The sequence below is a fragment of the Microbulbifer okhotskensis genome (assembly GCF_023895975.1).
GTDB lineage: Bacteria > Pseudomonadota > Gammaproteobacteria > Pseudomonadales > Cellvibrionaceae > Microbulbifer > Microbulbifer okhotskensis.
The window spans coordinates 1-53,891 of sequence record NZ_JALBWM010000022.1 but is presented as its reverse complement, the minus strand read 5'-3'; the positions used below and the strand labels follow the sequence as shown (position 1 = coordinate 53,891).

The following is a 53,891-nucleotide window of genomic DNA, read 5'->3' as shown; positions in this document are numbered from 1 at the left end:
TCGGTGTCCTTGGCCACCTCGCCTCCAGGCTAAGCCTTATAGGATGTTTCTGTTCATCAGCTCGTAGTTTTGCTAGCGGCTTCCTCCCCACAAGACCTCACAGTGCTTCAGTTGCCATTCGCTAGTAGTTAGCATTTAATGGAACCATTGATCGGTTATCTTCCCACGAGGGACTTTAACCCCATTAGTCCACGCCCATGCTGGGCCTACAAAGCGCCTGCAATTGATTTTCGGCCACTGTCACCTTTTTTGCCAAAATCCAGGCAAGAAGACGCCAGTAGCATCCTGCAATTGAGGCAAGCGTATTTTCATCGTAATTGATACTAATTATTATGCTCTTTAAGGGATCATGTAAGTGTAACCGTTGGCGGGTTGAAGTTCAGATAGCCGGACCGCTCAAAGGTTTGAATCCGCGTGTTTGCGATTGTAATTATTGCCAAGCCAACCCGTCACGTATTATAAGTGATCAAAATATGTCAGTAGTTTTCATTGGTGATGAGATTTCGACTAAACAAAATGGTGATCAGCTTGCTAATTTCTACCACTGCAAAGCTTGTAATGAACTATTAGCCGTAGGCTGCAATATAAATGGTCAGTTTCGCGGAGCGATAAATTCCAACTTATTACAAGACGTGAATCAACTTGGCAACCCTATTAAAATTCAACCAAGACTATTGAGTGCCGAAGAAAAGCTTGAGCGCTGGAGTAATTTGTGGGGTGCCCTTACAGGGTTATAAAAACATAAAAATCAAGACTGTTCGATGATTCGCGTCGCAGCTTGAGGCGTTAAATGTGATAAACAATGCATATCATAATTAAAATATGGCTCAAAGACTAGAAATTGAAGTTGAGATTGTTTTTCTAAGGAAATTAATGAATAGGCAGGCTCAAACATGTTTTCTTTTGGCCTTAACCAGAGCTTACCCACTGAGTGGGGACGGAATTCTGTCCAAGAATTTTTGGGCAGCTGTGCTGATCTTTACAAACGGAAGTGCAGTGGTTCAGCCATGGTTTTCTATTCCTGGCTAGATAACCAAGCCGACCAAATACGTATTTCAGCTGTTAGAGAATATCATAATAAGCTGTCTTTTGACTGTAAGCTCAATCTGACAAGTCTGGAGTAAGTTGTAGATGACATCTTTTCTAATGATTTCGGTTTGTATACTAAGGGAGCATTAGATGTTTGGCGCAAAAACATTTAAATCGAGTATCCGGTAGTTTCTAGCTACCGGCCCCCACACCACCCATCGTGCGGGTCCACGATGGTCGCTAGCGGGCTGGGCCTACTTATACGCTGACAGCTTCACAACAGCAAGTTAAACAGATCCCCCAGATAAGAGTGTGAACTTTCACTACAAAGCTGCATTATTTACCCTCCCCATTAGATTACATGGCTTCGGTGTCCTTGGCCACCTCGCCTCTAGGCTATGCCTTATAGGATGCTTCTGTTCGTCCGCTCGTAGTGTTGCTAGCAGCTTCCTTCCCACAAGACCTCGCGGTGTTGCAGTTGCCATTCGCTAGTAGTTAGCATTTAATGGAGTCCAATAAATGGTAATCTTTCTACGGGGGACTTTCACCCCATTAGTTCACGCTCATGCTGGGCGTGCCGCTGTGCCAAGCGTTACATACTTTTAGAACTGAGTGAAATTTGAGCATCGAAGAATACGGATTTGAGATTCACTCTAGCTTTCTGGATAATGATCTAATTAATGCAATCATTACCGAAATTGAAGCATTAGATTCCGACTACCCGAGACATGGAATCCGCAATGCCGAGAAGAAACTCACTGCAGTGAAAAATTTGGTCGAATCAGACTTACTTCTAGACAAGGCTAAGCGATATCTACCTGGAATTCCTGAGGTAGTTCGAGTTATTATCTTTGATAAAACCCCTGATAAAAACTGGCTTGTGACTTGGCATCAAGATAAGACTATTTCGATTAGTGACAAGAAAGATATCGAAGGTTGGGGGCCCTGGACATTAAAGGATGGTGTTCACCATGTTCAACCTGAGCTAAATGTTTTGGGAAAAATGGTGACTTTCCGTATCCACCTAGATGATGCAAATGAGAGCAATGGCTGCTTAAAAGTAATTCCAAAGAGTCAAAACTTGGGCATTCTAAGTAAAAATGAACAAGATCGAGTTGTAGCCGAATCAGAAGAATATATCTGTTCAGTTAAATCTGGAGACTTATTAGTAATGCGGCCTCTTTTACTGCATTCATCAAGCAAAGGCTCAGAACCAAGTCATCGTCGTATTATCCATGTTGAGTACAGTAGCTTTCAATTACCAATGGGGCTAGGGTGGACTTAAAAATTGCATGTAGATTGGGTAGCCGGTAGTTTTACCTACCGGCCCCACACCACCCATCGTGCGGGTCCGCAATGAACGGATCCCTATCCGTAATGAATTCCTACCCAACGATAGTGTCAAGCAACTCTTGGGTTGAGTGTCATGGCTGTGCGCTCCTTCAATTTTATATCCGGCTGGCAACATATCGGTAGACTAGTCCTGTCTTTTAACTCGTGGATTTAGGTTCAAGCTTCACCCTCCCCAAGGTATTAATCTTGGCATTAGGCTACTATGCCGTCGGCTGACTTCTGTTTAATCACCTCAGCCATTACTGACCGAGGCGCTGCTGTGTTCCACCACTTTTGTCGATCCCCGCGATGGTGGCTAGCGGGCTGGGCCTATTTATGAGTCAGCGGCCACGCTGACAGCTTCACAACAGCAAGTTAAACAGCCCCCCCAGATAAGAGTGTGAACTTCCACTAAACAACTGCATCATTTACTCTACCCATTAGATCACATGGCTTCGGTGTCCTTGGCCACCTCGCCTCTAGACAAAGCTTTATAGGGTATTTCTGTTCGTCAGCTTGTAGTTTTGCTAGCGGCTTCCCCCCAAAAAACCTCGCGGTATTGCAGTTGCCATTCTTTAGTAGTTAGCATCTAATGGAACTCATTAAACGGTGATCTTCCTACAGGGGACTTTCACTCCATTGTCCACGCCCATTCTGGGCGCACCAAATGCAGGCAGTAGGAATCGAGGTTATATGAAAAAGTTAAGTCTATTTTTATTTTTATCAATCCCATCAATGGCTGATGAGGCTTCTTTGGAAGATAGAATGAAAACTCTTGATACAGGGCTTTTTGAATCTTTTAACAATTGCCAAAGTCCTGGACAGCTAGAAAAACATGCCAGTTATTTTTCTCCTGATGTAGAGTTCTATCACGATAACGGCGGTGTTACCTGGGATCGAAATAGTATGATCTCAAATACCCAAAAAAATGCATGCGGCAACTACACCCGTAAACTTATTACAGGCTCCTTCAAAGCCTATCCGATTAACGGATTTGGTGCTATCACTGAAGGGGTCCACATCTTTTGCGAAACCAAAACTAAAAAATGCGAAGGTAAATCTGATTTTGTTATGGTTTGGCGCAACATAAATAATAAATGGGAAATTACTCGGGCGTTGAGTTACGGGCACCGTGGAATCAAATAAAGCACGTACAACAAATCATCCAAAAGGACTAAAATAGTTGGCTTTTGCTTCTTCGTCGCTCATTTTAGCCAACAATCTTACCCTCTTAACGAGGTATTAAATGTCTGTAATTATTAAATGTGCCACCAAAGCAAGAATCCGAATACTAAAAGGCGGCTGGCAAGTGGCGGAGGATGATGACGAATCGAAATATGTCAAAAACCTCGCCGTTAATTTATCCATAGTTGGCAGCAAAAAAAATGGTTACCACTTACTCATGGAACCAAAAGGGTGTTTTGTTGCTGATTCTCATTATGAAAGTATCTCAGAAGCAAAAAAAGATGCGAGAGATTCACTTGGTGTCAACAGCACTGACTGGGTGTAGGTAGTGAGTGTGAGTCTGGCATTTAAATCGGGTAGCCGGCAGTTTCTATGCGGTATATTAAATTGATTGCTGATATATAATCTGGGGCGCTCTCCCCACAAACTGGGGCTAGCTAGATGTCAGGTCAAAATTACCCTGTCAGATAAAGATAGGAAGTAGCTGGAAAAGTACGTAAAAATCACAAGATATCGGTGAGGTTTGTTGAGCGTTCAAAGATTTTATTGCTGGCCGGCCAGAATACCCCTAACTACAAAATTGCCAAAGCGCTGAATATTGATGCTAATAAAGTTGGGTGATGAAGGAATCGCTTTACGGACAAGGGCCTTCTAGGTATAGAGAAAGATCTCCCGCCAGGAGGTAACCTTGGAGGAAAGGATTCTGTAGGGCAAGCTAAGCTGCTTATCAAAATTATCAACAGGACTACCCAAAATAGCCCTGCGGATAGTACCCACTGGATAACCAGAGGGCTCGCCAAGGTGCTGGAAATCAATCACTCCTTCGTTAATAGAGTTTGGGAGGGGTAGGGTTAAAGCCCCATCTAACCAAATACTTCAAGGTGAGTAATGATTCCAATTTTGAAGTGAAGCTTCAGGATGTTGTCCGTTTGAGTATCAATTTCTACTGGTGCTGACGAACATTGGACATTTTAACAAAAACCACTTTAACTATATCTTTCATCGCAGGCACTGTTAAAATCAGACAATGAAAACCTAATTTCCTCAGTGTCTATTTATGATTTCCACCTCCAACTTGACCCCCAAAGACGGCCCTAAGTGTTGAGAAAAGAAACTACCGCTAAATCTGTACAACCTTTACTCTCTGTAAATAACCTGCAGTGCTGTTACGGTGAGCAGGTGGTTATCGAATCCGTTTCCTTTGCCTTGCAGGCAGGAGAAATTGCCTGCTTATTGGGCCCCAGTGGCTGTGGCAAGACAACACTGCTACACACCATTGCCGGCTTCCAGCCGGTTACTGCGGGGGATATTCAATTATCCGGAGAGGTGATTTCCTCACCCGAAATACAGATTCCCGCAGAACAGCGCAAGATAGGTGTGGTGTTCCAGGACTACGCCCTATTCCCCCACCTCACCGTTGAGCAGAATGTTGCCTTCGGGATCAAGTCACTGCCGAAAGGCGAGCGGGAATCCCGCACACTTGCACTGCTGCAATTAGTGCGTCTGCAAGAGTTCGGACAACAATATCCTCACCGGTTATCGGGTGGGCAACAGCAGCGAGTCGCCCTGGCCCGTGCACTCGCACCGCGCCCCAAGTTATTGCTATTGGATGAACCCTTCTCCAATCTGGATACCGAATTACGCCGCAACCTCGCCGCTGAGGTCCGGCATATTCTGCGCGAGGAAAAAATCCCGGCACTTATCGTTACCCATGACCGCAACGAAGCTTTTATTGCAGGAGATAAGTTGGGTGTGCTCAGCCAGGGCCAGCTACAACAATGGGACAACCCACAGGATACATACCAAGCTCCAAATAATTTAGCGGTTGCGAGGATCGTCAGTGAGGGAAATATCCTGTCCGGCACTGTCATGGACAATGACCTGATCAAAACCCCTTTAGGCGAAGTAAAGCTGCCGACCGCCACATGTACAACCGGAGATAAGCTCCAATTGTTTGTACGCAGCGAGGATATTACCGCCGGTGAGCATCCCGGTGCAGTTATAGCCCAGGTTGTGGGAAAAAGTTTTCTTGGTAATCAGGTCAACTATCGTTTCCTCCTAGCCGAGGGGGAAACGATCGAGGCCACTTTGAATGCAGATATTCAAGCGGCACCAGGTGATAAACTTCCCCTGCATCTCTCCTCCGCCCTAGTGTTTGGCCAGGCCGGATAAATCAGGATGGGGCGGGCACTTCAGAGCCCGCCAGGGCTGTACGCTCTTCCCCTCTGCGCCAGCCAATGGAGCGGCTCAATAAAATTACCGGAATTAATCCCACCAGAACAATTAATAGAGCCCCCAGGGCCGAGCGCTCCAGCATCTCATCAGATGCAAACTGGTAAACATAGGTAGCCAGGGTGTCAAAGCCAAAAGGGCGCAGCAGCAGAGTAGCCGGCAATTCTTTCATACAATCCACAAAGACCACCAAACCACCGGTCAACAGGCCGGTGCGCACTAAGGGTAGGTGTACTGCCCACAGGGTTTGCCAGCTATTGCGTCCCAGGGAGCGAGCAGCCCTATCCATCGACAGGGTTACCTTTTCCAGGCTGGACTCTATTGCACCCGTAGATACCGCCAGGAAGCGCACGGTATAGGCAAAAATAATGGCAAAAATACTGCCGCTTAGCAGTAGCCCCATCGAAATATCGAAGTGCTCGCGTAAAAAATTGTCGACGGCATTATCAAATGCGGCCAGGGGGATCAGAACACCAATTGCCATTACCGCCCCGGGCATTGCATAACCCAACTTGGAAAAGCCTACCAAGAGTTGCACTGATTTCTTCGGTTGCAGCCGCTTACCATAGGCCAACAATATTCCTAAAAACACGGAAACCAGAGCTGCAGCCATAGACAGCATTAAACTATTACTGGCGATTTGTAAAAAATCTTCATTCCAATAACTCGAGAAATTACTGAGTGCGTAACCCCCCAGTACCAGCAGAGGAATAATAAAACCGCCTACTAATAATAGCCCACAGAACAGCAGGGCTACACCAGCCCGCCAACCGTGTAAAAGGTAGCGTTCACGCTGGGAATTTGGCGACTGTACAAAATGCTTTTGCCGCGCCCGCCCCATTCGCTCCAGCGTAATTAACAAAACAACAAAAATCAGGGTGCTACAGGCAATTTGTGCCGCCCCCCCTAAATTACCTCGGCTCAACCATGTATCGTAAATCCCGACACTCAAAGTGCGCACAGCAAAGAAGTCGACGGTACCGAAGTCATTCAGAGTTTCCATCAACACCAGTGATAAGCCCACCGCAATCGCCGGGCGTGCCATTGGTAGGGATATCCTTAAAAAGCTCTGCCAAGGTGTGCAACCCAAAGATCGACTCGCGGCACGAATACTGCCGCACTGTTCAATAAATGCTGCTCGTGCAAGCATATAAACATAAGGGAATAGCACCAGTGACAGCATGGCAATAGCTCCCCCCATACTGCGGATTTCCGGGAACCAGTAGTCCCTGGCCGTCTGCCAGCCAAACCAAACCCGCAAAGACTTTTGCAGCGGGCCCGCATACTCCAACAAATCCGTATACACGTAGGCAATTACATAGGCGGGTACTGCAAACGGCAGTAATAGCGCCCACTCGAATAAACGGCGCCCAGGGAACTGACACATAGTCACCAGCCAGGCACTGCCCACTCCAGCCACCAGTGTTGCCAACCCCACACCCGCAGCCAAAATTAATGTGGCAGACACATAGTGTAACAGCACCGTATCCAACAGGTGCGGCCAGATATTTTTCTCAGGAAAGAATGCCAACCAAAAAATGGATAGCACTGGGAGGGCCACCAGTAGGGAAATAGTAGCGACCAAAAACAGCCAGCGGGAAGCGGGTAAATTCGCTCGGTTTAACATGGATTCAGAAATAAAAAGCTCATTATAAAAGAGCGGCCCTGATCTCTCGACAGGGCCGCTCGAATAAGACTATAGAGAGAGTGCTACCAATATATTGGGCAGCAATTCCCATTCAGTTAACTATTTTAAAAGTCAAAGTGCACTTCATCCACCAGTCGAGAAGCAGCCGGCACATGGGAGCCTATTTCGGTAAGACTCAAATCATCTTCTTTAAACTTACCCATATACTCTTTGATTAACTCTGAGCGGGCCGTACCGGGACGCACGGGGAACTCAAAGTTTTGTTCTGCGTAGGCGTATTGCGCATCGGCGCTGCTAAGGAATTCCAGCAGCTTAACCGCATTTTCACGGTTAGGGGCATGTTTGGTCAGCGCAGCGCCGGAGATAAACATATGGGTACCGCGATCCTGCTGATTGGGGAAAATCAGGTTGACTGACTTGGCCCAATCCACCTGCTCCGGCTGTTCTGAGTTGGTAATCATTTTGCCGAAATAGTAGCTGTTACCCAGAGAGAGATCACAGACACCTTCGCTAATGGCCTTTACTTGAGTACGGTCATTACCTTGGGGTTTACGCGCCAGGTTGGCTTTTACGCCCTGGAGCCATTCTTTGGCCCCTGCTTCACCGTGATGGGCGATCATTGAGGCAATCAGTGACAGGGTGTAGGGATGCTTGCCGCTGCGGGTACAGATTCGACCCTTCCACTTGGAATCTACCAGCTCTTCGTAGCGAGTAATTTCACCGGGTTTTACACGGTCTTTGGAAGCGTATATCAATCGTGCACGGGTAGTCAGGCCAAACCAGTTGCCAGCCTTATCACGGAATTGTGATGGGATATTATTTTCCAGGACTTTACTGGATACCGGTTGGGTCAACTGCTTGTTCAGCAGATCCATCAGGCTGCTGGTATTGGAAGTCAGTACCAGGTCTGCGGGGCTGTTGCGCCCTTCCCTTTGCAGTCTTTCGTTCAGGCCTTTACTGGCGTAAACCACTCTGGCTTCGATGCCGGTTTTATCGGTGAACTCCTGCAGGATCGGCTCTATCAAAAAAGACTGTCGGAAGGAGTAGATATTTACCTGCTCGGCCGCACTGGCACTCACAGCACCCAGCAAGCCGGCCACGGCCAGTACTTTTTTGAACAGGACTTTGGTAGACATTATCGTTGATCATCCTCACTTTAAACGAGAAGTATTCTCATTTGATTTTATGGCAATGTCAACAAAAATACATCTATCCAGACCGCAACTCAGCACGGTCGCAAATTTCCTCCTATGCTTAATTCGAACCCGTCACCTGCAGAGGCCCCATGTACCGCTTTGGAGTCTTGATTACACTACTCTTTGTCTTTTGTGGCTGCGAGGGCCCTCGGGATTCTGAATCACCTGGAGCAGCAGCTCCCGGTGAAGCTGCCACCAGCGCTATGAAGGAACCCATTGTCCCTCCCGCCAACTCTCAGGATACGCGCGAGAAGACGATGCCTATCTGTACCCCCGAATGGTTTGCCTGGGTACAAAAGCAGGTACTCACCCAGCAGAATGGCGACTTGGCCAAGCTCTACCCCTCGGGTATGCCAACCATCGCCAGTGAAGAGTGGTTCACCGCGATCACCCAGCTGAGCGGTGCCAATACCAACGGCTTACAGCCTGGGGGAATGGAGTGGTGCGATGCGATTCAGAAACATCTTGCCCAGGCTAGCGAACAGCCCCGATAAAATAGAAATCCAATGACTGGACCCCACCGGGCTCGGAGTGTATCCGTATCGCGTGAGCCTACTGACCACTCTGTTGAGGAAAATTTGGTCAGAAGAATACTGTGATTTATCGATATCAACAGCGAGGTAATACCATCATGCAGCCGATCATCAAGCTGTTTCTGGCAGTTATCGCCGCCACAGCGCTAGCAACCGCATTCGCCAATGAAAAGCCTCCCCCCGGAGCCATGGCCCTCTCAACGGTGCTCACCAAGCTGGAACAGCAGGGATACACCCCAATTGTCGAAGTCGATCTGGACAACGGGAAATGGAAAGTGGAAGCCTACAAAGGCGGTCAGAAATACGACCTGAAGGTAGACCCCAATACCGCCGAGATTGAGTCCGAAAAACCCGACAATTAACCCATTCTGCGAACCCCTCTCCAACCTGGCCGGCTTTAAACGCCGGCCAGAATTCATTCCACACCTCTTACCGACGCATTGCACGCCATAAATTTCACTCTCAAAACTATCTTGGCCATTTCCCGGATAGAATTTGCTACACAGTCACTAAAGACACATCGGCGAGTAACAAGCGTGAGAATTTACCGAATTTGATACGACTCTGACGGGATTAGTCAATCTCCCCGAGTCAATTTCGTTTAATCTTTCCCAGGATCAACGCCACAGGATAATAAAATGACAACACAGACCCTGACCCGGCAGGATGCAGATAAAGCGGTTCTGCAAAACCAACTCGATAAACAACGCCGCGCCTACCTAGCTAACCCCGCACCCAGCTATCAGCAACGCGTCCAGGATCTCAAAACGCTTGCCCGCCTGCTACGAGAACAACAAGAGCCTATTATCCAGGCGATCAGCGCCGACTATGGCAACCGCGCCCGGGAAGAGATTCTACTCTACGATATTTATCCCGCGCTTTCAGGCATTAAAGAGGCAATCAAACGCTTAAAGAAATGGATGAAGCCCAAAGGCCGTCACACCGACTTTAAAGCTTATCCATTATCTAAAAACCGTATTATCCCGCAGCCCCTTGGAGTCATTGGTGTAATAGTGCCGTGGAATTTCCCCATAAACCTGAGTTTTTCACCGTTGACCAATATTTTTGCTGCGGGCAACCAAGCAATGGTGAAAATGTCCGCCGACTCCCAGCATTTAGCAGAACTTCTCAACGAAATCTGCGAGCAGTATTTTCCAGAGGAAAAACTGACTTTTATTCCCGACACCAGTGAAATCGGCCCTATTTTTTCCAGCCTCAAATTTGATCATCTTATTTTTACCGGCTCCAGCAATACCGGACGCGCAGTCATGCGTTCAGCTGCAGAAAATCTTACTCCAGTCACTCTGGAATTAGGTGGTAAGTCCCCAGCCATTGTTGGCCCAGATTTTCCGATCAAAAAAGCCGCAGAGCAATTGATTTACTGGAAGCTGGTCAATGCCGGGCAAATCTGCGTCAATGTGGATTACCTGTTCTTGCCCGAAGACCAGCTGGAACCTTTTATCGAACACGCTAAGCGGTATGTACAAAAACGATACCCGGATTTTAAAAACCAGGATTACACCTCGATTATCAATTCGAGCTCCTATCAACGCCTCTGGAGTACGCTAAATGATGCTACAGCCAAAGGCGCCAAAGTCACTGATCTGAGCGCAGGCAAGCTCAACAGAGATAGCGAACTGCGTAAATTCCCCCCACACATCCTGACTAATGTCGATGACGATATGCTGGTGATGCAGCGGGAAATTTTTGGCCCACTTCTGCCAATTATCACCTACTCCAAACCGGAAGAAGTCATTGAATATATCAATGCCCGCCCAAGACCCTTAGCGATCTACCCCTATACCCAGGATAAAAACTTGCAAAATCTTTATATCGATAAAGTAATGTCTGGCGGGGTAACGGTGAATAATTGCGTGCTGCATGTTGGCCAGCACGATATTCCGTTTGGCGGTGTTGGCGAAAGTGGTATGGGCCACTACCATGGTTACGAAGGTTTTCTTACCTTCTCTAAATTGCGCCCGGTGTTTTACCAGGGACCTATTGACCTGCTGAAATTATTACGCCCTCCCTATGGCAAATTATCAGCAAGAATCCTCAATTTTATGCTAAAGCTAACCCGATAAGACCTTAGCCCGGTAACTTCTGTTATCGGGCTACCTACTTCTACAACAGCGCTCACTTACCCCAGCAAAACTAATATTCTCCCCTGTTTACTGGCACAGCGATAATCTATCGTCCAAACTAAAGCAATGGCTTGTTAGTAGTTTGGAGCCGTAGATGATTTTTCTTACCGCCATTGCACTTGTTGGTAATCTCACCAACCCTATTCCCCCCGGCCTGGACTCCAATAGTCCCCCTCCCTTTTATAACAGCCCGCCTGCACCCATTTATGACAGCCCGGACTTATATGGGGCGGAACCTTCAGTCATTGCATTGGATTTATCGACTATTAAAGCAAAACTGTATGGTCTGGGATTTAACCCAATCACCAGTGTGGAGTTTGTCGGCGGAAGGTGGAAAATCCGCGCTGTTTACGGCCGTGAATTAAGAGCCCTGGAGGTCAATCCAGATAACGGCATTATTATTGCTGACCGACCAGCCAAAAATTGAAAAAACCAACACCCGTATAGATAGTCATAGTGCTTTGCTGAGGGATTTTTCTAGCGGCTAATTTCGAGTGCCATCCGCCTTGGATAGTTCCTGCTGAATTTAGAAATAACTCTCCAGCATAAAATTTGGCCTTCATCTCCAGTTTTTCGTGCGAATAACTTAGCAAGTCAAACCCCAGTGTTTTGGCACATTCAGGAATAGCCATGGCTCCCGATTTAACCATTTCATATATTTCCATATTCCCTCACAGAAAGGCGTTTATCCTACTCAATTGAAGTCAACTCACATAATTTCCGCTTCAATTCCAATTGAGCTTACCATTGCCTACCAAACCCAAACCAAGCTCGATATTATATCGATAGGTCGCCTGATTAATCTGGCAGTCAAAAAAATACTAATTTAATTCCCTGCATTCAACTCTCGAGCCCACCAAATTATGGAGAATCGGTAAGTTGACACCTTCGCGAACCCTACAAGATCAGACTAATTGAGGAGCGCACTGACATTAGAACTTTACCCAGTAAGTTTTTCCCACGCCAATTTCCCTGATCAAGAATTTCATCAGAATCAGCACTCCAACCTACCCCCCAGACAAGATCGTAAGGTGACGCTTCTACCAAAACTTTATTACCAGTGTCTATCAGTCGCTCAGCCAAATCCGCATGCTGCGTAAATTTTAAGTAATTACCGTACCAAACAATACCGATCTTATTCAAATTCCAAATACTAGAGTCATAGCCGGAAACTTCCCTACCAAATTGCTGCTGAACTTCCGGATCATCCTCTAAAAGAATTTTCTCTGAAACCTTCACATCACCAAACAGCATCGCCTTTTTATACATCATATATTGTTCACAGCAATTGTAGTTAACCCCATCTGGGTCAGTAATGTTTCGCTTTGTCCACTGCCCAAATTGATGCATCCAGAAAAAATAGTATTTATCTGTCTCTCTCATATCAAGTCATACCATACATAGGCTGTATTTAATCAACTGATAAAATACATAGCTATTTGCTATTCCATCAGGATTTTCCTGTTCTTTGATTTCTGAGCTTGTGGATATCCAGCCTCAGTAACTAAATATTGCTCCAGACCAGAACCCAGACCACTATCCTCACATCTCGACAAGACCATTGATTCCCCCAGAACCAAATTTGAAACCAGGAAACCCAATAATAGTGCTTGATAGTGGTTCTCAATACCACTCAGTTGGCCTGTCTCCCTATTTAGCTGGGCTTATTTTGCTAAACAAACCGATACCCACCCCAGCCCCAACAAACCACTTTCTACAAGCCAAAAAAAAGCCCCGCAAATGCGGGGCTTTTTTAGATAGGCTTTAAGGCCGGCTTACATCATGCCGCCCATGCCGCCCATGCCACCCATGCCGCTCATGTCAGGAGCAGCCGGCTTGTCTTCCGGAAGTTCTGCAACCATGGCTTCGGTGGTGATCATCAGGCCAGCGATAGAAGCAGCCGCTTGCATAGCAGAGCGGGTTACTTTAGCTGGGTCCAGGATACCCATTTCCAGCATGTCGCCGTATTCGCCAGTAGCAGCGTTGTAGCCGAAGTTACCTTCGCCTTGCTTGATCTTGTCAACCACTACAGAAGCTTCGTCGCCAGCGTTAGCAACGATTTGACGCAAAGGCATTTCCATCGCGCGCATGGCAGCTGCAATACCGTGGTTCTGGTCTTCGTTGTCGCCCTCTACAGAGATTGCCTGGATAGCGCGAACCAGAGCAGTACCACCGCCAGGTACAACGCCTTCCTCTACTGCGGCGCGGGTCGCGTGCAGTGCGTCTTCAACGCGGGCTTTCTTCTCTTTCATTTCCACTTCGGTAGCGGCGCCAACTTTGATTACTGCAACACCGCCAGCCAGCTTGGCTACACGCTCTTGAAGCTTCTCTTTGTCGTAGTCGGAAGAGGACTCTTCGATCTGTGCACGGATCTGACCAACGCGGGCTTCGATGTCTTTCACATCACCAGCGCCGTCAACGATCACAGTGTTTTCCTTGGAAAGGGTGATGCGCTTAGCGGTACCCAGGTGCTCCAGGGTAGTGCCTTCCAGCTCCAGACCCACTTCTTCAGAAATCACAGTACCGCCGGTCAGAATAGCGATATCCTGCAGCATGGCCTTGCGACGGTCACCGAAACCAGGAGCTTTAACAGCTGCGACTTTTACGATACCGCGCATGCTGTTAACAACCAGAGTAGCCAGCGCTTCGCCTTCTACATCTTCAGCGATAATCAGCAGCGGCTTGGAAGCTTTAGCGACTTGCTCCAGCAGCGGCAGCAGATCACGAATATTGGAGATCTTTTTGTCTACCAGCAGGATGAACGGGCTGTCCAGCTCGGCAGTCATGTTCTCTTGGTTGGTGATGAAGTAAGGGGACAGGTAGCCGCGGTCGAACTGCATACCTTCAACTACGTCCAGCTCGTTCTCGAGACCGGAACCTTCTTCAACGGTGATTACGCCTTCTTTGCCCACTTTTCCCATGGCTTCGGCAATGATGGTACCTACGCTCTCATCGCTGTTCGCGGAGATGGTACCTACCTGGGCGATAGACTTGGTGTCGGCACAAGCAGTGGCCAGGCCAGCAATATGTTCAACTGCTGCAGCTACTGCTTTATCGATACCGCGCTTCAGGTCCATCGGGTTGAAGCCAGCGGCTACGGATTTCAGGCCTTCGGTTACGATCGCCTGAGCCAGTACGGTAGCCGTGGTGGTGCCGTCACCCGCAGTGTCGGAAGCTTTGGAAGCCACTTCCTTCACCATTTGCGCACCCATATTTTCGAACTTGTCTTTTAGTTCGATTTCTTTGGCTACGGAAACACCGTCTTTGGTTACAGTAGGAGCCCCGAAGGACTTATCCAGAACTACGTTGCGGCCTTTGGGGCCCAGGGTAGTTTTAACGGCATCTGCCAGGATGTTTACGCCTTTCAGCATTTTCTGACGGGCGTCGTCACCGAAAATTACGTCTTTAGCTGCCATGGTTCTTTTTCCTCAAATTCTTTTTGCGAGTAAAGTTAAAGGCTGGCCTTAGCCTTCCAACACGCCGTAGATGTCACCTTCGCTCATGATGATCAGCTCTTCGCCGTCCATCTTGAGGGTATTGCTGTCGGCGTAGCGACCGAATACAACAGTGTCACCCACCTTGACTGACAATGCGCGAACGTCGCCATTGTCCAGCTGCTTGCCCTCACCCACGGCTACCACTTCACCTTGGTTCGGCTTTTCTTTGGCAGCGCCTGGCAGCACGATACCGCCGGCTGACATCGCTTCTTCTTCCTTACGACGTACTACGACGCGGTCATGTAAAGGACGAATATTCATGGATAAGTTCTCCATTGAGTCTTTTTAAGGTTTTCCAACATGGGCGCTACCAGTCTTATCGACGGGTAACCTCACCCCTCTCTGTTTCCCAGAGGCGGGGCTTAATTCATAGCTGATCACTATCTAAGGGCGCGAATAAGGATTTCAACACCATCAGGCGAAAAAACTGAAAAGCAAACTCTCACCACCAGCAATCTGTGCATTATTTGAGCGAATTATGGCTTGGGGCGCTTATCTTCCACGGAGCGCTTCTCATGCCGGGAATATTCTCCCTCGATAATATCGCTATCTTTTTTATCCGGTCGCGGCTGGCTGAAGCTTTCTGGGTGAATCACCGTGATGTGACGGAGAAGAAAGCCGAGGAGCAGGTTGCGAAGGCCCGGTATCAGGCAGATAAAGCCAAAGAAGTCGGTAATAAAGCCCGGGGTAAGCAGCAGTGCACCACCCACGGCGAGAAATATCCCTTCAACCATCTCCTTGGCGGGGATATTTCCGCTACGCATTTTTTCCTGCGCCCGCATTAGAGTGGAAATACCCTGGCGACGTAGCAATGCCAATCCAACCACAGCGGTCAGTATGACTAGGCCGATGGTTGGCAAGGCGCCAATCTCCCTTCCTACGGTGATCAACACCCACATTTCGAGTACAGGTAGGGCTATAAATAGAAGTAGTAATGGGCTCATTGAGGGAATTCCTAATTAACCAGCTTCGTAGAGAGCCGGAGTGGTCAAGGTTTTTCAATATGCTGTAGTAAATGGAGTGGGGAGGCAAATTATTCAAGGGCGCCTTATTCATCCCCACGATAACCAGAGATGAGGGAGGCTTGAATGGCAAGCGAGCAGCAGGACGCCGTAGAGATGCCAGCCATCGGTCGCAGCCGCCATTTGGTGGACGATATTTTGGCAAAAGCAGACATCCAGATAAATGGGGAGCGACCCTGGGACCTACAGGTCCACAGGGAGGCAGCCCTGGACGAAATCGTCGCCCGGCATAGTCTGGGACTGGGTGAGACCTATATGCGCGGCGATTGGGATGTACAAGCGATTGACCAGTTCTTCCACCGGCTGCTGATGGCTGGCATCAACAGTAATGTGAAAAACTGGCGCTACTCCTGGCGTGTCTTGCGAAGCTATATGATGAACCTGCAAAGCAAGAATCGCTCCTATGATGTGGGAGAACAGCACTACGATCTAGGCAATGAGTTCTATACCTCTATGCTCGACAGCCGCCTTACCTATAGCTGTGGCTATTGGAAGGAGGCGGAAACGCTGGATGAGGCCCAGGAGGCCAAACTGGATCTTATCTGCCGCAAACTTGAGCTAAAGCCAGGGATGCGCCTGCTCGATATCGGCTGCGGCTGGGGAAGCCTGATTGGCTACGCTGCACAGAAATATCAAGTGGAGTGCGTCGGCGTTACCATTTCACGCGAGCAACGGGCCTATGTGGCAGAGCGCTATGCTGAGCTGCCCATCACCGTGCACCTACAGGACTACCGCGAGCTCAAAGAACCCTTCGATCGCATCGCCAGCGTGGGCATGTTTGAACACGTAGGACGCAAAAATTATCGTACTTTTATGGAGATGGCCGAACGTTGCCTGAGTAAGGACGGGTTGATGCTGCTCCACACAATTGGCAACAATCACCGCAATGCATACACAGACCTATGGACGGAAAAGTATATTTTCCCCGGTGGAGAGCTGCCTTCCCCGGGACAGTTGGGGGATGCCGCAGACCGGCTGCTTGTGGGGGAGGACCTACATAACTTTGGCTACTACTACGATAAAACCCTAATGGCCTGGCACGAAAATTTCGAACAAAACTGGCCGCACTTTGCCGATCGTTACGGCCAGCGCTTCTATAGAATGTGGCGCTACTACCTTCTGTCTTACGCCGGTGCATTCCGTGGGCGTACCCTGCAACTATGGCAAGTGTTGTATTCAAAATTCCGCGCCGATGGTGCTACGCGCCTGAGTTAACAATACCTCAAGGCCCATTACCCAACACCAGGACACAAAAAAGGGTGAACCTAGTTCACCCTTTTTTGTGTCCGTTCAACGAGTGTTTCTACAGACGAGCACCTCCGTCAATATCCATCACTCGGCCGGTAACAAAATCGTTTTCCAAGATAAATGCCACAGTTGAGGCAATTTCATCCTGGTCACCCAGTCGACGTAGAGGCACCTGTTTTACCAGTCCTTCAAGAATTTCCGGGCGCATTTGCGCAACCATGTCGGTACCGATAAAGCCCGGCGCAATAGCGGCAACCCGCACGCCATAGCGGGCCAGTTCGCGTGCCCAGGTTACTGTCATTGCGGCAACACCTGCTTTACTCGCGGAATAATTGGTCTGTCCCATATTGCCCTCGCGAGACAAACTGGAAATATTGATCATCACTCCACCCTTGCCGCTTTCAGCCATAATGCCAGCGGCGGCACGACCACAAAGGAATACGCCGGTGAGGTTTACATCGATAACCGACTGCCACTGGGCCAAGGACATACGATCAGTCACCTTGCCCTCTTTACATTTGAGCAGCAGGCCATCGCGCATAATACCCGCATTGTTGACCAACACCTGCAGGCCACCAAAGTCTGCCGCTATCTGTGCAAAACCGGAATCCACGGCTTCTTCACTGGCGACATTGATCGCGTAGCTGCGGGCTTCTGCACCGAGTTTTTCGCAGGCCGCAACACTGTCTTTGAGACCATCTTCATTGACATCAATCAGCGCCAGGCGTGCGCCTCGCGCGGCCAAATACTCAGCCATTGCACGGCCCAAGCCCTGACCGGCCCCTGTAATCGCAACAATACTGTCGGCGATTTGCATGTTGAACTCCTCGTCGCTGTTTTTTTAGATTTATCGTTTTGACTGCCCTGTTAGCCTGCTAGATAGAGGCCACTGGGGTACTACCATTCGTAACCGATACCAACCGTAACCTTGGTATCCTCTTTTTCACTTTCCAGTGACGGTGTATTGTCGTACTGCCATTCGTAACCGATTTCCATCAGCACTCCTTCAACCAGCGGCGTGCGCACCCCCAGCTTGGCATTTGCTTCAAAATCGTTGCTATGATCGAAAGATTGCAGGGTTTCCTGGTCAAAATACACCTCAGGCCCCAGGGAAAATTTGTAGCGGTAGTTAAGCGCTACACGACCGGCGACATAGCGATCGTCTTGGTCTTCGCTCAACTCTTCATCGATAAAGTTTTCCTGCAGACTACTGACACCACCTTCGAGAGAGAAAGAAGTTTTGCTGGTGTCGTAAAACAGGTAACCCATACCCAAACCAAGCGTGGTGCCCAATTCCAGGTTTTGCGCCTCTTCCCTTTCCAGTTCGCTGTTGGCCGCGGCAAACCATTTCTCAGAAAAAATCCAGCGCAGATCGTAATTGAGCTGGTATTTTTCCAGGTCGCCGTCTTCCTCGCTTTCCTGATTCTGGTAAACCAAACCCACTAGGTGATTAAAATCCCCGTGGCGTATATCCAGATTAATATTGGCATCCAGGTCTTCGCGCTCACGGTTGCCGCTTTCGAATACCCCTCCAGCAGTAATATTACCGCCGAACAATACCGGACTACCGGTAAACTTCGAATAGGGTTCTGCGCGCTCAATACCGGGAAAATCTATCAGCCAGCCTCTTCCTTCGTCACAGTAAACTTCCCACTGTTCCTTACGATGGCCTGCCAATGTACAGGGTTCATCCCTGCCGGCAATTTTTATATCGGTATCGATATCCATAGAAACAACTTTGGATTTATCGACTTTTACCTCACCGAAAGTTTCTGATTTCCAGATAACCTGATCTTTTTCCACCAGCACCAGTTCGCCTTGAATCCGATCACCATTTTCCAAAGTCAGCACGCCGGCTTGAACATGTAAGGGAGCGAGAAACAGGAGGGTTCGGGCAAATAGCCGGGGGAGTCGTGTCGATAAAACCACTAGGAAAACCTTGGACTTTCTAGGTGTATGAACGGTGCAAATAACCGTGGCAATTGCACCATGATGCCACAACTCGAAAAATGTGGCACGCCATCTCAGTCGATGCCAGATTGCCAATGAGACTGTGACCCTATGTACTGTTAAAGTATCCGTAAATAAATCGATAAAAACTAATTTTAACTTGCACGAACAGCGGAAAAATACCGCTAAAAAGCATGAAACGTCTGAAGTTAGAGGTTTTTGTGAAAGAACAGAGCGCTCTTGACAGAATATGCCGGGTTCTGGCGGCGATCCCCGAAGGCCGAGTGGTGACCTATGGGGACCTTGCTGAGATGGCCGGTTACCCACGGGCCGCTCGACTAGCGGGTCAAACCCTTCGAAAGCTACCCAGAGGCACCAAACTTCCTTGGCATCGGGTTATCAACGCTCAAGGGCGTATCTCTCTGCCGGAACCGGGCGCCAGCCGCCAACGTAAACGCCTGGAACACGAGGGAATCACACTGCTCAAAGGGCGTGTGGATATGAGTAAATACCGCTGGCGACCTTAGGTCCCGGCCGGGTCCCCCCTTTCACTTTGCCGCAGTCTGCTCACACAAACACAACGGTTCAGGCCCCAAACCCATTTGGAAAACCACGTGAAACCTGTTCAACAACTCCAATTAGGCTGCCGATTATTTACGCCACTTCATCATTGTGCCAGGGTGCCACCCAAATCAACAACACCATACCGGGCACCGCCAGGGCCGCACACAACAGGAAAAAGTGGGTCCAGCCCACACCCTCTACCAAATAGCCGGTGGATGCATTGGCAAAGGTTCTCGGCAGGGACGTAAGTGCGGTAAATAAAGCGAATTGTGTTGCCGTATGCAACTTGCTGGTGGTGCGCGCGATAAATGCAATAAATACAGCAGTGCCAAGACCCACGCCGAGATATTCAAAGGCAATCACTACCGCCAGCAACCAGAGACTGGGATTAAACCCCGGGGTACCCACCAGCTCGCCGTTTACTTCAGATAAAAGGATAAATCCGAAAATAGAAACAAGCTGAACAACCCCAAAAATCCACAGGCATTTGTTGATCCCGATCTTCACAATCAACAATCCACCAAAGAAACCACCGATCACCGCAGGCCAAAGACCGGCATTTTTTGCCACTATGCCGATATCAGTATTGGTGTATCCCATATCCAGGTAGTAAGGCGTGGCCAATGCCGTGGCCATACTGTCACCCAGCTTGTAAAGGAACATAAAGGCGAGCACTAGTATGGCCTGCTGTACGCCATTGCGATTAAAGAATTCAACAAAGGGTAAAACGATAGCCTCACGCAATGAGTTTGGGCGCTCGGCAGGATGTCTTGGCTCCGCCACCATCAGTGTCATAAACACAGCGATCAACATAAACGCCGCAGTAATCATAAAAACCTGATCCCAAGCCAAATGATCGGAGAGGATCAAACTGAGAGAACCCGGTATCAATCCCGCTATACGATAAGCGTTGGCATGGAAGGAATTACCCAGCCCCAATTCCTGATCCGGCAGGATCTCCCGACGAAATGCATCCAATACTATGTCTTGACTGGCACTGAAAAATGCGACTCCGAAACACAGAGCCGCAATTGTCCAGATATCAAACTGCGGACTGAACATGCCGAGGACGCCGATCGACACTATCAGCAGCAGCTGCGTCACCAGCATCCAGCCTCTCCGGCGGCCCAACATAGGGAACGCATAGCGCTCCATTAAAGGAGACCAAATAAACTTCCAGGTATATGGCAATCCCAGCAGCGCGAAAATACCAATCGTTGCCAGATCTACGCCCTCGGTGCGCAGCCAGGCAGGCACCAACTGTATCAACACAAATAGAGGCATCCCCGAAGAGAATCCGGTGCCAATACAGATCAGCATACGCCGATTAAACACTGCCTCCCGAACTGTTTCGTGGGCCATAGCTTGTCGCTTTTATTCGCTGATTATCATTCTAGAGAATAGGATGGGTGAATCACCCTAAGGAGCAGTTATCACTGACACCAAAGCACCTCCAAGACTCAAGCAGAAAATCAATGACAGCGGAAAATTCTGTGTGGAAGAGCAAATTTCACCTTTACAACCACCATAGACACAAGCCGGAGAAAATGCCTGGAGAGGTGTCACTATCCGCTGAGAAGGCGAGAAGTGAGAAGTGAGAAGTGAGAAGTGAGAAGTGAGAAGTGAGAAGTGAGAAGAGGGTGAAGGGTAAATACCGGAACACCCAGACAGCCATCTCAATCGATAGGCTGGTGTTCCGGCAAAAATACTGGCGAGTGCATCGTCAGGTCACCCGTGAACCGGGCTGCGGCTCTTCGCCAGTCCACGCCCGCTGTTCACGCCGCCAAAAATAGATCGAGAGCACTATTGCGGGAATACCCATTAGGGCCGCATAGATAAAGAATTGAGCGTAACCTTGCGCATCGACCACCATACCGGAGAAGCCACTGATAAATTTACCCGGCAGTGTCATCAAGGAACTGAACAGGGCATATTGAGTGGCGGTATAAGCCTTGTTGGCAAGGCTGGAAAGGTAGGCAATCAGGACGGCATTTGCGATGCCGCCACTGATATTATCGGCACTGATCACAAGCGCCAGCCACGCTTTATCAGGGCCAATCACGGCAAGCTGGGCGAACAACAGATTAGTACAGGCGACCATTACCGCACCGAGTATCAATGGGCGTAAAACGCCGTATCTCACCACTAAAAGCCCGCCGGCAAAGGAGCCAATAATGGTACAGAAGAAGCCGAACAGCTTACTGATCTCAGCAATTTCCGTTTTGCTGAAGCCCAGATCCAAATAAAAGGGATTGGCCATTATCCCCATCGCGATATCACTTAAACGGAAAATACCGATAAACAGTAAAAGAACCAAAGCGAAGCGACCGTTGCGCTGGAAAAACTCGATAAAGGGACAGGCTACCGCGCAAACAAACCACTGTTCCAACCGCCCGTGCTCTCCCTTGCCCAACAAACGTTGCGCCCACTCACTCTGAAGTTGCTCGGCCTCTTTATTGACCTTGGAGTGATCGGGCTCGGCAATTACCAGAGTGGTGATAACACCGACGACCATCAACCCCGCCATCGTCAGGTAAGCACCGGACCAACTGAAAATATCTGCAATAAATAGTGCGCCGGCCCCAGCAATCAACATTGCCACCCGGTATCCAAACACATAGTTGGCGGCCATGGCTCCCTGATAGTCCTCATCCATGGCTTCTATTCGATAGGCATCAATCGCCACATCCTGAGAGGCTGAACAGAAAGCCACCCATAGGGCCAGCAGGGCAACCTGCAAAAGGGATAACTGCGGGTTCACACTGGCCATACCCACTAGGCCAATCGCCACCCCCAATTGCGATACCAGCATCCAGCCACGGCGCTTGCCCAATCTGTCGGTAAATAACGGTATCCGTAAATGGTCAATAATCGGCGCCCAAAGCACCTTGATCGAAAAGGTAATGCCCACCCAGGCAAAAAAACCGATGGCCGTGCGACTAACCCCGTAGTCCCGCAGCCAGGCGGTGAGCGTGGAAAAAACCAACAACAGCGGTAGACCAGCGGAAAAGCCAAGAAAAAACATGGTGAGAACACGAGGCTTCAGATAGGCGCCCAGTGCCTGCCCCCATGTCAGTTGCTTCTGCAAGTTATCCAAGCGCGGCCTCCAAAGCCTGAACGGCTGCGGCAGGTATCCCCGCGCAGAATGGTCAAAAAAGTGTGATTAAGTTTTTAGCTCAGTGGCCCCACAACACTTCCAGTTCTGCTTCGGCCAATTTATTGGCATTGATGTTGAAGCCGACTTTGGCCGGAGAGGCGTCCTCTTCCAGCGGCAGGGTTTCCACCTTCAAGGCATAGACACGAAAACGATAGCGATGATCCCCATGCCCTTTCGGTGGACAGGCTCCGCCATAACCTGAGTTGCCATAATCATTGCGGCCCTGCACGACCTCGGGAACCAGGCCATTCTTAAGATCGCCGGCCCCCTCAGGCAAGCTGGTCGTTTCAACGGGAATATTGAATACCACCCAGTGCCACCAACCACTACCCGTGGGCGCATCGGGGTCATAAGCGGTTACCGCAAAGCTCTTGGTGCCCTCTGGCGCTCCACTCCAGCTTAACTGCGGGGATAAATTCTCACCGCCACAATCGCCATAGACATGGGGCAGGGGCATTTTTTCTCCAGATTTCAAGGAGCTGGATGAAAGGGTGAATTTTTCAGCAACGGCATTGACTCCGCCCAGCATCAGCGCTGTGATGCAAACCAATCGCACTAATTTACGACAGTGTTTTTTCAATAATGGGGTCATAGTCCAGCTTTTTCCTTATTCGTTTTCTTCACTGGATAGCAGTGGACCAACCTTACTCAGGTCCATATTTCCACCGGTCAGTACAACAACGACGTTCTTATTGCGGAAGCGCGCACTGTGCTCCATGACGGCGGCGAGGCCCACAGCTGCCGACGGCTCTACCAGCTGTTTGGTTCGCGTCCACAATAGCCGCATGGCCTTCACGATACCAGCTTCACTGACTGTCACAATATCCCGTACTGTACGTCCAATCACCGCGTAGTTCCTGGCTCCTAAAGTAGTGCGAAGGCCATCGGCAATGGTATTGGGTTCCTGTGTGGTGATATGGACTCCGCCGCGGAGTGAACGCTGGGCGTCATCCGCTCCCGCGGGCTCAGCACCAATCACGAGGGCATCTGGGGCAAGTGCGGCCATGGCCAAGCCCACGCCAGCCAGTAGCCCTCCGCCGCCCACCGGCGCCACTATGATGTCTGGGGTAAAACCCAATTCGCGACTTTGCTGAACCAGCTCCAGGGCCACAGTGCCCTGCCCGGCAATAATCCGCTTATCGTCGTAGGGCGGTACTTCGTGCGCGCCGGTCTCCTCTAGCACTGCTGCCAGTGTCAATTCACGCTCGCTGAGACTGGAGCCCGAGGTCACTATATTGGCTCCATAACCCTCTACTGCGGCTCGCTTTGCCTTGGGAGCGGTCTCCGGCATTACCACCGTACAGGATAAACCGCACTGCGCTGCAGCCCAGGCCAGGGCGGCGCCGTGATTACCGGACGAATGGGTGGCTACTGCAGCAACCCCATTGGGAAGTAGTGACAGCGCATTGGCCGCTCCCCGCGCTTTAAAAGCACCGACTTTCTGCAGGTGCTCGCACTTAAACCACAGCTGAGTGCCGGTCAGTTCATTCAGCTGCGTCGAACTGATCAAGGGGGTTTGATGAATTTTCCCTGCAATATTTTGGGCAGCGCTAAACACATCTTCACTGGCAGGTATGTCGTTGTGATTTGAGGGCATAACACGGTTGTCTATTGGTTTGTTGGGAATAATCCAGGTCATCCACCGCTAACAATATTCAATTTGCGACGGAGCAAGCACTACAGGTTCCAAGGTTTGTCGATGAGAAATTTATTTGCTCAACATGCGCAGGAATTTCATTTTTCGGTTGCTGTATGGTGCATATCGTATATCGATATCAAGAATATTTCTGCGCCGCATCACTGCCTTGTAATGGCTGAAGGTACGAAAACCATGTTCGCCGTGATAAGCCCCCATACCACTAGCGCCAACACCGCCAAACGGCAGATCCTGGGCCAGCATAAACATCATGCAGTCGTTGACGCAGGCATTTCCCGAGCTGCAGCGGGACAATATCCCATTTGCCAGAGCATCATCCCGAGTGAAAACATAGAGAGCCAGAGGTTTTTCCCGGTTGTTGACAAACTCTTCCACTTTGGAGAAATCATCGAGATCGACAATCGGCAGTATCGGACCAAAAACCTCGTCCTGCATCACCCCCGCCGACAGGTTTACATTACGCATCAACGTCGGCGCCATATAGCAATCATCGACATCCACTTCACCGCCGGCCACCACTTCACCATCGCCGAGATAATCCGCCAGGCGGAGTGTGTGCTGGCTGTTTACGATACGCCCATAGTCCGGCGACTCGCGCGGGTGTTCACCAAACATTTCTCTCAACACTCGTTGTAATAGCGGGGTCAATCGGTTAGCGGTATCTTTACTGCAAAGCACATAGTCCGGAGCGATGCAGGTCTGCCCCGCGTTGGTGAACTTGCCCCAGGCGATACGTCGGGCAGCGACCTCAAGATCCGCATCGTCAGCGACAATACAGGGGCTCTTCCCCCCCAGCTCCAAAGTCACCGGCGTTAAATGCTTCGCCGCAGCACCCATCACGATTTTGCCGACCCTGCCGCCGCCCGTATACATAATATGATCCCAACGCTGCTCCAACAGTGCGGTGGTTTCGGCAACACTACCTTCAACACAGGCAAAAGCGTCATTATCGAGATAACGGGGCAATAACTCTGCAATCAAACGGGAAGTCGCAGGAGATAGCTCAGAGGGCTTGACCACCGCACAATTACCCGCAGCAATGACCGGCACTAACGGTGATAGCAACAGTTGCAGCGGGTAATTCCAGGCGCCGATAACCAATACCACGCCGAGAGGTTCTGGCTGCACATAACTCTTTGCCGGTTGCGTTAACATTGGCGAGTTAACTTTGCGGGGGCGAACCCATTTTTTCAGGGATTTCAACGTGTGGTCGATATCGTTATAGAGAAAGGAAATTTCGGTGAGATACCCCTCCTGCGGCGCTTTGCGCAAATCAGCGTGCAACACTTGGAGGAAGCGCTCTTCGTTTTCGGAAATCATCTTACGCAACTGGCTCAACTGCTTGCGTCGCCAGCTGACTTCCGCAGTACTACCACTGCGAAAATATGCGCGTAATCCAGCCACTAGCGCAGCGGCATCCCTATCACTTGCAGTACTCAGATCTGACAGCATTTGCGGTTCCAATACAGAGACGTCCAAACCTTACTTCCTCCAATAAGTATATGCCGCACAACGATTGACCATGGGGGCGCTACAGGGCGCTATAGAAATACTGTGGCCGGACTGAGGCGAGCGCAATCTTCTTGGAAGGGGGCGATAAATCAAGCTGAGAGGGAGGGAAATTTTTTAAAATGACGACAACTTCAAAAAACAAACCCCGGAGATCAACTATTCACTCCGGGGGAAACTTTGTTCGCAACTTAATCAGGTAAACAGTGCCAAAAGTGCCAGTCCGGTAATCCACAGCAAAAGGGTTCTAGACAGCAATCCCTGCAGCCCTTCAATCTCGGCGCCGCCCTGACGCTGAATTTGTGAAACGTCGGTACCCGCGCTGCACTCATTCGCATCGATGCCGCCCAAAGCGCCTTCCAGATAAGCTTCGAGAATCTGGCCGGTATCGCGCTCACGACACATCAATACTTGGCGCCAAGCCCTATAGCAACCGGCAAAATTACCCACAATCGCAAAGCTGAGCCCCATCATCCTGACCGGCAGCCACTCTAGCAACCAAAGCCAACGCGTAGCCGCAGCCTCCCCGGAAGTGCCCTGGGTGTGCTCCGCATACAGGGCACTCAAACGGAATAAAACTGCTCCGGGGATACCCAACAGAATAAACCAGAACAAAACGGCAAAAAGCCTTTCAAAAGCACAATAGGCCGCACCGCGAAATACCTGCTCATGCAAACGTAAACTATCGGAAGGGGCTTCGTGGATTTCACACAAAATAGGAGAGACTGCTTTAGCCGCACCCTCCAGATCACCGCGATACCAATTGCGTAAATAATTTGCCAATGTGTCGTTGAAATTACCCCGGCCGAGACAGTAGAGCAGCAGCGGCACCCCGATCAGTAAATAACCCAGCCCGCCCACTGCGCCCTCGGCTATCACCATCACCACGGCAGACATCAACACGGGAAGCAGAATAGTTACGCCGAGCAAAAAACCGCTATTGCCACTCACTCTGGGTACTTGCTCCAGGTACTGACCCCAGCGTAAAAACCAGCCATCGCGGTGTAGTGGAGCCCCGGAGCCCCAAATTTGCACCAGGGCCAGAGTGATCAAAACGATTAACAGAGTCATAGCTTGTCCGGGATAATTTCACGTTATCAAAACCGTCCATACCGCAGTCAATACTCAAAGCCGTACAATAACGGCAAAGTAGCGCGGCAGGACTGTCAGCTGATTTGTTTCAATTCATCGAGGTAGCGACCCCAGTCAAAACCGGGGCCTGGGTCTAATTTACGGCCCGGTGCTATATCCGAATGGCTGGCAATTCTATCCACATCAATAGCGGGATAAGCCTGCATAATCGCCCCGCTCACCTCGGCGAGCGCACAATACTGAGCATCCGTATACACATCGGTATCGAGCCCCTCAAGCTCGATGCCAATAGAAAAATCATTGCAGTTACTGCGCCCTTTAAATTCGGATTTCCCCGCATGCCAGGCGCGCCGGTTCAGGGGCACATATTGGGTGACCACCCCATCCCGGTCGATCAGGATATGTGCAGAGACCTGCAGGGCAGCGATTTCAGAAAAATAGGGGTGAGCGTCGATATCCAGCTGCCCGAGAAAAAAGGCATCGATATATGGGCCGCCATACTGTCCCGGTGGCAGGCTGATGCTGTGAATCACCAGTAGATCCACGGCGCTGCCTTCCGGTCGGCTATTGCAATGAGGGCTCGGAACCCGGCGCGCTTCAGTCAGCCAGCCGGACTCCACTTGAAATTTCAATCTACGATCTCCGCTGCAACCTATTGTCAGCCCCGGCGATATCCGAAGCTCCAGCAGTTACCATTCTATGGAAGCGTTGATCGATATGCCAATCGCATCGGAGCACTCTGGCGACATAACTTATGGAGATGTTGCCGGCTAGGTGCGGCCGGCTAAACGCCCCCGACTAGGCGTCCCCAACCAAGCATCACCTGTCAGTCACTGTTTCTGTGGCCTATCGCTGCTCGCTGCGCTTTTTGCGCACATTGCCAATCACTGACTGCAAAGCGCGCTCGAACAGCATACCGTCGTCCAGCGGCAATAACTGCGCTGAGCGGAGTGCATGGGCCAGTTCCAGACGAGCGAATTCGGCCACTTTGGCGCCGTTGCGATTGACAAAGATAAATTGGTCGATATCGCGAATAACCGCCGCCAGACGGCAGCGGAACTGCTCATCCTCAGAGCGCTTCAATTCGAACCAGCTACCCTGAGCGAGACGGAAGGTCATCTGCCAGTGGGGGTCAGTTTCTTCGAGAGGTGCCAGGCCATCCTGCTCCGGTGCCGCTACCTCCGCTTTCGCCACAGCCTGCTCCAGCTCTTCCATTTGTGGAACAGCCGCCTCTTCCGGTTCGGCGACTAATGGTTCAGCAGCAGCTTCGAGCGCACCAGAAGGAGCACTCTCTTCAGCGCTAATACCCGCTGCCAGCGGCTTAACTGGCTCAGGTGCAGCTGTTTGAACCAAAGGCTGTGCGGCCTGCTCCTCGGCGATGGTGGCCTCAGGTTCCACGGTAGTCGCCGCACGAACTTCCCTGGCCACCTGCTCGGCAACAGCACGCTCGCGCTCCTCAGCCAGTTGTTGCGCGAGAGCAAAGCGCTCGCGATAAACTTCTTTAAGGCCTGAAAACAGGGTGCGGGTTTCAAAGGCATTGTAGGAAAGGGCTTCGACGCCCTCGCGCAGGCGCTCCTGCAAAACTGGCAACAGGCTCAAAAGCTGTTTGCGAGAATCCGGCATTGGAGCACGTACACTCCACACCAGATCCCGTGCAGTACGCACATCGCGATTCCAGGCGTCGCTCTCGGTGCCCTCTTTGACACAAGTGAGGAACAAAACGTTGTTCCAAACTTTCTGTAGCCAATCCTGCACCACCTGCGGCAAGTCCCTCTCTGCAACCAGGGCATCCATTACCGCTGCAACCCTAGCACGAGCGGCCTGTGTCTTGGCGCGGCCATCGGCCTCATCCACCACGCGACGTTCCAACATTTCCGCACGCTTGCGTTCACGGACGATAAATTCTCGCAGGGACTCCAATAACACCGAAAAGACATTAATATCCCGATCGAATCCATTGAGCACCTGCTCAACAATATTGGAAATTTCGCAGTAGAGAGAATCGGTTTCGTAGTTTTCACCAGCCTGCCAGCCGGTGGCCGCATCGGCGAGTTCGTTAAGAAGTTTGCGCGCCGGGTGGCCGCCTTTACTGAAAAACGATTTATCTGCGATAGCCACTTTGAGCAATGGCAGCTGCAACCTGCCCAGTTGTGATTTGATCTGGGTGGCGAGGCTGCGGTCCTCCAAGATAAAAGAGAACAACATTTCGACCAGCTTGATCACATCACTATCGACTTTTGCCAGCGAAGCAGCTTGATTGGAATCTACCAGTCGCTGCTGCAGCAGCTCTCCCACATTCAACAGCTGAATCGCGCTGGCACCCTGGTAGTGGCTACCACTTTGCAGGGCGCCCAGGTGTGACAACAAATCCCCAGCCGGCATGGGAGCAACTCCAGCCGCTGCCGGAATCAAACCCGGCGGTAAATGGCCGCTAACCGGGGCGCCGCCTAGTGGAATCTGAGCGCCTGTTGGCACTGCTGATCCAGCAGGTATGCCACCTGAAGTACCGGCAGCACCTGGAGCTTGCGGTGCGCTGTAAACGGAGCGCTGTCTCGCGGCCCGCTGTTGCTCACGCAGTGAGGGCAGTACGCCCTGTTCCACCAGCAATTGATTGCAAAACTCATAGAAATCGCGCAGGTGCAACATCACGACCTGCTCAAACTTTTTCAGCAGAGTGAGGCGGGCGTGGATAAACAAATCCATTTCCTGTATCGCGTCGACAAACGCATCGCAGATAACGTCGGGGCCCAGGGGATTGTTTTTGTCGTAGACCTTCACCGCGTAAAGAGTATCAAGCCGTACACACAGCTCGGTAAGAGGCTCAGCAAAGTCGCGCTTGGCATTGGCCACCATCGTATCGGCGGCAACCAGTTGTTCTAAGTCGTCATTGTGAACCAGCGACAGATTATCCGAAGCAAAACTGCTCACAGCCTGCTCTTCCTGACGAACCTGAAAGGCGCGGGACACATTCTGGATAAAGCGCTCGGCAATATTACGGCGCTCAACGCGCAACAAACGTAACGCCTGGAAAAGCCCGTCCTGCTCTTCCTGGCCGTGAGCACGCTCAGCCATGGCAAATAAAGAGTCGTCCACTTTGCCAAACAGCGCTTTAATCTGTTCGAGCAACTGCGACGTCGCTTTCTCTTTCAGCATTGCCACCGCAGAGGGCAGAACAGCGGGTTTACCTGTTGAAGAAGGGATACGCGCCCCGCTTTTCTCTGAGAGGGAAACTACCTTACTGGATTCACTCATTTCCAAGAGGTCCTTAGAATGCCGTCCGATTTACAGCGCTCAGGCCGACACTAAATATTATCCACCGGGAAAGCGGCTGCTCTGAGCGGAATAATCCCCAGAAAATTCCTTTGCCGTGAGCCCGGATGTCTCTTCTATCACACACAAGGCCTCGGCTTCACAACGTTATTTTATCACCGCGATCATGCCTGAAGAATGTGCCGAAGCTCTTGATTTTACTCAAGTTTTGGTCGCTAATAACAAGATTTCAAGGCGTCGTATTGACTGCCCCAAATACTGCGATCAATTATCTATATCGGGTCATTCTACCTGCGTTATGGGGCTTTTTTACACAGTTCTACGACATATTTGAGACCCTTGTCACAGCCATATGTGGAGTCAACTGCTAATCGACCTTTGACCTCCTTGGACAATCCAAATCCGATGGGTTTTGGTAAACTCCTCCCGCGTTAATTTCGAGGTTCCCCAATGCGACCACAAGACACAGTCATCCCCAATATTACCATCGACCTGCAACGCGCGGTGCAGGCGGCTCTGGAAGAGGATATTGGAGACGGCGATATCACTGCCCAGCTAATACCTGAAGACCGTTCTGCGCGCGCCCGCGTGATCACCCGCGAGGACTGCACCTTGAGTGGTCGCGCTTGGGTAGAGGCCGTTTTCCTCGCATTGGACCGAGAGCTAAAACTCACCTGGTACTATGAAGATGGCGAACAACTCAGCGCCAACGCGGTGATTTTTGAGCTGGAGGGCAATGCTCGTAGCATTCTTACTGGCGAGCGTACCGCGCTGAACTTTTTGCAAACCCTGTCCGGTACCGCCACCACGGCGGCTGAGTTTTCGGCGAAAGCACAAGGCACTGAAGTCAAAATTCTTGACACCCGCAAAACCATTCCGGGCCTGCGCAGTGCACAAAAATATGCCGTACTCTGTGGCGGCTGCCATAATCACCGCATCGGACTTTACGATGCCTTTCTGATTAAGGAAAACCATATTGCCGCCGCCGGTGGTATCGATCGAGCTGTCGCCCAGGCCCGCGTGATCAAACCAGAAGCCTTGATTGAAGTGGAGGTAGAAACTATTGGTGAACTTGAGCAGGCATTGGCCGCCGGTGTCGACGTCATCATGCTGGATGAGTTCAGCGATGAAGATACCCGAGTCGCCCTGGCGCTGACGAAGAACAAAGCAAAAATTGAGATTTCTGGCAGTGTCGACCGGGACCGGATCGCGCAGCTGTCAGCGCTAGAGGTGAACTATATCTCTTCGGGCAGCCTGACCAAACACCTCCGCGCTATCGACCTCTCCCTGCGCATCGATCTCTAACCGATTGTTGAAAAAAGCCTTTCATGGTTTTTAACCGGAACAGGAACTCAAGACACCCCCAACACTCATTAGTGGTGGTGATGATGTTCCTGCTCTTTCTCTTCTGCAGCGGGCATTTCCATACCGGTCATTGACCCATGATTGGCGTGATCGCCATGTCCGCCGTGCCCCATAGCGCCCCAGAGGGTCCAGAGTCCAAACACCATAATTGCCGCAGCGAATCCGTAGCGAACCCCCGGCTTCTGCACAAAACTGCGCACTTGGGCCGCAGCAACACCAGTGGCGAGCATGGCTGGCACTGTTCCCAGGCCAAAAGCGAACATCGCCATAGCGGACCGCTCGGCACTACCCTGAGCCAGGGCAAAGGTCAGGGCGCTATACACCAGTCCGCAGGGCAACCAGCCCCACAGAGAGCCGAGCGCCAGAGCCCGGCCCGCAGTACGCACTGGTAGCAGTTTCCTGGAAAGAGGTTGAACATAGCGCCACAGATAACTGCCGCCCTTTTCTATCCACGCCAATCCCTGCCAGATTCCCCCAATATACAGGGCCATAAGGATCAACATTATGCCCGCAGCAAAGCGCAACGGTGTCAGCGCGGGTAACGCCGCCGCCCCCAGAGCACCGGCGAGAGCGCCCATTAGTGCATAGCTGCCGAGACGGCCCAACTGATAAGAACCCAGCTGCAGCCAAGCCGTTTTTTGACCCGGCACGGCCATGCCCAGCGCGCCGGAAATACCACCACACATACCAATACAGTGGCTGCTACCCAGAAAACCAATCGCCAACGCTGCAGCTAAAAACCCCCAGTCCCCCACTTACTTCTCCTGCTGTTCTTTTGTCTCAGGCTTGGCCCGCTGCATATCATCGTCAAATAAAATCCGCCGACCCTCAGTCTCCAGGTCATCGTACTGACCGTTGTTCACCGCCCAAAAAAAGAGCTTCACAGCAAAACCGACCAAAATCACTGCGATGGGAATCAGGAAATAAAGACTTTCCATCAATGACACCTCTTTTCAATCAGCAAGACCCGGCACCCCGGCCCGGGAAATTGCAGGATTATCTTCGGTACCGGCCTCAGCCTGCGATAAGCGCAGCGCATTGAGAACCACTACCAGAGAGCTGAATGACATTCCAATAGCTGCAGCCCAGGGCGGCACCAATCCGCAAAAAGCCAACGGTAACGCTATGGCGTTGTAGCCCAATGCCCAGGCGAGATTCTGCCGAACAATCCGCCGACATTTGTACGCCAGCTCGATAGCTCTGGGCAGTACCTGAAGATCGCCATTGAGCAAAATGGCATCGGCGCGCGACTGGGCCAGGTCTGCCGCCGACATCATTGCCACAGACGCATCCGCACCGGAGAGCACTGGCACATCATTGATACCGTCGCCCACCATCAATACCTTGTCGCCAGCACCTTGTAACTGTTTCATATGGCTGAGCTTGTCTTCCGGGGATGCACCAGCGCGGAAGTTATCTATACCCGCCTGTCGTGCCAGGCGCTGCACTTCTGCAGACTGATCCCCGCTGAGCAGTTCAACCGATAGACCCAGCTCGATCAGTCGATCCACCGCAGCCGTGGCGGAAGCGCGAAGTTTGTCCCCCAGCGCAATCCAGGCAATCGCCCCTTTCGAATCTCCCAGCAGTAGCCACTGCCCCTGCCCCTCTGGCAGCGACATTTTTTCACCCGTGACAAAATCGGCTTTGCCCAGTCGATAGAGGGCACCTTCAATCTGCCCCTCCAAACCGCTGCCCGTATGCACTTTCAACTGGCTGGCCGTCAAGTTGCCACGCCAGGCCCGAAACGCGCGGGCCAATGGATGATTAGTCTGGGATTCTAACGCTGCGGCGACATCTTTAACGCGCTGCTCGCTCCAACCATCGCGCAGTAGCTCGATGGCCAGGATTCTCGGCTCTCCACGGGTCAGGGTACCGGTCTTGTCAAACAGCACCCGGCCGATGCGAGGCAGGGTGTCCAGTAGTGCGCCCCCGGCGACCAATAGGCCCAGTTGCTGTAAGCGCAACGTTGCCGAGGCCAGAGCCGCCGGTGTTGCCAGCGATAGAGCACAGGGACAGGTCACCACCAGAACCGACAGAGACACCCAGAAGGCGCGGCCCGGATCGATTTGCCACCAGACAGCAAAGGCAGCCACTGCGGCAAACAGCACAACCGCGACGAAGATGCCGGCAACTCTGTCCGCCAGGGCCACTTGCTGGGGCTTGTCCAACTGCGCCCGCTCCACCAGGCGCTCAATAGCAGAGAGGCGTGTTGCCTGCCCCGCTGCAGTAATCTTGATCGTCAGCGTAGAGTCGCCATTAACACTACCCGCAAATACCGGGCTGCCTGCGAATTTCTGCTGCAGTGCCGATTCACCGCTGAGCAGGGATTCGTCCACTCCGCTTTCGCCCTCTAATACTTCCCCATCAGCGGGGACCGTATCTCCCGGGCGCAATAGCACTTGATCGCCAGCAGCCAGTGCCGCCACTGGAATATGAACCACTTCACCGTCCTGGTATTTGGCCGCCGTCATCGGCAGCAGCTGGGCCAATCCACCACTGGCAAGACCCGCGCGGTGGCGCGCGCGCATCTCCACTGTGCGCCCCAGTAACAGAAAGAAGGTAAACATGGCGATAGATTCGAAATACACTTCTCCAGTGCCAAACACTGTGGCGTAAAAGCTGGCGCCGTAGGCCAGACCAATCGCGAGGGATACGGGCACGTCCATACTCAGATGGCGGGCGCGCAGGCTGCGTAGTGCCGCATTAAAAAATGGCCGTGCAGCGTAGAAGACCACTGGTGTAGCCACCAGTAGTGAAACCCAGCGGAAGTAGCGTTCAAACTCTCCGATACCATCACCGCTGGCGGCGCCGAAGTACAAGGCGATGGCAAACATCATTACTTGCATGGTGCCAAGCCCGGCGACACCCAGGCGGCGCAATGCAGCGCGGTGTTCACTTTGGATCACCACTTCGCGATTGGCCGCAGTGGCCGGCGCCGGTCGATAGCCGATCCGCTCCAATTCCGCAAACAGCTCACTGGGTTTAATCATTGTCGGATCGAATGCAATTTGTGCCCGTTGGGTACTGGCGTTGACCGAAACCTTTTTGATGCCGTCCAGCTGACCCAGATGTTTTTCAATTAACCAGACACAGGCGGCACAGGTAATACCGCTGATCAACAGAGCGGCGATCTTGCCACCATCATCCCAGTCGTGCACAAACTGCTGCTGAACTTCCGCCAGGTCATAGGCGGCCCAACGGTCGCGTGGCTGTGCTTCCTCCGGTCTATCGCTGTCTTTCTCACGAAAGCGATAGAAGCCATCCAAACCGCCGGAAACAATAGCACCAGCCACCGCTTCACAACCGGGACAGCACATACTGCGGGCAACCCCCTCGATAACCACCGTGTGGTGACTACCGGGGGGAACAGGAAGCCCACAGTGAAAACAGGAAGAAGCAGTAGACGTCATTGACTCACGGCGTTCAGTGGCACGGCATCGCCGAGATCGAAGTTAACCTCACCTTTCAAACGCCATTCCGCTTGCTGGTGCATTTCGGGATCGAGTTCAGGCATCAGACGAAGGTACCAGCGGTTCTCTACATCGCTGGGCAATGTGCCCTGATAGCGACCTATGGCGAGCTGCGACAGCTGGATATGCTGATCCAGGTCAGCTTCCACCGGGTGGCTCAAGGTGAGCAGCAGAATCTTGGGATAATCAAGATCACCATCCAGCTCCACCGTAACCCTACGCTCGGGTCGTTGGAATTGGACCCTCGCAGCCAACCCCAACTCCTTGGCGCGGATGTCCTGGTCGGCGCTAAAGTGGTACATGCGGCTGTCTTTGTAGTAGGTGTCACTGACCTGGTCGTCAGCAAAGCGCACCGCTATCGAGACGGTGATTGTAGACACTACGACCACTGCAATCAGTGGTGCCAGGACCATCCAGGCCCAGGGTTCCCGATACCAGGGATTTGCCGTTGGTTTATTCATCGCGTTACCAAAAAGTTACCGTTTTATACAAAAATTCGAGCCCGCCTGAGCGGGCCCGTACTTTGCAACGGGAGGAGAGCCCCGTCTACTGCTGTGGACCAATAAACGCCGCTCGGCGTTTAACAATCAGCTCAGGATTATCGACTGCCTCAACAATAATCTCGATGTCGTGCTTGGCTTCCTTCAGCTGTGCCGTCGGAACGCTTACCCGGATAGGTACAGAGAAAATCTCTCCCGGCACCAGATAAATCTTCCTGGGCTTTCGAACCGAATAGTCGTAACCGGTCTTACCTTGCACTTTGATCGAAAACTCGTGAGGCGTCTGGTCCATATTGGTGATCTTGATCATGTACACATTCTGTACCTGCCCCTGTAATTCCCGGAACATACGGACGCCGCGGTCACGAGAGACCTCAGCTTCGATCGGGCTGCGGGTAACCACCTGCTGAGCAAATAAACCGGTCATCGTCAGCAGGATCAGTGCATAGCCGAACAGTCGCGGACGGAGGAAACGGGTCTTGCCGGTCTGTAACTCATCTTCCGAGGTAAAACGGATCAGCCCTCGCTCGTACTCCATCTTGTCCATAACACTGTTACAGGCATCAACACATAGACCACAATTGATGCATTCATACTGCATGCCATCGCGAATATCGATATCCACCGGGCACACCTGGACGCACCAGTAACAGTCGATACAGTCGCCCATACCTTCTGCCTTATAGTCCACCGTCTTCTTGCGTGGGCCGCGGGTCTCACCGCGCTTGGCATCGTAGTAAACAGCGAGGGTATCCTGGTCGTACATCACCGACTGGAAGCGCGCGTAGGGACACATGTACTTACACACCTGCTCGCGCAAGAAGCCCGCATTCATGTAAGTGGCGAAAGTAAAAAAGGCGACCCAGAAGACACCCTGTGGATTGGCTTTGAATGTGGCCAGATCCACCACGAGATCACGGACCCCATAGAAATAACCTACGAAAGCCAGCGCCGTTGCCAGGGAGATCAGCAGCCAGATGGTGTGAGTGCCGCCCTTGCGCAAAACCTTTTCCAGATTCCAAGGGGCTTTATCCAATTTCATGCGCTTGTTACGGTCACCTTCACAGATGCGCTCGCCCCAGATAAACATCATGGTCCAGACCGTCTGCGGACAGGTAAAACCACACCACACCCGCCCCATCCAAGTGGTGATGGCAAACAAAGCAAAAGCGGCAATAATCAGCAGCCAGGCTAAGAGAAAGCCATCCTGAGGGCCGAAAGTGGTCCAGAGAATATGGAATTGACGGGTGGGCAGATCAAAGAAGACCGATGGGCGTCCATCAATATTGATCCAAGGGAGAAAGAAAAAAGCCAGCAGCAGCGGCAGACCGGTATATTTGCGGATACGGGTAAACACACCGCGAATATGGCGGATATAAACCTTGTCTTCCGACTCATACAACATGCGATAGCGAACTTCGCCATCACCTTCCTGTTCTTCACGGGTGGGAATTAAATCACTCACAACAACCTCACTCTCGCACGGGCACATCAGTACGTGGGTTAGGTAGCCACTTATGTTGAGGCTTTTTCTCCGTCCCAGTAGCGCCCGGAGTCCCTTGAAAAAACAAGGCCCGGCAAATGCCGGGCCTCAATCGTTAATTACTGCTGTTCCTCATCCTGTTGGGACAGGCTATAGACATAAGCCGCCACCAGGCGAATCTTGTCTTCTCGCAGTTTGTCTTTCTGCGCGGGCATTATATTGGTCCGACCTCCGCGAATAGTCTGCTGGATCTGCTCACGCTTGCTGCCGTACAACCAGATATTGTCAGTCAGGTTCGGGGCACCCAGGGCTTGGTTACCCTTGGCGTCCATACCGTGACACGCCATACACACCGTATTAAATACTTTCTTACCCTCGACAGCCATAGGGGCATCATGGGCCAGGCCATTCAGGGAGAGCACGTATTCCGTGGCATTCACAACACCTTCTTCGCCAATCACCGGCCCCTGCGGAGGCATCATACCCTGACGGCCGTTGTTCAGGGTCTCCAGGATTTTCTCCGGAGTACCGCCATACAGCCAGGCATTATCGGTCAGGTTGGGAAAACCCAAATAACCGCCAGCATCGGCACCGTGACACACGGCGCAGTTGTTAGCGAAAATTCGCGAACCCATCTTGATCGCCTGAGGAGTTTGAGCAATTTCCTCAATCGGCATGTCTTTGTACTTACCGAAAGTTTCGTGGAATTTTTCCTGGGCCTCAGCCTGGGAAGCTTCCAGGGCACCCACCGATGACCAGCCACTTACCCCTTTGAAATTACCCATACCCGGATAGATCACCAGGTATCCCACTGAGAATACCAGCGTGACGATGAACAGCATGAACCACCACTTGGGCAGAGGGTTATCGTACTCCTCAATACCGTCGTAGACATGGCCTGTTGTTTTGTTTTCCGGTTCGGCCTGATCGTCCACCGCCACTTTTCGGTTGGCGAACAACACCCAGGTAATCAACGCCAGATTGGCGAGGGTGAGCACAATTACCCACACACTCCAGAATGTACTCATTACTTATCCTGCCCCTGTTTTCGATTGGCTCCGGGTTTTTCCCCGGAATTGGATTCGTCCTGCTGAGCGGCCGACTTCTCCTTGTCGGCTTGTTGCTCTTCATCGGCAAATGGCAAATTGGCATCTTCGTCGAAGCGCTTCTTGCGCTTCGGCGAGAAGGCCCACCAGCAAACTGCCAGAAAAGCCACTGCTCCAAGAACCAAACCGATTTCCCGCAATGTTTCTATAGTCACGAGCTTCCTTCCTCGCTATTAGCGTTTTTGGGTAACCAGGGTACCCAGCTGCTGCAAGTAAGCGACCAACGCATCAATTTCCATCACCTTGCCACCTTCGAAAGGCTCGGCGGCAGTGGCGATATCTTCGTCGGTGTAGGGCACACCGACGAAGCGCAGCGCCTCCATCTTACGTGCGGTGTATTCACCGGTTACTACATTGTCGAACAACCATGGATAGGCCGGCATAATGGATTGAGGCACACGGATGCGCGGATTGTACAAATGCTCCCGGTGCCACTTATCCGAATAGAGTCCTCCCCCCACGCGCGCCAGGTCGGGACCGGTGCGCTTGGAGCCCCACAGGAAGGGGTGCTCGTAAATAGATTCCTGTGCCATGGAGTAGTGGCCATAACGCTCAACTTCCGCACGCAGAGGACGAATCATCTGCGTGTGGCAAACGTGACAGCCTTCGCGAATATAAATATCGCGACCTTCCAATTGCACTGCCGTCAACGGCTTCTGGCCCGGCAGGGGTGTGTAGTTATCCTTGGTAAAAAATTGCGGAACGATCTCAACCAGTGCGCCAAAGCTGATGGCGATAATGATGAAAAAGATCATCCAGCCGATGTTTTTTTCTACGAGGTCATGATTCTTCACAATCTAAACTCCTATGCCGCAGGCACTGCACGAACGGTGTTATCGGCTGCAGCGTCGTTTACTCTTTGGGTAATCGTGCGGTAAACGTTGTAAGCCATCAGCAGCATACCCACCAGGAACATAGCACCGCCCAACCAGCGCACGACGTAACCCGGATGGCTCGCAACAACACTATCCACGAAGCTGTAAGCCAGGGTGCCATCGGCGTTGAATGCACTCCACATCAGCCCTTGGGTAATGCCGTTCACCCACATCGCAGCGATATAAAGCACAGTGCCGACAGTGGCCAGCCAGAAGTGCGCGTTGATCAGCTTGGTACTGTACATTTCGCGACGCTTCCACAGTACTGGAACCAGGTGATACAGGGCACCGATGGAAATCATGGCAACCCAGCCCAATGCACCGGAATGTACATGGCCGATAGTCCAGTCGGTATTGTGAGAAAGGGCGTTCACGGTCTTGATAGACATCATCGGACCTTCAAAGGTAGACATACCATAAAAGGACAGGGATACCACCAGGAAGCGCAGGGTCGGGTCGGTGCGCAGCTTATGCCAAGCGCCGGACAACGTCATGATGCCGTTGATCATACCGCCCCAAGAAGGTGCCAGCAGAATCAGGGACATCACCATCGCCAGGCTCTGAGCCCAATCGGGCAGCGCTGAGTAGTGCAAGTGGTGACCACCGGCCCAAACGTACAGGGAGATCAGTGCCCAGAAGTGAATGATGGACAGCTGGTAGGAATAAATTGGGCGGCCGGCCTGCTTCGGTACGAAGTAGTACATGATGCCGAGGAATGCAGCCGTCAGGAAGAAGCCCACGGCGTTGTGGCCATACCACCACTGGATCATTGCGTCCTTGGTACCCGAATAGATAGAGTAGGACTTGAACGGAGCAACCGGAATCTCCAAATTATTAATAATATGGAGTACAGCAATAGTGACAATGTAAGCGCCAAAGAACCAGTTCGCCACATAGATGTGGGAGGTTTTGCGTTTAACGATGGTGCCAAAAAATACCAGTGCGTAGGCAACCCAAACCAGTGCGATCAGGATATCGATGGGCCACTCAAGCTCAGCGTATTCCTTGGTAGAGGTGAATCCCATTGGCAGGGTAATCGCCGCCGCCACAATCACCGCCTGCCATCCCCAGAAGGTAAAGGGAATCAACCAGCCACCCCAAAGCCGAACCTGACAGGTGCGCTGCACCACGTAATAGGAAGTCGCAAATAGCACGCTACCACCAAAGGCAAAAATTACCGCATTGGTGTGCAGGGGCCGCAAACGCCCGAAGTGGGAGAATGGCTGCCAGATATCATTGAGTGCAGGCCAGGCCAACTGGGCTGCGATCAATACGCCCATGCCCATACCAAAAATGCCCCAGACCACGGACATGATGGTGAACTGGCGCACGATATTGTAGTCATAGTCCGGCACAGGGCCGGTCTTTGCCACCGTTGTCGTCATGTTTTTACTTCCGTTGCTTTTAAGATTTGGTTCCACTGTGCAGGACTGGCCCACCAGAGAGTCTGCAGCAGTTATGTGTCACTCATAACTGTTACTATTAGCCGGATAAGGATTTAAGCGCATCCCTGTCCGGCTATTGCTGATCTAAATCAATTTTCTTCCTTTACCAGCGGCAATGCGCAGGCGCAGGGCGTTGAGCTTGATAAAGCCCTCCGCATCTTTCTGGTCATAAGCCCCAGCATCGTCTTCGAAGGTAGCGATACGCTCATCGAAGAGACTCTCCGCAGAGCGGCGGCCAACCGCACTCACACTGCCTTTGTACAGTTTGAGGCGAACCTCACCGTTCACCACATCCTGGGATTCATCAATCGCAGCCTGCAGCATACGGCGCTCCGGAGACCACCAGTAACCGTTGTAGACCAACTCGGCGTAGCGGGGCATTAGAGAATCTTTCATATGGGCGACTTCACGATCCAGCGTGATCGACTCAATGGCCCTGTGCGCCTTCATCAAAATAGTGCCGCCGGGCGTTTCATAGCATCCGCGAGACTTCATGCCCACGTAACGGTTTTCTACGATATCCAAGCGGCCAATACCGTTGTCACCACCCAGTTTGTTCAGCTTTTCCAGCAGGGTGGCAGGGCTCAAACGCTCATCATCGATCGATACCGGATCGCCTTTTTCAAAACCGACAGTGATATAGGTCGGCTCTTCCGGCGCAGCTTCCGGGCTCACGCTCCAACGCCACATATCCTCTTCGGCTTCCGCCCAGGGATCTTCAAGATTGCCGCCCTCATAGGAAATATGCAGCAGGTTGGCGTCCATCGAATAGGGGGATTTCTTTTTACCGGAAGAGAAATCCACTGGAATATTACGCTGCTCGCAGTACTCCATCAGTTTTTTGCGGGAGTTCAGGTCCCACTCACGCCAGGGCGCAATTACCTGAATACCTGGCTTCAGTGCATAGGCACCCAACTCAAAGCGCACCTGGTCGTTGCCCTTGCCGGTGGCACCGTGGGAAATCGCATCGGCACCGGTCTCGTTGGCAATCTCAATCAGGCGCTTGGCAATCAGTGGACGCGCAATAGAGGTGCCTAACAGGTATTCACCCTCGTAAATCGCATTGGCACGGAACATCGGGAAAACGAAATCGCGAACATATTCCTCGCGCAGATCGTCGATATAAATCTCTTTAATACCGAGTGCCTCGGCCTTAGCTCTGGCCGGTTCCACCTCTTCACCCTGGCCGATGTCTGCGGTGAAGGTCACCACCTCACAGTTGTAGGTATCCTGCAACCAACGCACGATTACGGACGTATCCAAACCACCGGAATATGCCAGTACCACCTTTTCGATTTTGCTCATTGCTGTCCTCTGCTGCCGGAAAAACGCCGCCACGACAATAGCGCAGCAACGCGAATCGCCATTGCGCAAATTTGGTGTCGGTCTGGGGGAGTTATTCTTGGAGATATGCCCAGGATCGGTAATTTGCGGGCACAGTAATACCCACACTCTTTGTCGGGGCGCGATTGTAGCGCCTATGATCGCGATCGACTAGCACCATGGCGCCTGCCAACGCAATTGATTAATTTTTAACCCCCCGTGCATCGCAATTTTGCAGCGCATCGGGTAGCATGCGCGCCGCACAACGACTCACTACGGTAAAAAGCACCACGGAGTACCATGACGGAGCAAATCACTCTTCGCGCCCCTGACGACTGGCATATTCACCTGCGCGATGGCGCCGCTCTCGAGCGCACAGTACCCGATGCCGCACGACAATTTCGCCGTGCGATAGTGATGCCAAACCTAGTACCACCGGTAACCGATGCCGAGAGCGCCACGGCTTATAAAGAGCGGATTTGTGCACAGATTCCCGCCGGCACCCCGTTTGAACCGCTGATGGTGATCTACCTCACCGACAAGACGGATGCCGCTATCATCCGTCAAGCCCATGCGGCCGGAATTATCGCCGCAAAACTGTACCCCGCTGGCGCGACCACCAATTCCGATTCCGGTGTAACCGATATCACCAACATCTACTCAGCACTGGAGGAGATGCAGACCTGCGGAATGAAGCTGCTGGTTCACGGAGAAGTAACCACCAGTGATATTGATATCTTCGATCGCGAACACGTCTTTATTGAAAAGACCCTCTCCCGCCTGGTAGACGATTTTCCTACCCTAAAAGTGGTGTTTGAACATATCACCACCGCACAAGCGGCTGAATTTGTTCAGGGCGCCCGCGAAGGTGTTGCCGCAACCATTACTGCACACCACCTGCTGTACAATCGCAACCACATGTTAGTGGGCGGCATCCAGCCGCACTTTTACTGCCTGCCAATTCTCAAGCGTGGATATCACCAGAACGCACTGATTGAAGCGGCCACCAGCGGCAATCCAAAATTCTTCCTGGGTACCGACTCAGCCCCCCACGCCCGCCACAAAAAAGAGCACGCCTGTGGCTGCGCGGGTTGCTATACCGCTTACTCGGCGATCGAGCTGTACGCAGAAGTCTTCGAGCGCGCGGGCAAACTCGACAAACTCGAGGGTTTCGCCAGTGAGTTTGGGCCGGACTTTTATGAGCTGCCACGCAACCAGGACACCATCACTTTGGCCAAAAGCCCCTGGACCCTGCCGGAAAAACTGGCAATGGGAGGAGAAAATCTGATTCCCCTCGCGGCCGGTGAAACCTTAAACTGGCAACTTGTATAATTGGGTACTGCCTGATTACAGTGCTTGTGGGGAAGTTTCTCCCTGCGGGTGCGCCAACTTGAACACACCACCCAGCCCTACCAGTGCCCGCAATTGCCGGCCTGAAGACAAGATTTACAAGGAATCACTGTGACACCCGCGGAAGAACCCACAGGACCAAAAAGCTCTCTCGCCCAGCGATTCCGAGGCTTTCTGCCCGTGGTAATCGACCTAGAGACCGGCGGCTTTAACGCCCGTACCGACGCATTGCTGGAGGTTTCAGCGGTTATCCTGGACATGGATGACAGCGGCACCCTCTTCCCGCTGGAGACCCACAGTTTCCACCTGGAGCCTTTTGAAGGCGCCAATGTAGAGCAGTCTGCTCTCGACTTTATCGGCATCGATCTCGAATCGCCAGAGCGCGATGCCTGGCCGGAAGAGATTGCCATACCGGAATTGTTTCGCAAGATTCGCAGTGCCGTGAAAAAACACAGCTGCACCCGCGCCGTCGTGGTTGCCCACAATGCACATTTTGATCTGGGCTTCGTCAATGCGGCGGTGGAACGCTGTGGTGTCAAACGCAACCCGTTCCACCCCTTTTCCTGCTTCGATACCGCCAGTCTCGCCGGCCTCGCCTATGGCCAGACCGTACTAGCCAAGGCTTGTCAGGTAGCGGGGATCGAATTTGACAACAACTGCGCTCACTCGGCAGAGTACGATGCAGAAAAAACTGCAACGCTCTTTTGCGGCATCGTCAATAAGTGGAAAGAGATGGGCGGCTGGCCCCTGGAAACCGAAGCGGCCACCGAAGAAACTGAGTAGCCACCAGGCTGCTCAGTGCAAGTGGGTATTTGCCCAAGAGCGACACAAATACTCAAAACTTGTTGACAAAACACACGCTATGCGCAGACTATGCCCACTTGGGTGATTTTTTGTTCAAAACACTGTATTATGTTCGCTTATACATAAAAACCGGATAAGCGCCGTGGCCAAAAAAGCATCCTCCTCTTCCAATCGCAAGCAGCCTACCCCCCTTGAGACCAGCGAAAGCATTGAAGAACAGGTAAAGGCTTTTCTCGCCGAAGGTGGCGAGATCAAACAGGTGCCTAAAGGTGTAAGCGGCCAGACCAATACTTCCGGCCCTAAGCACATCACCCTCGGGAAAAAACCCAGAGCTTAAGCTGGTAGCACCGGCACATCACCTGCCCTCCAATAAAAAACCCCGACAGCGCCCCGCACACCGTAGCCGTGGGGCGCGGCCGGGGCCGCTTGAACAGGGCTGCAATCGCGCAGCCCCGCACCTGTAAAGTCAGGGCATCTCTTCCAGCTCTGCACCCTCTTTTACCGGCGGCATCAGATCTTCTTTGGAGATTTTTAGTGCCATCAGCACATTCGCAGCCACGTATACCGAGGAGTAGGTACCCACAACCACACCCACAATCAATGCCAAGGAGAAGTTGTGGATCAACTCACCACCGAAGAATTGCAGCGCCCAAAGCACCAACAAAGTAGTGAAAGATGTCATAAAGGTACGGCCGAGGGTCTGGCTGATAGAGATATTGATAATCTCCTCAGCTTCAGCCTTGCGCACCTTACGGAAGTTCTCGCGGATACGGTCTGATACCACAATGGTATCGTTCAAGGAGTAACCAATCACCGCCAACACCGCCGCCATCACCGTCAGGTCAAAGTCCAACCCCAACAGTGCAAAGAAGCCCAGCACGATAATGACATCGTGGCCCAGAGCAGCCACAGCGCCAAAAGAGAACTTATACTGGAAGCGCAAGGCGACGTACATCATTACCAAGACCAGCGCCACCATCATGCCCAAGCCACCGTCGTCGCGCAGCTCTGCGCCAACTTGAGGCCCGACCATTTCAACGCGACGCAACTCCACATTGCCCTCGCTGCCGGCCTTAAGGACCTGCACGACTTTGTCGCCAATAGGCGTCACAACCTCCTGATTGGTGGCACTAACCTGCGTTTCTTCCTCAGTCACCGAAGGCGGCAACTTGATCAACAGGTCTCTTTCAGAACCAAAATTAACTACCGTAGCACCATCGTAACCGGCCTCGTCCAGCTGGCGGCGCACATCACCGATAAATGGCGTTACTTCGTAGCCCACCTCAACCTGGGTGCCACCGGTAAAGTCCAGACCAAACTTCAGGCCATTAATAGCCAGCACTGCGATAGAAGACAGTACCAGCACCACCGAGACAATCCCGGCAAGCTTGCGCCAGCGCATAAAGTCATAGACACGCTTACCCATGTACTCGGTAATTTTGCCGTTTTCCACTTTGCTCTCACTCATGACTGACTCCCTTAAATCCAGAGCTTCTGGACACGGCGACCGCCGTAGAACAAATTAATAATCGCCCGCGTACCCATAATGGCGCTGAACATGGAGGTGAGAATACCGATAGACAGAGTTACCGCGAAGCCCTGTACCGGGCCAGAACCGATGGCATACAAGATAACTGCCACAATCAGGGTGGTGATATTGGCATCTACAATAGTGCTGTAGGCATTGTCAAAACCGGCTGTGATCGCTGTTTGGGGAGGCATCCCATTCCTGAGTTCCTCCCGTATTCGCGAGAAGATAAGCACATTGGCATCCACCGCCATACCCACGGTCAATACGATACCGGCGATACCGGGCAGCGTAAGGGTTGCACCCAGCAGCGACATAACCGCCACCAGCAGGATCAGGTTTACTGCCAGGGCCAGGTTCGCAGCCAAACCAAATACGCGGTAGGAAATCAGCATACAGATAAGTACCGCCAACAAGCCGTACTCCACCGACTGAATACCCACTTTGATGTTATCCGCACCCAAAGATGGACCAATCACGCGCTCTTCCACAAAGTACATCGGCGCAGCCAGGGCACCGGCACGCAGCAGCAGGGCCAGTTCCTGGGCTTCAGCCGGGCTGTCCAGGCCGGTGGTGCGGAACTGCTTGCCCAGGGCACTCTGTACCGTGGCCAGGCTGATAATTTTTCGCTCTTCGGTGCGCTTCTGCACGGTAACTTCATTACCGTTTTCGTCGATCTCGGTTACCGGCTCAAAGCGGGTTTCAATAAACAGAGTGCCCATACGGCGGCCGACGTTCTTCCAGGTGGCCCTGTGCATTAACTCGCCACCGCGCGCATCCAGGGTGATATTCACCTGTGGGAAGCCGCTCTCATCGTAGCCAACGCGAGCATTGGTGACGCTGTCACCCTTGATAATGATCTGGCGCTCCAGCCAAGCACCACCGTACATTTGGCGCTGGGTTTCATTCCGGTACTCGAAGTATTCCTTACTGGAAACCAGCTCATCCGGGCGGGCCTCCATACGGTATTCGAGATTGGCGGTCTTACCGATAATCCGCTTGGCTGCTGCGGTGTCCTGAACACCCGGCAACTCCACAACAATACGGTTGCGCCCCTGACGCTGAACAATCGGCTCGGCCACACCCAGTTCGTTCACCCGGTTGCGCAGAGTGGTGAGGTTCTGCGAGACCGCGTAATCCTCCAGCTGCTTGACTTCCTGCTCGGTCAGGGTAGCGCGGATCTCCAGGTTCTCACCGCTACCCAGTTCGCGCAGCTGTAACTGCGGGAATTCTTTGCGCATGGTGGAAAGCGCCAGGCTGCGCAGCTCTTCACTGCGGAAGCGGGCGATAATCTCGCGATCATCCACCAAATCAACACTGCGATAACGGGCCTTGGCCGCCCGCAACTTGCTCTTAACTTCCTGCTCGTAACTCTCCATATTGTTTTTGACGATAGTGTTGGTATCCACTTCCATCAGGAAGTGCACACCACCGGCCAGGTCCAGACCGAGCTTCATCGGGCTGGCACCGATATCACTTAACCACGGCGGCGTGGTGGAAGCCAGGTTCAGCGCCACCACATAATCATTGTGGCCAAGCGCCCCCTGAATCGCCCGCTTTGCCGGCAACTGCTCCTCCATGGAGTTCAAGCGGATCAGCACTGCCTTACTCCCAACTTCACCACCGAAGTAAGTAATACCCGCTTCATCCAGGGCTTTTTGTGCATTCGCAAGCACATCGGGGCCTATGACCATGGCACTGGACTGCCCGGAAATCTGCACGGCAGGGTCCGGCTTGTAAAGATTGGGCGCGGCGTAGATCAGGCCAAAGGCCACAACCGCGAGAATCAGAAAGTACTTCCAGATCGGGTAGCGATTCATGCTGTTCTCATTGTTCTATAGCGACCCCGAGGGGCGGTAAATCTTGGCAATTCGCCTGGATATGCGGGCAGTATACGCAGAATGCAAGGTACACCGTCCCCAATAAAAGTGGGGGCTGATTATACGGGGATCGGGGGATCGGACAAATTAAAGAGGTGCTGCAATGAGACCAACAGCACCCCAGGTAGGTTGAAAACGACGACTAATCAGGGCGCCAGCGGCGGAATCTCACGCCCCAGGCCACGGTAGAACTCCACGACATAGGCCTCCAGCTCATTGGCGGCAATGGCATCGCGCAGCTTTTGCATCAAACGCTGGTAGTGGCGAAGATTGTGAATGGTGTTCAGCTGCGCACCCAGAATTTCACCGCAGCGGTCCAGGTGATGCAGGTAGGCGCGGGAGAAGTTCTCACAGGTATAGCAATCGCACTCCCCCTCCAGCGGGCCCGTATCGTGGCGATGCCTGGCGTTGCGGATTTTCACTACACCTTCGAAGGTAAACAGGTGGCCGTTGCGAGCATTGCGAGTGGGCATTACGCAGTCGAACATATCCACACCGCGGCGCACCGCCTCGACAATATCTTCCGGCTTGCCCACACCCATTAGATAGCGCGGCTTGTCCTCCGGCATTTTGTGAGCCAAGTGATCCAAAACCTTGATCATCTCATCTTTTGGCTCACCCACCGACAGGCCGCCAATGGCATAGCCATCGAAACCAATTTCCGCTAGACCGCGCAGGGAAACATCGCGCAGCTCTGGAAACATACCGCCCTGCACAATACCAAACAGCGCCGACGGGCTATCGCCGTGCGACTTCTTGGAACGCTCCGCCCAGCGCAGAGACAACTCCATGGACTTGCGCGCTTCATCAGTAGTGGCCGGATAAGGCGTGCACTCATCAAAGATCATTACAATATCGGAACCCAGATCCCGCTGAACACGCATGGATTCTTCCGGGTCCAAAAATACCGGACTGCCATCAATCGGCGAGCGGAAGGAAACCCCCTCTTCCGTAATTTTGCGCAGTTCACCCAGGCTAAATACCTGGAAGCCACCGGAGTCTGTCAGAATCGGGCCGGACCATTGAGTGAAGTCATGCAGGTCGCCGTGGGCTTTGACTACTTCGGTACCCGGACGCAACATCAAGTGGAAGGTATTGCCCAGAATAATCTGTGCACCGATACCTTCGATATCCCTCGGCAACATCCCTTTCACGGTGCCGTAAGTGCCCACCGGCATAAACGCCGGGGTTTCCACCACACCACGAGGGAAACGCAAACGACCACGACGGGCCTTGCCATCGGTGGTATCCACTTCAAACTGCATAAAACATTCGCGGCTCACGGGGTATCTCCTTTCGCTGGTGCTACTTCTTCTTTTTGGGCATTAGGGTCGCGGGTAATAAACATGGCATCACCGTAACTAAAGAAGCGGTAACGCTCCTCAACAGCGGCCTTATAAGCAGCCATCGTATGCTGGTACCCCGCAAAGGCGCTCACCAGCATCAATAAAGTGGATTCCGGCAAGTGGAAGTTGGTGACCAACTTATCCACAACCTGAAATTCATAGCCGGGATAAATAAAGATATCCGTTTCCCCCACCGTGGCCTGCAACTGGCCACTGCGCGCCGCACTTTCGAGTGCGCGCACACTGGTGGTACCCACCGCGATCACATTGCCACTGCGGGCTCGGCAAGCGGCTACGGCATCCACCACATCCTGGGAGACATCCAGCACTTCGCTGTGCATCTGGTGCTCGAGAATATTGTCTACACGCACCGGCTGGAAGGTACCCGCCCCCACATGCAGGGTAACGAAGACTACCTCAGCACCTTTATTCCGCAGCGCACCAATCAATTCATTATCAAAGTGCAGCCCCGCCGTCGGCGCCGCCACAGCCCCCGCATTACAACCGTACACGGTTTGGTAACGCTCGCGATCGCTGGCATCATCCTCGCGATCAATATAGGGAGGCAGCGGCATATGGCCGAGGCGATCGAGAATTGCCAGCACGCCCTCGTCTTTGGGGAAAGACAACTCGAACAGCGTATCCCTCCTGCCAGTCACCTCAATACGGGTGCCGTCTTCAAGGACGATGCTGGAGCCGGGCTTGGGCGACTTACTGGAGCGCACATGAGCCCAGATATCCGTTTTGTTAAGCACCCGCTCCACCAGGATTTCCAACTTGCCGCCGGTCTCCTTCTGCGCGAACAAGCGGGCCGGGATTACCCGCGTATCATTGAAAACTATCAGGTCACCTATTTGTACCTGGTCGAGAATATCTGGGAACTGCCGGTGTGTGATGGCCCCGCTGGGCCCATCCAAACACAAAAGACGGCTGCCGCGGCGCTCCTCGGTGGGCGCGCGGGCGATCAGCTCATCGGGCAGATGAAAGTCAAAGTCCTGACGCTGCATGGAATCCTGAAAAATTAGAAACTGTGGAGAGGTCGCGAAGGTTATAGGAAATTTTAGGAGCTGTTAACTGGGACGACAGAAAATGCGCTAAGTTATTGAAATCACTGGTTGACCCAGGCCAAAGCATTGCTATAATCACGCCCTCTTCGCACCGACCCCAAGGTCGAGCAGCGACAGTGCCAGAGTGGTGAAATTGGTAGACACAGGGGATTCAAAATCCCCCGCCCTTAAAAGCGTGCCGGTTCGAGTCCGGCCTCTGGTACCATCTCTCAAACCCGCGTCAGCCCTAGCTTTCGCGGGTTTTTTAATTCTGATATACCTTCCCTCAACTTTGAAGAATGGCGCTTAAAAGATCCAGAGTGTCCACATTGTGTCCACACAGGATTTTTTTGACTCCCCCTTGCCCACATGTGGACACCATCAATCTATTGCTTTCCCCTTGTGAAACTTCTCTTCATTTCTCTTCACAACTCTTCAAAGTGTGAAATTCAATTCTTACCCAAACCCCGCACCAGCTCAGGCCAGGGCCGCTAGTCTCATTTCATCAACTAAAAGAGTGCCAAAAATCGGCAGGCGTGGGGAGGAGTGACCGGCACCGTTTTTTGTGGTACGTTTTTTAAACAGCTTGGCTTGACCCCCTAGGAATCTAAGGGGTTAGAAGAAGACTCACAGATTTTGCGGCCAATAGAGCCTATGAAGGATTTTGAAATCTAATCATTGATAATTTTTCGTGGGGAATCGCCAAAAGCACTTTCGGCCAATCCTTCAGACTTACTAGCTAATTCAGATTCAGGAAGGGAAAAAATGGAAAGTAAAGACCAAGAGAAAGTTAGGTATCTACGGTAAGCTCCAAGGTGTTAGCCTCTCTCTTCTGCAAGCAGCCTTATATAACTAGGAAATTAAAAGCCAAGCCTCCACCATGAACGAAATTATTCTTCTTTACTTAATTGGGTATGTAATAATTTTTTTGTGGTTGCGAAGAGATAAGCCAGCAACATATGGGCTAGGCAAAGAGTTCGTATTTAAATGGCTATTTATCTCATTCCTATCAGTGGCAGCATCCTTGGTAACTCTCAGCGGGATATTCAATATTAAAGGTGCTCTAGGAATAAGCATTTCACTTTTAATTGGTTACATCCCATTCTGGAGAGCTGTTTCACGTTACCCCCTTAAATTTTTTTGAGGTGAACCAATAGCATTTTACGATATGCAGTATGCCATGTGTCTCGAGCATACAGCTTTCATCAGGGGGCAGTGCCCAACACAAACTAAAAGGAAAACTCATAATGGACTGGTTAAACGAAGCAATTGATAAAAAAATTGAAAAAGAACGTAATGAAAAAGCCGAATGGAAACTAAAACAACAACGGGATGAACAGGAACGTCTTGAAGGATACAGATCGGCAGCAAAAGCATTAAATAATCTTCTACCTTTTTTCACTAACATCGAGGAAACTTTAAAATCAAAGGGGCTCTCAGGAGAGTTATCTATCGGAGAATCAACTTACGTTAATACAAAAGAAACTTTCATCTATCAACTCTCAATAGTGATAGACGGAAAAGTTTCAGGAAACAAAAACAAACCTACTGACATAAAGAACGAGATAAACTTTTCTGTGAAATATGACCAAAATGACAAAAAAATAAAAATATATGCTAAATATTCTGGCGTAGACCCTGTAAAAATAATTAGCCAAACTAAACCTACCCACCTCAATCCAGAAGTGGTCGAGAAAGAAGCAAAAGATTATTTTCAAAAATTATGGTCGGATGACACATAACAACCAAGGATAGATTCACATCCCGCTTTCGTGGATTGCGCCTCATATATTTACACGACAACTGGCAACAGTATTAGATTTCAGGGATATTGAAACAATTATGTTATTTGAATGGGACGATGATAAAGATAGACTAAATCAACAAAAACATGAAATGCCCTTAAGGGCCGGCATTCCAGCTTTTGATGATTTAAACGCAATCGAATTTGAAGACAATAGAATAGACTACGGAGAGGAAAGATATATTCTTATTGGTTTAGACAACAGAACCAAGCTACTGTATGTTGTGTACACAATGCGAGAAAAAGGCGTCACACGTCTTATTTCAGTTCGCAAGGCTACTAAATCTGAAAGAAAGCTTTATGAATCAGGAGGGTATTAGTGATGGGAAAAATTATCCGAAAAGAGCACTCAAAAGAAAACCCCATTGACAACAGAGACATAGATTTCACGAAGGCTGATGAATTATCCGATGAGGATATAGAAGAAAGAGCTAAAAGTGACCCTGATTCCCTACCCTTCACCGAAGAAGAGATAAAAGAAGTCAAAATCAGAAGAAGGAACAGAGATAATGACTAAAATAAGCTCAAAGAATCATATAAAAGGGACCGCAGTGGCCCCCGAATTTAATGTAAGCAAAGTTCGCGCAATGAGCAACAAAGAAGCTGAGGAAAGGGCTAAAAAAGACCCTGACGCCCCTATTGTCGATCCCGCAAAGGTTAGAAGGGTAAAAAGAATTCTTTAGTAAATCACAACCGGAAAAACATTATAATTCTGACTGCAATACATTTTTCCGATGTTTAAATTTTCTTTGGGCCAATGACGAACCAGTAGCCCATCCTTGTGTATGGATAAATCGCTATCGCAGAGGGGGACGGATAAACCGCCCCCCTAGCAAGATGAACCCCTCCTCTCCTCCAACACCCCTCCCCTTTTTATTGAATACTCTGCATAAGTTCCGGTTACAATATCCAGGATTTGCAACCAAGAATAAAAAACGGCCTTCTCTGACTGAGCAATCTCTTCCGCCAGCTCCATTGCCTCTTTCTTGGTAGGTGCTGCAACCTTAAAGCTGTTTGCCCCTCCATTCATCAAATGAACCCTACCTGCAAAAATTGCGTATCTATTATTTTTCCCTTTCATGCCTGTCCCCTACTTTTAAGTAATCAGCTTAAGCCACTATTGGCGTTAGCTGCGATTTCAAATTGTCTGCGCTAGTTTGGTGTGCTGTGATTGCGGCATCTTGTGTTGGCTTCTGCCCGCTGCTTGGGTGTGAGTGAGTCGCCAGCGTACCAGCGAGGGCCGATACTACGCCGATTAAGTCCTCAAGCACTTTTAGCACGTTTAAAGCTTCGCTCCCCAACCAAACCTTACCGCCGTTTTTTACCTTAATAGTTTGTTCCGCTTTGGCGATAGATTCCCGAATATTTCCGATCTGTTCTTTTAAGTCGCGCCCTGCTGAAATATTAATATCACTGGCGGTTGTAATATTTAGATTGTCCAGCGCTGATAAGTTCAGACTACCACCCGATAAGAAGCGTAAAGCCCCAAGGGCTTCAATTATTTTTACCCCTGCAATTTCATCTATAGAGTGTTCTTTAACTTGTCGGTATTCACTGTCGCAGCGGGTTTGCAACTCTGCCGCTTCAATAATTCTGCGTAGTGAATTTTCCCGAATATCCCCATGGGTCTCCCGGCTCCACTCTGCGTGGGCGTCTACTCTTTGCCGTACTGAGTCGCTTTGCTGCCAGGCTAAATCCTCACGGTCGAGCGTTGGAACCCCTACCCCACGCGACAATACCGTCCGAATAAATGGCTGATCTGGCTGGCCATAGGCAAAAGTCAATTCAACCACCGTCCCAGGTTGTGGGAAACCAAACGCGCCGCGTTCATTGCCTGAATTTTGCAGCGGTAACGGTACACTACGAAAAATAGGAAGCTCTTCATCCGCCAGGCCGTCTGGCCTTAAAACCTGTACGTCTACCCCGTAGCGTGGGCGATACTCTTCCGCTAGTTCCTGTTGTTGCATGGGATCGCTAATCGCTACCACTTTTGCCAGTATTGGCAAATGTAACCCGCTATTAATTTCAGGATATAGCCGCGAAATAATTCTTTTTATTTGCTGGTCCACGGGTCCGCGCTCCAGGTAACATTCATAAAATTTCCTGATAGATAAACCTTTGTGGCGTAACTATTATTTAATAGAACTCCAGGCCTCAATCTAGGAATACAAGCAATATTTGCGCGATTGGAAATCCCAAAATTAGTTTGATATCCGATAGGTAATTCCAGGGAGCGCCCCGCCCAATAACTATCCGCCCAACTACCAACAAAAACTTTCCCGTCTCCCTGCTGTTGCCAGA

General features: G+C 51.4%; 53 protein-coding genes and 1 tRNA gene. 20 read left to right on the top strand and 34 right to left on the bottom strand.

Annotation, left to right across the window (positions count from 1 at the left end):
* Nucleotides 1–473 precede the first annotated feature (473 nt).
* The 5 genes from MO867_RS07620 (at nt 474) to MO867_RS07600 (ending at nt 5,718) form a co-directional block, all read left to right on the top strand.
* Nucleotides 474–737 (top strand): hypothetical protein, encoded by a 264-nt coding sequence (locus tag MO867_RS07620; protein ID WP_252465732.1) that lies wholly within the window; start codon nt 474–476, stop codon nt 735–737.
* Nucleotides 738–1,648: 911 nt separating this feature from the next.
* Nucleotides 1,649–2,314, top strand: coding sequence for a phytanoyl-CoA dioxygenase family protein (locus MO867_RS07615; RefSeq protein ID WP_252465731.1), 666 nt, complete (start codon nt 1,649–1,651; stop codon nt 2,312–2,314).
* A 740-nt stretch (nt 2,315–3,054) separates the two neighbouring features.
* Nucleotides 3,055–3,507: a DUF4440 domain-containing protein gene (locus MO867_RS07610; RefSeq protein ID WP_252465730.1), complete on the top strand. Its 453-nt coding sequence runs from the start codon at nt 3,055–3,057 to the stop codon at nt 3,505–3,507.
* Between the two features lie 100 nt (nt 3,508–3,607).
* Complete coding sequence (locus MO867_RS07605; RefSeq protein ID WP_252465728.1) at nt 3,608–3,871, top strand: hypothetical protein; 264 nt, start codon at nt 3,608–3,610, stop codon at nt 3,869–3,871.
* A gap of 773 nt (nt 3,872–4,644) precedes the next feature.
* Nucleotides 4,645–5,718: an ABC transporter ATP-binding protein gene (locus MO867_RS07600; protein ID WP_252465726.1), complete on the top strand. Its 1,074-nt coding sequence runs from the start codon at nt 4,645–4,647 to the stop codon at nt 5,716–5,718.
* Between the two features lies 1 nt (nt 5,719).
* On the opposite strand, the gene MO867_RS07595 is transcribed toward MO867_RS07600, so the two are convergent.
* Together MO867_RS07595 and MO867_RS07590 are read right to left on the bottom strand one after the other, a co-directional pair.
* Entirely contained in the window at nt 5,720–7,405 is a 1,686-nt protein-coding gene (locus MO867_RS07595) for an ABC transporter permease (protein WP_252465724.1), read from the bottom strand.
* Between the two features lie 125 nt (nt 7,406–7,530).
* Entirely contained in the window at nt 7,531–8,562 is a 1,032-nt protein-coding gene (locus MO867_RS07590) for a Fe(3+) ABC transporter substrate-binding protein (RefSeq protein ID WP_252465722.1), read from the bottom strand.
* A 149-nt stretch (nt 8,563–8,711) separates the two neighbouring features.
* Here MO867_RS07590 and MO867_RS07585 point away from each other — a divergent pair, with 149 nt between their 5' ends.
* The 4 genes from MO867_RS07585 to MO867_RS07570 all read left to right on the top strand — a co-directional run bounded on the left by MO867_RS07585 (nt 8,712) and on the right by MO867_RS07570 (nt 11,726).
* Nucleotides 8,712–9,116, top strand: a complete 405-nt coding sequence (locus MO867_RS07585) for a hypothetical protein (protein WP_252465720.1) — start codon at nt 8,712–8,714, stop codon at nt 9,114–9,116.
* Nucleotides 9,117–9,253: 137 nt separating this feature from the next.
* On the top strand, nt 9,254–9,517 hold the full coding sequence (locus MO867_RS07580) for a PepSY domain-containing protein (RefSeq protein ID WP_252465719.1): 264 nt from the start codon (nt 9,254–9,256) through the stop codon (nt 9,515–9,517).
* A 276-nt stretch (nt 9,518–9,793) separates the two neighbouring features.
* Nucleotides 9,794–11,239, top strand: a complete 1,446-nt coding sequence (locus MO867_RS07575; RefSeq protein WP_252465718.1) for a coniferyl aldehyde dehydrogenase — start codon at nt 9,794–9,796, stop codon at nt 11,237–11,239.
* A gap of 154 nt (nt 11,240–11,393) precedes the next feature.
* Entirely contained in the window at nt 11,394–11,726 is a 333-nt protein-coding gene (locus tag MO867_RS07570) for a hypothetical protein (RefSeq protein WP_252465717.1), read from the top strand.
* Here the strand turns inward: MO867_RS07570 and MO867_RS07565 are convergent.
* The 5 genes from MO867_RS07565 to MO867_RS07545 all read right to left on the bottom strand — a co-directional run bounded on the left by MO867_RS07565 (nt 11,698) and on the right by MO867_RS07545 (nt 15,740).
* Nucleotides 11,698–11,964, bottom strand: coding sequence for a hypothetical protein (locus MO867_RS07565; protein WP_252465716.1), 267 nt, complete (start codon nt 11,962–11,964; stop codon nt 11,698–11,700). The genes MO867_RS07570 and MO867_RS07565 overlap by 29 nt on opposite strands.
* A 232-nt stretch (nt 11,965–12,196) precedes the next feature.
* A complete protein-coding gene (ybiA, locus tag MO867_RS07560) occupies nt 12,197–12,682 on the bottom strand; it encodes a riboflavin biosynthesis intermediates N-glycosidase (RefSeq protein ID WP_252465715.1) in 486 nt (161 codons plus the stop codon).
* 392 nt (nt 12,683–13,074) lie between these two features.
* Nucleotides 13,075–14,715, bottom strand: coding sequence for a chaperonin GroEL (gene groL, locus MO867_RS07555; protein ID WP_252465714.1), 1,641 nt, complete (start codon nt 14,713–14,715; stop codon nt 13,075–13,077).
* 48 nt (nt 14,716–14,763) lie between these two features.
* On the bottom strand, nt 14,764–15,057 hold the full coding sequence (locus tag MO867_RS07550; RefSeq protein ID WP_252465713.1) for a co-chaperone GroES: 294 nt from the start codon (nt 15,055–15,057) through the stop codon (nt 14,764–14,766).
* A 215-nt stretch (nt 15,058–15,272) separates the two neighbouring features.
* Nucleotides 15,273–15,740, bottom strand: a complete 468-nt coding sequence (locus tag MO867_RS07545; protein ID WP_252465712.1) for an FxsA family protein — start codon at nt 15,738–15,740, stop codon at nt 15,273–15,275.
* Between the two features lie 144 nt (nt 15,741–15,884).
* Between MO867_RS07545 and cfa the strand changes: the two genes are divergently transcribed.
* Nucleotides 15,885–17,033, top strand: coding sequence for a cyclopropane fatty acyl phospholipid synthase (gene cfa / locus MO867_RS07540; protein WP_252465711.1), 1,149 nt, complete (start codon nt 15,885–15,887; stop codon nt 17,031–17,033).
* A gap of 88 nt (nt 17,034–17,121) precedes the next feature.
* On the opposite strand, the gene MO867_RS07535 is transcribed toward cfa, so the two are convergent.
* Together MO867_RS07535 and MO867_RS07530 are read right to left on the bottom strand one after the other, a co-directional pair.
* Nucleotides 17,122–17,883, bottom strand: a complete 762-nt coding sequence (locus MO867_RS07535) for an SDR family oxidoreductase (protein WP_252465709.1) — start codon at nt 17,881–17,883, stop codon at nt 17,122–17,124.
* 80 nt (nt 17,884–17,963) lie between these two features.
* Nucleotides 17,964–18,995, bottom strand: a complete 1,032-nt coding sequence (locus MO867_RS07530; protein ID WP_252465708.1) for a DUF481 domain-containing protein — start codon at nt 18,993–18,995, stop codon at nt 17,964–17,966.
* Between the two features lie 242 nt (nt 18,996–19,237).
* Between MO867_RS07530 and MO867_RS07525 the strand changes: the two genes are divergently transcribed.
* Nucleotides 19,238–19,543, top strand: a complete 306-nt coding sequence (locus MO867_RS07525; RefSeq protein WP_309143299.1) for an MGMT family protein — start codon at nt 19,238–19,240, stop codon at nt 19,541–19,543.
* A 127-nt stretch (nt 19,544–19,670) separates the two neighbouring features.
* Here MO867_RS07525 and MO867_RS07520 read toward each other — a convergent pair whose 3' ends face one another.
* The 8 genes from MO867_RS07520 to MO867_RS07485 form a co-directional block, all read right to left on the bottom strand.
* On the bottom strand, nt 19,671–20,942 hold the full coding sequence (locus tag MO867_RS07520; RefSeq protein ID WP_252465705.1) for an AmpG family muropeptide MFS transporter: 1,272 nt from the start codon (nt 20,940–20,942) through the stop codon (nt 19,671–19,673).
* Nucleotides 20,943–21,303: 361 nt separating this feature from the next.
* Nucleotides 21,304–22,677, bottom strand: coding sequence for an AmpG family muropeptide MFS transporter (locus MO867_RS07515; protein WP_309143298.1), 1,374 nt, complete (start codon nt 22,675–22,677; stop codon nt 21,304–21,306).
* A 79-nt stretch (nt 22,678–22,756) separates the two neighbouring features.
* On the bottom strand, nt 22,757–23,329 hold the full coding sequence (locus MO867_RS07510) for a YbhB/YbcL family Raf kinase inhibitor-like protein (protein ID WP_305884237.1): 573 nt from the start codon (nt 23,327–23,329) through the stop codon (nt 22,757–22,759).
* A gap of 15 nt (nt 23,330–23,344) precedes the next feature.
* On the bottom strand, nt 23,345–24,376 hold the full coding sequence (locus tag MO867_RS07505) for a threonine ammonia-lyase (RefSeq protein WP_252465704.1): 1,032 nt from the start codon (nt 24,374–24,376) through the stop codon (nt 23,345–23,347).
* 69 nt (nt 24,377–24,445) lie between these two features.
* Complete coding sequence (locus tag MO867_RS07500; protein WP_252465703.1) at nt 24,446–25,873, bottom strand: aldehyde dehydrogenase family protein; 1,428 nt, start codon at nt 25,871–25,873, stop codon at nt 24,446–24,448.
* Nucleotides 25,874–26,098: 225 nt separating this feature from the next.
* Nucleotides 26,099–26,974 carry a regulatory signaling modulator protein AmpE gene (gene ampE / locus MO867_RS07495; protein WP_252465702.1) on the bottom strand — a complete coding sequence of 292 codons (876 nt, stop codon included), beginning with the start codon at nt 26,972–26,974 and terminating at the stop codon, nt 26,099–26,101.
* 95 nt (nt 26,975–27,069) lie between these two features.
* Nucleotides 27,070–27,627 carry a 1,6-anhydro-N-acetylmuramyl-L-alanine amidase AmpD gene (gene ampD, locus MO867_RS07490; RefSeq protein ID WP_252465701.1) on the bottom strand — a complete coding sequence of 186 codons (558 nt, stop codon included), beginning with the start codon at nt 27,625–27,627 and terminating at the stop codon, nt 27,070–27,072.
* Nucleotides 27,628–27,841: 214 nt separating this feature from the next.
* Nucleotides 27,842–30,247 carry a DUF1631 domain-containing protein gene (locus MO867_RS07485; protein ID WP_252465700.1) on the bottom strand — a complete coding sequence of 802 codons (2,406 nt, stop codon included), beginning with the start codon at nt 30,245–30,247 and terminating at the stop codon, nt 27,842–27,844.
* 468 nt (nt 30,248–30,715) lie between these two features.
* Here MO867_RS07485 and nadC point away from each other — a divergent pair, with 468 nt between their 5' ends.
* Complete coding sequence (gene nadC, locus MO867_RS07480) at nt 30,716–31,570, top strand: carboxylating nicotinate-nucleotide diphosphorylase (protein WP_252465699.1); 855 nt, start codon at nt 30,716–30,718, stop codon at nt 31,568–31,570.
* A 68-nt stretch (nt 31,571–31,638) separates the two neighbouring features.
* Here the strand turns inward: nadC and MO867_RS07475 are convergent, their stop codons facing one another.
* The 10 genes from MO867_RS07475 to MO867_RS07430 all read right to left on the bottom strand — a co-directional run bounded on the left by MO867_RS07475 (nt 31,639) and on the right by MO867_RS07430 (nt 41,814).
* Complete coding sequence (locus tag MO867_RS07475; protein ID WP_252465697.1) at nt 31,639–32,385, bottom strand: sulfite exporter TauE/SafE family protein; 747 nt, start codon at nt 32,383–32,385, stop codon at nt 31,639–31,641.
* Complete coding sequence (gene ccoS / locus MO867_RS07470) at nt 32,386–32,568, bottom strand: cbb3-type cytochrome oxidase assembly protein CcoS (RefSeq protein ID WP_252465695.1); 183 nt, start codon at nt 32,566–32,568, stop codon at nt 32,386–32,388.
* 15 nt (nt 32,569–32,583) lie between these two features.
* Nucleotides 32,584–35,040, bottom strand: a complete 2,457-nt coding sequence (locus MO867_RS07465; RefSeq protein WP_252465694.1) for a heavy metal translocating P-type ATPase — start codon at nt 35,038–35,040, stop codon at nt 32,584–32,586.
* A complete protein-coding gene (locus MO867_RS07460) occupies nt 35,037–35,561 on the bottom strand; it encodes a FixH family protein (protein WP_252465693.1) in 525 nt (174 codons plus the stop codon). Before MO867_RS07460 ends, MO867_RS07465 begins: the two co-directional genes overlap by 4 nt.
* Before the next feature lie 85 nt (nt 35,562–35,646).
* On the bottom strand, nt 35,647–37,065 hold the full coding sequence (gene ccoG, locus MO867_RS07455; protein ID WP_252465692.1) for a cytochrome c oxidase accessory protein CcoG: 1,419 nt from the start codon (nt 37,063–37,065) through the stop codon (nt 35,647–35,649).
* A 137-nt stretch (nt 37,066–37,202) separates the two neighbouring features.
* The gene (gene ccoP / locus MO867_RS07450) at nt 37,203–38,111 is read right to left on the bottom strand and encodes a cytochrome-c oxidase, cbb3-type subunit III (RefSeq protein ID WP_252465691.1); all 909 of its coding nucleotides are present in this window, start codon (nt 38,109–38,111) and stop codon (nt 37,203–37,205) included.
* The gene (locus tag MO867_RS07445; RefSeq protein WP_252465690.1) at nt 38,111–38,344 is read right to left on the bottom strand and encodes a cbb3-type cytochrome oxidase subunit 3; all 234 of its coding nucleotides are present in this window, start codon (nt 38,342–38,344) and stop codon (nt 38,111–38,113) included. Before MO867_RS07445 ends, ccoP begins: the two co-directional genes overlap by 1 nt.
* 18 nt (nt 38,345–38,362) lie before the next feature.
* The gene (gene ccoO / locus MO867_RS07440; protein WP_252465689.1) at nt 38,363–38,983 is read right to left on the bottom strand and encodes a cytochrome-c oxidase, cbb3-type subunit II; all 621 of its coding nucleotides are present in this window, start codon (nt 38,981–38,983) and stop codon (nt 38,363–38,365) included.
* Between the two features lie 11 nt (nt 38,984–38,994).
* Nucleotides 38,995–40,449 carry a cytochrome-c oxidase, cbb3-type subunit I gene (gene ccoN / locus MO867_RS07435; protein ID WP_252465688.1) on the bottom strand — a complete coding sequence of 485 codons (1,455 nt, stop codon included), beginning with the start codon at nt 40,447–40,449 and terminating at the stop codon, nt 38,995–38,997.
* Nucleotides 40,450–40,593: 144 nt separating this feature from the next.
* The gene (locus MO867_RS07430; protein WP_252465687.1) at nt 40,594–41,814 is read right to left on the bottom strand and encodes an argininosuccinate synthase; all 1,221 of its coding nucleotides are present in this window, start codon (nt 41,812–41,814) and stop codon (nt 40,594–40,596) included.
* 318 nt (nt 41,815–42,132) lie between these two features.
* Here MO867_RS07430 and pyrC point away from each other — a divergent pair, with 318 nt between their 5' ends.
* From pyrC to MO867_RS07415, 3 genes are all read left to right on the top strand, one after another.
* Nucleotides 42,133–43,164, top strand: a complete 1,032-nt coding sequence (pyrC, locus tag MO867_RS07425; protein WP_252465686.1) for a dihydroorotase — start codon at nt 42,133–42,135, stop codon at nt 43,162–43,164.
* A gap of 129 nt (nt 43,165–43,293) precedes the next feature.
* A complete protein-coding gene (gene rnt, locus MO867_RS07420) occupies nt 43,294–43,965 on the top strand; it encodes a ribonuclease T (RefSeq protein WP_252465684.1) in 672 nt (223 codons plus the stop codon).
* A gap of 163 nt (nt 43,966–44,128) precedes the next feature.
* Nucleotides 44,129–44,323: a PFL_1563 family small protein gene (locus MO867_RS07415; RefSeq protein WP_252465682.1), complete on the top strand. Its 195-nt coding sequence runs from the start codon at nt 44,129–44,131 to the stop codon at nt 44,321–44,323.
* A gap of 129 nt (nt 44,324–44,452) precedes the next feature.
* Here the strand turns inward: MO867_RS07415 and secF are convergent, their stop codons facing one another.
* The 4 genes from secF to queA form a co-directional block, all read right to left on the bottom strand.
* On the bottom strand, nt 44,453–45,454 hold the full coding sequence (gene secF / locus MO867_RS07410; protein ID WP_252465681.1) for a protein translocase subunit SecF: 1,002 nt from the start codon (nt 45,452–45,454) through the stop codon (nt 44,453–44,455).
* Between the two features lie 11 nt (nt 45,455–45,465).
* The gene (secD, locus tag MO867_RS07405) at nt 45,466–47,334 is read right to left on the bottom strand and encodes a protein translocase subunit SecD (protein ID WP_252465680.1); all 1,869 of its coding nucleotides are present in this window, start codon (nt 47,332–47,334) and stop codon (nt 45,466–45,468) included.
* A 206-nt stretch (nt 47,335–47,540) separates the two neighbouring features.
* A complete protein-coding gene (tgt, locus tag MO867_RS07400; protein WP_256473868.1) occupies nt 47,541–48,659 on the bottom strand; it encodes a tRNA guanosine(34) transglycosylase Tgt in 1,119 nt (372 codons plus the stop codon).
* A gap of 14 nt (nt 48,660–48,673) precedes the next feature.
* A complete protein-coding gene (gene queA / locus MO867_RS07395) occupies nt 48,674–49,747 on the bottom strand; it encodes a tRNA preQ1(34) S-adenosylmethionine ribosyltransferase-isomerase QueA (RefSeq protein WP_252465678.1) in 1,074 nt (357 codons plus the stop codon).
* 178 nt (nt 49,748–49,925) lie between these two features.
* Here queA and MO867_RS07390 point away from each other — a divergent pair.
* From MO867_RS07390 to MO867_RS07370, 5 genes are all read left to right on the top strand, one after another.
* Nucleotides 49,926–50,012 (top strand) — tRNA-Leu (locus tag MO867_RS07390).
* 1,021 nt (nt 50,013–51,033) lie between these two features.
* Nucleotides 51,034–51,528 carry a hypothetical protein gene (locus MO867_RS07385; protein WP_252465677.1) on the top strand — a complete coding sequence of 165 codons (495 nt, stop codon included), beginning with the start codon at nt 51,034–51,036 and terminating at the stop codon, nt 51,526–51,528.
* Between the two features lie 100 nt (nt 51,529–51,628).
* The gene (locus MO867_RS07380; RefSeq protein WP_252465676.1) at nt 51,629–51,910 is read left to right on the top strand and encodes a BrnT family toxin; all 282 of its coding nucleotides are present in this window, start codon (nt 51,629–51,631) and stop codon (nt 51,908–51,910) included.
* A gap of 2 nt (nt 51,911–51,912) precedes the next feature.
* Entirely contained in the window at nt 51,913–52,107 is a 195-nt protein-coding gene (locus tag MO867_RS07375) for a hypothetical protein (RefSeq protein ID WP_252465675.1), read from the top strand.
* Nucleotides 52,100–52,273, top strand: coding sequence for a hypothetical protein (locus MO867_RS07370; protein WP_252465674.1), 174 nt, complete (start codon nt 52,100–52,102; stop codon nt 52,271–52,273). Before MO867_RS07375 ends, MO867_RS07370 begins: the two co-directional genes overlap by 8 nt.
* A 146-nt stretch (nt 52,274–52,419) precedes the next feature.
* Here MO867_RS07370 and MO867_RS07365 read toward each other — a convergent pair whose 3' ends face one another.
* From MO867_RS07365 to MO867_RS07355, 3 genes are all read right to left on the bottom strand, one after another.
* On the bottom strand, nt 52,420–52,671 hold the full coding sequence (locus tag MO867_RS07365) for a hypothetical protein (protein WP_252465673.1): 252 nt from the start codon (nt 52,669–52,671) through the stop codon (nt 52,420–52,422).
* 28 nt (nt 52,672–52,699) lie between these two features.
* A complete protein-coding gene (locus MO867_RS07360) occupies nt 52,700–53,659 on the bottom strand; it encodes a hypothetical protein (RefSeq protein WP_252465672.1) in 960 nt (319 codons plus the stop codon).
* Nucleotides 53,644–53,891, bottom strand: a 248-nt coding sequence (locus MO867_RS07355) for a hypothetical protein (protein ID WP_252465670.1), incomplete at its 5' end; no start/stop codon positions are given. The genes MO867_RS07360 and MO867_RS07355, both read right to left, overlap by 16 nt.

Excerpts from the sequence above, each read along its gene's own strand:
- MO867_RS07620 (WP_252465732.1), top strand. The coding sequence starts at position 474 with ATGTCAGTAGTTTTCATTGGTGATGAGATTTCGACTAAACAAAATGGT.
- MO867_RS07610 (WP_252465730.1), top strand. The coding sequence starts at position 3,055 with ATGAAAAAGTTAAGTCTATTTTTATTTTTATCAATCCCATCAATGGCT.
- MO867_RS07605 (WP_252465728.1), top strand. The coding sequence starts at position 3,608 with ATGTCTGTAATTATTAAATGTGCCACCAAAGCAAGAATCCGAATACTA.
- MO867_RS07595 (WP_252465724.1), bottom strand. The coding sequence starts at position 7,405 with ATGTTAAACCGAGCGAATTTACCCGCTTCCCGCTGGCTGTTTTTGGTC.
- MO867_RS07590 (WP_252465722.1), bottom strand. The coding sequence starts at position 8,562 with ATGTCTACCAAAGTCCTGTTCAAAAAAGTACTGGCCGTGGCCGGCTTG.
- MO867_RS07585 (WP_252465720.1), top strand. The coding sequence starts at position 8,712 with ATGTACCGCTTTGGAGTCTTGATTACACTACTCTTTGTCTTTTGTGGC.
- MO867_RS07580 (WP_252465719.1), top strand. The coding sequence starts at position 9,254 with ATGCAGCCGATCATCAAGCTGTTTCTGGCAGTTATCGCCGCCACAGCG.
- MO867_RS07575 (WP_252465718.1), top strand. The coding sequence starts at position 9,794 with ATGACAACACAGACCCTGACCCGGCAGGATGCAGATAAAGCGGTTCTG.
- MO867_RS07570 (WP_252465717.1), top strand. The coding sequence starts at position 11,394 with ATGATTTTTCTTACCGCCATTGCACTTGTTGGTAATCTCACCAACCCT.
- MO867_RS07565 (WP_252465716.1), bottom strand. The coding sequence starts at position 11,964 with ATGGAAATATATGAAATGGTTAAATCGGGAGCCATGGCTATTCCTGAA.
- ybiA (WP_252465715.1), bottom strand. The coding sequence starts at position 12,682 with ATGAGAGAGACAGATAAATACTATTTTTTCTGGATGCATCAATTTGGG.
- groL (WP_252465714.1), bottom strand. The coding sequence starts at position 14,715 with ATGGCAGCTAAAGACGTAATTTTCGGTGACGACGCCCGTCAGAAAATG.
- MO867_RS07550 (WP_252465713.1), bottom strand. The coding sequence starts at position 15,057 with ATGAATATTCGTCCTTTACATGACCGCGTCGTAGTACGTCGTAAGGAA.
- MO867_RS07545 (WP_252465712.1), bottom strand. The coding sequence starts at position 15,740 with ATGAGCCCATTACTACTTCTATTTATAGCCCTACCTGTACTCGAAATG.
- cfa (WP_252465711.1), top strand. The coding sequence starts at position 15,885 with ATGGCAAGCGAGCAGCAGGACGCCGTAGAGATGCCAGCCATCGGTCGC.
- MO867_RS07535 (WP_252465709.1), bottom strand. The coding sequence starts at position 17,883 with ATGCAAATCGCCGACAGTATTGTTGCGATTACAGGGGCCGGTCAGGGC.
- MO867_RS07520 (WP_252465705.1), bottom strand. The coding sequence starts at position 20,942 with ATGGCCCACGAAACAGTTCGGGAGGCAGTGTTTAATCGGCGTATGCTG.
- MO867_RS07510 (WP_305884237.1), bottom strand. The coding sequence starts at position 23,329 with ATGACCCCATTATTGAAAAAACACTGTCGTAAATTAGTGCGATTGGTT.
- MO867_RS07505 (WP_252465704.1), bottom strand. The coding sequence starts at position 24,376 with ATGACCTGGATTATTCCCAACAAACCAATAGACAACCGTGTTATGCCC.
- ampE (WP_252465702.1), bottom strand. The coding sequence starts at position 26,974 with ATGACTCTGTTAATCGTTTTGATCACTCTGGCCCTGGTGCAAATTTGG.
- MO867_RS07485 (WP_252465700.1), bottom strand. The coding sequence starts at position 30,247 with ATGAGTGAATCCAGTAAGGTAGTTTCCCTCTCAGAGAAAAGCGGGGCG.
- nadC (WP_252465699.1), top strand. The coding sequence starts at position 30,716 with ATGCGACCACAAGACACAGTCATCCCCAATATTACCATCGACCTGCAA.
- ccoS (WP_252465695.1), bottom strand. The coding sequence starts at position 32,568 with ATGGAAAGTCTTTATTTCCTGATTCCCATCGCAGTGATTTTGGTCGGT.
- MO867_RS07465 (WP_252465694.1), bottom strand. The coding sequence starts at position 35,040 with ATGACGTCTACTGCTTCTTCCTGTTTTCACTGTGGGCTTCCTGTTCCC.
- MO867_RS07460 (WP_252465693.1), bottom strand. The coding sequence starts at position 35,561 with ATGAATAAACCAACGGCAAATCCCTGGTATCGGGAACCCTGGGCCTGG.
- ccoP (WP_252465691.1), bottom strand. The coding sequence starts at position 38,111 with ATGAGTACATTCTGGAGTGTGTGGGTAATTGTGCTCACCCTCGCCAAT.
- ccoN (WP_252465688.1), bottom strand. The coding sequence starts at position 40,449 with ATGACGACAACGGTGGCAAAGACCGGCCCTGTGCCGGACTATGACTAC.
- MO867_RS07430 (WP_252465687.1), bottom strand. The coding sequence starts at position 41,814 with ATGAGCAAAATCGAAAAGGTGGTACTGGCATATTCCGGTGGTTTGGAT.
- pyrC (WP_252465686.1), top strand. The coding sequence starts at position 42,133 with ATGACGGAGCAAATCACTCTTCGCGCCCCTGACGACTGGCATATTCAC.
- secF (WP_252465681.1), bottom strand. The coding sequence starts at position 45,454 with ATGAGTGAGAGCAAAGTGGAAAACGGCAAAATTACCGAGTACATGGGT.
- secD (WP_252465680.1), bottom strand. The coding sequence starts at position 47,334 with ATGAATCGCTACCCGATCTGGAAGTACTTTCTGATTCTCGCGGTTGTG.
- tgt (WP_256473868.1), bottom strand. The coding sequence starts at position 48,659 with ATGCAGTTTGAAGTGGATACCACCGATGGCAAGGCCCGTCGTGGTCGT.
- queA (WP_252465678.1), bottom strand. The coding sequence starts at position 49,747 with ATGCAGCGTCAGGACTTTGACTTTCATCTGCCCGATGAGCTGATCGCC.
- MO867_RS07385 (WP_252465677.1), top strand. The coding sequence starts at position 51,034 with ATGGACTGGTTAAACGAAGCAATTGATAAAAAAATTGAAAAAGAACGT.
- MO867_RS07380 (WP_252465676.1), top strand. The coding sequence starts at position 51,629 with ATGTTATTTGAATGGGACGATGATAAAGATAGACTAAATCAACAAAAA.
- MO867_RS07375 (WP_252465675.1), top strand. The coding sequence starts at position 51,913 with ATGGGAAAAATTATCCGAAAAGAGCACTCAAAAGAAAACCCCATTGAC.
- MO867_RS07370 (WP_252465674.1), top strand. The coding sequence starts at position 52,100 with ATGACTAAAATAAGCTCAAAGAATCATATAAAAGGGACCGCAGTGGCC.
- MO867_RS07365 (WP_252465673.1), bottom strand. The coding sequence starts at position 52,671 with ATGAAAGGGAAAAATAATAGATACGCAATTTTTGCAGGTAGGGTTCAT.